Here is a 57,671-nt window from a genome sequence, read left to right as displayed (position 1 = left end):
GTTTATGAATTTGCTCATAATGAGCTTATGCAAGAGCGTTTTGATAGTCAAAAAGATAATGTTTTATTTGAAATTATTAATAATCAAGCCTTTTTAAAAGATGGATTTTGTATAAAACCTCAAGAGCTTGTGAAGACACTTTTGCAAAAAAGCAAGGCTAGGGTATTTTTTGAGTATGAATTTAAAGATTATTCTTATAAAAATGAAAAGTTTTCTTTAAATTTTAATAATCAAAAAATTTTAAAAGATTATGATGTGTTAATCTATGCTCAAGGTGCTGATGTTAAGAATTTTTTAGAGTATAAATATATGAAATTAAGTAGTGTAAGAGGTCAATGTACTCATTTAAAACCATTTTTAAAAAACCCGCATGCCTTATCTTCTAAAGGATATATTTGTCCTATTAATGAGGAGCTTAATTTACAACTTATTGGCGCAAGTTATGATAGGCTTAATCAAGATACAATGCTTTTAAAAAATGATGATTTACAAAATATTGAAAACATAAAAGAGTTTTTACATGATGAAAATTTAGAGATAATGGGCGGTAAAGTAGGATTTAGATCATATTCTAGTGATAGATTTGCCATAGCAGGTCAAGCCTATGATGAAAATTTTTATATGCAAAATTATAAAGCACTTTTATGGCATAAAAATAAAAATCAAGTCATACCAAATGATTTTATTCCTTTGTATTTTTCTATTGCTCATGGATCTAGAGCTTTTGCTAGTGCTATTGTTTGTGCTAGAGTGATGAGCTCATTGATTTTTGATGAGCCAAGAATAAAAAAAGAATTTTTATATGCCTTACATCCTGCAAGATTCTTAATTAGAAAGCTTAAAAAAGGACTTATTTAATCCTTGATTTATTAATTTTATATATTGATATATTAAAATTAATATTTTAAGGAGGGTATATGAAAAGAAAAATTTTGCCAAATAATAATCAAAAATTTTTCAATGACGGACAAATGATTATTTCCAAAACAGATACTACAGGAAAAATCATATATTGCAATAGAATCTTTATTTCTCTTTCGGGCTATAGTGAGGAAGAATTATTGGGAAAACCTCATAACATAGTGCGTCATCCGGATATGCCAAAAGTTGTTTTTGAATTACTTTAGGAAAGACTTAAGAGTAAAAAAGAGATTATAGCTTATGTTAAGAATCTATCAAAAGATGGATCATTTTATTGGGTTTTGGCTTTTGTCAGTCCTTCGTTTGATTCCAAAGGAGAAGTTGTTGGGTATTATTCTATGCGTTTAAAACCCAAAAAAGAAGCAGTTGAAAAAATAGAAAAATTATACAAAGAGCTTTTGATTGAAGAGCAAAAAGGTGGAAAAGGTGCATCAAGGAAGAAACTTGATGATTATTTAAATACAAAAGGGATGAGTTATGAAGAATTGGTTTTATCAATATAATATCAATCAATCTGTAAATTATTTTGCTTTATTTTTATTTTGTTTGATGGCAATCTTGGAAATAGTAGAAAATAATATTTTTGGTTTTATTTTTTGTGTGATTGGAACTTTAGTGGTGTTATTTGGACTTGCTAGTGCTTATTATAGAAATAAGGAAGTTTTAAGGATTACTCAAGTTTTAAATGAGCTTACAAAAGGAAATTTGGAAGCAAGAATTACTCATATAGCTGTTCCAAAATCTGGAGTAGGAAAATTAAGTTGGGTTGTAAATGATTTAGCTGATCAAATGGAGGCTTTTAATAGAGAAATTCTTAATGCTATTTTAGCTGTAAAAGAACAAAGATTTTATAGAAAAGCAAGATTAGAAGGCTTAATGGGTACTTTCGCATATAATGCTAAAATTATTAATGAAGCTACTTTAGAAATAGAAAAAACTCAAAATTTATCCATAAGAAGTATTGTCGTTGAAAATGTTTCTAAGGATATGTCAGATTCTTTGCAAAAAGAATTAGCTTTGATTAATGTGAAATTAAATGATAATGCAAGCACTATGCATGATATATATGAGCAAGCAAATGATATTTCTACTCATTCTTCAAAAAGTGCCAAAAATGCAGAATTAATTTCAGTCGATTTGCAAAATTTAGGTGAAAATATCACTCAAATTCATACTTTAATGGATACTTTTTCACAGCAAATTAATAATGTTTCTTCTTTTATATCTATTATAGAAGATATTACAGAGCAAACCAATCTTTTAGCATTAAATGCAGCTATTGAGGCAGCTCGTGCAGGAGAGCATGGTAGAGGTTTTGCGGTAGTTGCAGATGAGGTAAGACATTTAGCTGAAAAAACTCAAGAGGCCGCCAAAGAAATTTCTGTGATGATTAAAGTATCAATAGAGCAAATGAGTAATATTAAAAACATAACTAATGAAGCTTATAAAGTTGCTAAAAAATCTAACTCAAGTTTAGAAGAATTCCAAGAGGTGTTTACCGGTGTTGATGAGAAAGCTAAAATTTTATTAGATGAGATTTCTAAGACAAGTGTTGATACTAATAAAATATTGCTTTATTTAGAGTGTTGTTTAAAAACATATCTAGCTTGCTCTTGTGTGATTAATTCCAAAATAGAAGATATAGAAGATAAAAATTTAGCCAAATTTGATTCTACAAGTAATATTTATGTTTTAAATCAAAATTTAAATTCTTATATAGAAAAATTATTTGATTATATAAGAAACAATCAAATAGTCAAAGAGGAAAGAAAAATTTATGCACATATTAAGCAAATTCAAGATATAAATGAAAAAATGATAAGCGAAATAGAGCATAAAAAACATATTTAATAAGAGGTTAAATGAAAAAATACATTTTTTTAAGTTGTATATGTTTAAATGTGCTTGCTTCTAATTTAGAAGAAAGCTTAAGTGAGGGTGATGTTAATATAACTAAAGAACAAAAAACAAATGCAATTTCCAAACAAGTATTTTTTCAAAAACCGCAGGAGTATCAAGCTCAAAATGTTGATTTTGGTACTTTTGCTAGTAATTCTTTAGCACAGGTTTTAAATTTAAGCTCAAAGGATAAAACAGAAGCTAGTTTAGATTATAACGCTTTAAATGTAAATATTAAAAATATCAACTCAATTTTAGATTATGATAATGCTACTTTACTTTTAGAAAAACAAGCAAGAATAGGGCAGTTAGAGCAAGCTTATTCTTTGGGAATTATTAATCGTTATGAATTTGATGAAATCAATTTTGGTTTTAATTATTTTAACGATCAATATAAACAAGCTTATGCAAAAAATAGTTTTGGTGCTGAATTGCAATTTAGTCAATATTTTAAAGCATATGCTAATCATTATGATATAAAAGAAAATAATAGTGATGATAGTACAGAGTTTGGGGTTATATTTGATTTACCTTATTTAAATGTTTTAAATGTAAATTCTAACATGAAAGAAACACAAAATCAGTATAACATTACTTATTCTCCAATTTCTATTTTGGATTTATCACTTAATTATCAAGATGAAAAAACAAGTGCAAAAGATCAAACGGCAATGTGGGTTAAGTTTAGACTAAATTATGAACAAAGTTTAAGTAAGCAATTTTATAATAGCTTTTATCGTAAAAATAGTATAGCCGAGTTTAATCGCTATGATTTTGCTACTAGGACTTATTAATTGCTTATAAAACGAGTAATGTCGTTGTAAGTTACAAATACCATTAAGCTTAAAAGTAAAGCCATGCCAAAATAACTAAGATATTCAAAACATACTTTTGGTACTTCTTTTTTAAAAATTAATTCATAAAGATTAAAAAGTATATGTCCTCCATCTAGTGCTGGAATGGGAAGTAAATTTAATACTCCAAGATTGATGGAAATTAAAGCTGTGATTAAAAATAAAACTACTATACTAGTATTTGCTGCTTTGGAGGTTATATCCACCATAGTGATGATTCCACCCATATTTTTAGCATCTAATTCCCCACTGATGATTTTAGCAAGACCTTTAAAAATAAGCAAAGAAGCATCTATGCTTTCTTCATAAGCATATTTTAAACTGCTAATTCCTGAGTGATAAATAGTAACAAACTCACCCTTAGGTGCTATACCAATAAGAGGTTTTTGAACTTTTTGATAAAACTCATTATAGCCTTGGTCAATTTGCGGTGTTAAAGTGATATTGATAAATTTATTATCGCGTTCTATATCAAGCAGGGTTGGTTTTGCGTGAACAAGTTTGCCAATTTCTTCAAAACTTTGAATTTGAACCCCATCTATAGCTAGGATTTTATCACCAATTTGTAAATTTGCTTTTTGTGCAGCTGAGTTTGGCGCTATATCTCCAACAACAGGCACAAGTTTTTGAACTCCTAAAAAACCTATGGCTATATAAAGTAAAAATGCTAGAAAAAAGTTAAAAAATGGTCCTGCAAAAAGTATATAAATTCTAGCTAAAGGACTTAAAGTGTTATAGCTATTTGGCTCATAATTTTTTTCACTAGGATTTAAATCATCTTGTCCTTTAAGCTTAACATAACCACCAAATGGTAGGGCGGATAAGCGATATTCTGTATTTTTGTAAGTTTTTTTAAAAATAGCTTTTCCAAAACCTATGCTAAAAATTTCTACATCAACCCTCATATGTTTTGCAGCTAAAAAATGTCCTAATTCGTGAAAAAAAATTAAAAAAGATATCACTAAAAGTGTTATTAAAAAACTAAAAGAATAAAATTTAAAGCCAATAGCTAAGATAATAAATAAAAATAAATATGATTTCAATTTATACCTTTTTTTAAATGTTTTACATAAGCTAGTATGTATTCAAAAGCTGAATAAAGTGTAAGCACTAAAGCAATAAATAACAATGTATTGGCAAAAGGCCATTGCATGATTAAAAATATAATAGCTATCATTTGAAAGGTTGTTTTTATTTTGCCTGCAAAAGAAGCACTTACATCAAATTTTTCACTTACCATAACCACTCTAAAGCCGGTGATGAAAAATTCTCTTACTAAGATAATGTAAACCATCCATGGATCAGCTTTTTGCGTAAGTAATAACCCTAAAAATGCAGCTAGAATAAGCATTTTATCTGCTAAAGGATCTATAATAGCTCCAAGTTTAGTAGTTTGATTCCAAGTTCTTGCAATATAGCCATCGAAAAAATCAGTTAAAGCAGCTATGCTAAAAATAACGCAAGAAAAATAATTTACCCAACTAGGATGGATATTTTCAAAATCATTAATAAGTAAAAAAAACAAAAGTGGAGCTAATAATATCCTTATAAAAGCTAAGATATTGGGTAAATTCATACTTTTAAAATCCTTTATAAAGCACCCTTAAGGTAATATTACTTAAAGGTGGTGCCACCATCTACGATCAAAGTATGGCCTGTGATCCAATTTGCCTTATCAGAGCATAAAAATAAACATGCACCAGCTAGATCTTGTGGCTGTCCAATGCGGTTTAGCGGACTAAGATTGATAGTTGCATTTTTTACCTCTTCATAATTTGTAAATGCTTTAAGCGCGTCAGTATCAATTGGTCCACCGCTAACTACATTTACACGGATATTTTTAGAACCAAGCTCGGTTGCAGCATATCTTGCCATAGCTTCAACCGCTGCTTTAGCTGTGCCATGACCAGCATAATTTTCAATATGAACTAAATTTCCTGTTGAAGAAATAGATAATATACTACCCCCGCCAACTTTTTCCATTCTTTTTGCCGCTTCTTGTGCTCCAACAACAAAAGCATTTACGGTTGCTGTGAAAATATTATTAATACCTTTTGGCTTTAATTTCATAAATTTAGTATATCCACCTACAACAGCACGACCTGAAATGATAGCATTAGAGATGAAAAAATCTATTCTATCAAAATCTTGATCGATTTTTTCAAACAACTCTTTATATGTTTCTGGTTCAAGTATATTAAATTCATAAGCCTTTGCTTTGATTTTATAATTATTTTCTAAATCTTTCACAATTTCTTGAGCTAAATCTGCATTAGAATTATAAGTAAAAGCTACATTGGCTCCCGCTTTTGCAAACTCATATACAATAGCTTTACCAATCCCTCTTGTTCCGCCGCTAATTACTAAAGTTTTATTTTGAAAAAAAGTATCCATTAAAATCCTTTTATATTATAGTTTTTCATAATCGCTTCTATTTTTGTTAAATTGCAATCACTAGGTTTGCAAAGTGGCAAACGATATTCTAAAGTAGGGGTTAAACCTGCTATATACATTGCCGCTTTAATAGGTATAGGATTGCTTTCGCAAAATAAAATTTTATTAATATTATATAACTCATCATTGATTTTTTTAGCTTCAATGTATTTTTCTTTTAAAGCTAGATGAGTTAATTTTGAAATCATATCAGGAAGTAAATTTGAAGTAACTGAAATCACACCCTTACCGCCATTTGAAAGTATAGGATAATTAATCGCATCTTCCCCGCTTAAAAGTATCATTCTAGGTTCATGCGCTAGCAAATCAACGCATTTATCAATGCTTCCACTAGCTTCTTTTACTCCGTAAATATTTTCACAATCTCTAAATAATCTTATAATAGTTTCTGTTTGAAGCTCACACCCTGTTCTTCCTGGGACATTATATAAAAGTACAGGTATATCTATACTTTTTGCTATTTCTTTATAATGAAGATATAAACCTTCTTGTGTGGGTTTGTTATAATATGGAGTAACGCTTAAAATTCCATCAGCTCCATGCTCTTGTGCAAACTTAGCCAAACTTACAGCTTCATGTGTGGCATTGCTTCCTGCTCCTGCTAAAACCTTACAAGAACTTCCTTTGCATGCATCTAGTGCTATTTCTATACAAATTCTATGCTCTTCATGGGTTAAGGTGGCACTTTCTCCGGTTGTTCCAACAGGCACCACCACATCAATTCCATTTGCGATTTGTCTTTTGATGAGTTTATGGTAAGTTTGCTCATCTAATTTTCCATTTTTAAACGGAGTTATTAAAGCTGTCATTGCTCCTATGATGATGTTATTGTCCATTTTCACCCCTTTTTAAGATTATTGTTGTAGATTTGTCTTCATTGAAGTATTTTCTAGCACAATGAATTAAATCATCTTTGCTTAGATTTTCTATATTTTTTTCATAATCAAGCAAAGGTTTTAAATCACCCTTTGCAAGATAAGATCCATAAATATTTGCAACGCTACTTGCATTGCTTAGTGAAAAAATAAAATCACTTTTTACGGTATTTTTGATTTTTTCCATGATAGCATCATCAAATTTGGCATTTTTTACATCTTCAAGAATTTTCAAAAGCTCTTTTTCAACATCTTCTGATTTTATACCTTCATTACAAACACAAATAAATATAAATAAATTCTCATCTATATTTTCACTTGCATAGGCATAAAATTCATTGATTAGTTCTAATTTATCAATTAAAATTTCACTTATTAATGAGCTTTTTCCATTTCCTAAAAGCTCACTCAATGCGCAAAGTTTTGGCATATCTTCATGATTAAATGCAGGAATTTTGTATGCAAGTGCTAGTAGTTGCGTATCGCTTTCTTTGTGCAAGATCACGCGTTTAGCACCATCTTGTTCAGGTTCTTTTTCATGAACTATAGGGATTTCTTTGGTGTTTTTTATATCTTGAAAATGTTTTTTAGCAAGATTGAAAACTTCATCTTCATTAATATCACCACTCACAAGCAAAATAGCATTTTTGGGTTGATAAAAAGTTTGATGAAAATCTTGTATATCTTCTATTTTCCAATTTTGTATATCTTTAAAAAAGCCTATTGGAGTCCAATGATATGGATGATGTAAAAAGGCATGATTGTATAATCTAAAATATAAATATCCTAAAGGATTATTATCAGTTCTCCAACGCCTTTCTTCTAAAACTACATTTCTTTCAGGCTGAAACTCATCATCTTTTAAATTTAAATTACGCATTAATTCAGCAAAAAGCCACAAAGATTTGTCTAAATTTTCACTAGAGCATTTTATAAAATAATGCGTATAGTCAAAACCAGTACTTGCATTATCCACTCCACCAAAACCCTTGACTATCTCATCAAATTCGCCTGCTTTTAAATTTTTTGTACTTTTAAAATTTAAATGTTCAAGCATATGAGCTATGCCGCTTTTTCCCATTTTTTCATTTCTTGAGCCAACTTTATAAAAAATATCTACACTTATAACCCCGCTTTTTTTATTTACAGGTAAAGTGTAAATTTCAAGTTCATTTTCAAGGGTGATTTTTTTATAATTAATCATTTAAAATTAACTCCTATAGCTTGACTAATATGATTAAAACCATCTTGTTTTAAAAGTTCAATTAATCCTTGATTGATATTTTTAACAATGCTTGGTCCTTTGAAAATCATAGCTGTATAAATTTGAACCAAACTAGCCCCATTTTTAATGCGTTCATAAGCAAGTTCAGCACTATCTATACCACCGCTTGCTATTAAAATAGTATCTTGATAAATTTCTTTAGCTACTTCTTTAAAAAATGTCGCACTTTTTTGAGTGATTAATCTACCACTAATTCCACCAAAGGTTCTTGTATTATCAATTAAAGAATAATCTATACTAGTATTTGCCATGATAATACCATCAGCTTTTGCACTAATAGCACTTTTGCAAAGTGAAATTGCACTATCTATACTCATATCTGGAGCAATTTTTAAAATCACAGGTTTTTTTGTGATTTCTTTTGCTTGATTAAATAGGGTGCTTACAAATTCCTCACTTTGTAAATCTCTTAAATTTTTGGTATTTGGAGAGGATATATTAATCACAAACAAATCGCACAAATCTTTAAATTCTTTTAATAAAATAATATAATCATTAATAGCTTCTTCATTTGGAGTGATTTTATTTTTGCCTATATTTGCTACTAAAGGTATGCTAAAAGGATAGACTTTTTTTACTTCTTTTGCGATAGCATCTTTACCTTTATTATTAAAACCCATAGCATTTTGAATACTTTCTTGTTCAACAAGTCTAAAAAGTCTAGGTTTTTCGTTGCCATTTTGAGGTTTTGGGGTGAAAGTTCCATATTCTAAAAAACCAAAACCTAAAGCACTTAGCGGTCTTATCATAGTTGCATTTTTATCAAAGCCACCTGCTAAGCCCACAGGATTGTAAAAATTTAAATTAAAAATTTCTTGATTTAAAATTTCATCATTTATTATACAATCTTTTGCAAAAAAACTAAGTCCTCCAGGAAATATACAATCTAGCGTTCGCATGCTAAATTCAGCTAAAGCATGGGCATTTTCTGGATCTAATTTATATATTAAAGGTTTTAAACTTTCATAAGTCATATTTTTCCTTTTTTATAAAATGGCATATTTTACTAAAAAAATGATAATTCTTAGTTTTCATTTTCTTTAACTTTATCAGTTTTTTGTACTTTTTGTTTTAATTTTTGATAAATTTCACAATGTCGCATCAAATAAGCATCATTTCCTATAGAAGCTATTTTTCCTTTATCAAGCACAGCAATTTTGTCAGCATTTTCTATAGTGCTAAGCCTATGAGCGATGATGAGTATTAAGCGATCATTTTTTAAGCTTTCTATAGTTCTTACTATGGCTTTTTCACTTTCATTATCAAGTGCTGAAGTTGCTTCATCAAAAATTAAAATTTGAGGATTTTTATATAAAGCCCTTGCTATAGCAATGCGTTGTTTTTGTCCGCCGGAGAGATTTTTTCCATGTTCTTTTAATTCAGTATGTATACCACCAAGTTCTTGGACAAAATCATAAGCATTAGCTTGTTTTAAAACCTCTATCACGCGTGTTTCGTTATATTCTTTAGCATAAGCAATATTTTGAGCTATAGTGTCATTAAATATATAAATATTTTGAGTTACCAAAGAAATATTTTCTCTTAAACTAATAATATCAAAAGAGCTAATGTCTTTTTGATTGATTAAAATCTCACCACTATCTTTTTCAAAAAAATACATCAAAAGATTGATAATAGAAGATTTTCCTCCACCACTTGATCCAACTAAGGCTAGAATTTCTCCTTTATCAAAAGAAAAATTTACATCTTTTAATACTATTTTATCTTTTTGATAGCTTAAAGAGACATTTTTAAAATGAATATTTTGGATGTTTTCTGCAAGTTTTTCATCGCCACCTTTAATTTGTGGTTCTAAATCAGTTAGATAAAAAGTTCTCTCACTAGCTGCTACTGCATTTTGCAATCTTGTATAAAGTGAAGAAAGTCTTTTAATAGGAGTATAAGCCATAAATAAAGCTGTAGTAAAGCTAAAAAAAGAACCTATGCTTAAACTTCCATCAATTACTTCTTTACCACCTATTATAATTACTATTGCAAAGCCAATTGAACCCATAGATTCCATTAAAGGGCTACTTAAAGCTTCAATTCTAATGCCTTTTAAGGAAAGTTTGCAAACTTCGCTATTAGTTTGGCTGAATTTTTGCATTTCATTTTTACCTGCATTAGAAGCTTTAATAAGTTCTATATTAGAAAAGATTTCACTTAATCTTGAAGTAAGATCAGAATTTTTTTCTTGAGTATTGCGTCCTATTTTTTTGATTTTTTTAGCAAAAATAGCAAGAGGGTAAATTGCTAAAGGTAAAATAACTAAAGCAAAAAAAGCAAGTTTTGGACTTTGATAAATTACCACACTTAAAAGTCCAATCGCGGTTAAACTTTCTCTTAAAATTTCAGGTATTATAGTAGAAACTATATTTTGTAAAGCTCCAATATCAGAAGTACATCTGCTGATTAATTCTCCACTTCTGTATTTATGAAAAAAACTCATATCTAAGCGCAAAAGATTGCCAAGAACTAATTCTCTTAATCTTCTTAAAATATCTGTCCCAACATAAGATATATAATAAACTTGCATATAAGCACCAAGATTTTTTAAAGCATAAATTAAAACAACAAGTAAAGGCATGTAATAAAGCAAATCAACATTTTTTTCTATAAAAATTTTATTTAAAATAGGCTCTATGATGTATGCACTAGCTGCTGTGCCACCACTAGTTAAAAGCATGCCAATAATAGCTAAGACAAAATAAAACCAATAATCTTTATAATAAGGCTTAAAGCGAGTAAAAACTTCTTTAAGTTTCATTTCTTTGTAATTTTTATCCATTTTTCTCCCATACTACACCATTTGGTGTATCCATTAAAAGAATATTTTCTTTAGCTAACTCATCACGAATTTGATCTGCTAAGGCATAGTTTTTTTCTTGCTTTGCCTTGTTACGTAGAGCGATTTTTTCTTCTATTTCTTGACATTTTTCTTCACTAATGCCAAATTGAAAATATTTTATAGTATCCATAAAACCTATACCAAAAATAAAAGCAAGTTCTTTTAAGTTTTTTTCTACTTGTATTTTATAAGCTTTGTCTTTTAGGTTTTGATCTAAGTAAATATTACTTTCATTGATAAACTCATCAAGTAAAGCCAAGGCTTTAGAGGCATTTAAATCATCATTTAAAACTTCTAAGATATTTTTAGCTACTTCGCTTTCTATGGTAGTTTTTTCATCTATAAAAGCATTTAAATTTAAGCGTTTTTTTAAGCGATAAAATTTATCAAGTCTTTTTTTAGCAGCTTGTAAGTCTTCTAAAGCGTAGTTAAAATGCGCTCTATAATGCACACTTAAAAGATAAAATCTCAAAACCTCTCCGCTAAAAAGTTTTAAAGAATCTTTTAGAAAAAAGCTGTTTCCCAAGCTTTTGCTCATTTTTTCACCATTAATTTGCACAAAGCCATTATGCAGCCAAAAATTAGCTAGCTCATGATTGTTTTTACAACGACATTGACAAGCTTCATTTTCATGGTGAGGAAAAAGTAAATCTATGCCTCCTGCATGAATATCAAGTTTATCTTTAAAAATACTTTCTATCATCACAACGCATTCTGTGTGCCAGCCTGGTCTTCCTTTACCAAAACTTGCAGGATAAAATTTTTCATCAAATTTCCATAAAACAAAATCGCTATCATTTTTTTTGGCTACACTTTCTTCTAAGCGTGATTGATTATCTTCTAAATTTCTTTTAGAGATATAAAAGTATTTATCATCTTTGCTAGTATCAAAATAAATTCCATCTTCAAGTTTATAAGCTAGGTTTAATTCTAAAAGTTTTTCTATATATATAATCATTTGCTCAATATAAGCTGTAGCCTTTGGTTTAAAATCAGGTTCTAAGATATTAAGTGCTTGCATATCTTCATCATATCTTTTAATATAAAAATTTGTAATTTCTTCTAAACTTTTACCACTTTCTTGCATTTTTTTTAAAATTTTATCATCAATATCAGTGTAATTTCTAGCAAAAATCACTTCATAATCACTTGCTAGTAAAACTCTTCTTAAAAAATCAAAACAAACACTACTTCTTGCATGTCCTAAATGTGCATCATCATATACAGTAGGCCCGCATAGATAAATGTTTGCTTTTTTTACCTCATTTGGGATAAATTCGTATTTTTTCTTTAAAACACTATCAAAAAAAACCATTAAAACAAACCTTTAAAAAAATGATAAATTCCAATTAAAAATTGTATTAAAATATCTTTAATTTCAAATAAGCCTAGAGCAAATAAACTTAAAAATACTATACTAATAAGCCAAAATTTAACCCTAAAAATACCCCAAAGATTTTTAAAACCAAATTCTTTAATATTAGCATATAATAAATAAAAAGCACTAATAGATGAAGCTAATGCAATGCCTAAACTCTTATAAGCTTCTTCTTTGATAAGTAAAATAATCACTATGCTAAAAAATGCTGATATAAAAAGTGTTTTAAAGGCTATTATAGCGGCTATTTTTTGTTTAAATTTAGCATAAAGCCATAAAGAAAAAAGTTTTTGCAAACCAAAAGGTAAAAGTCCTAAAAGATAAGCTTGTAATAAAAATGCAGTGATTTTTGTATCTTCTTGATTAAAATTTCCTCTTTGAAATAAAAACTCCACAATTTCTTTAGCTAAGATAATCCCAACTATACTAGCTAAAATCAAAAGCACGCTTAAATATTCAAAAGCTTTTTGCATAAAAGCTAAGGCTTTTTGTTCTTCATTTGCTTTTAAATGTCTTAGTATTTTTGGAAAGCTTACTTGACTTAGAGCGATTGCAAAAAGAGCTAAAGGAAGCTGAAAAACTCTGTTAGAATAATACAAATACGAAATACTTCCAGCCATTAAAAAACTAGCTATAGTAGTATCTAATAATGAACTAATTTGATTTGCCGAAGAGCCTAAAAGTCCATGGGTAAAAGTAGAATGAAATTTATCTAAATTGGTCTTTGTTTTTTTAAGTTTTATGCTTAAATACATGCTTTTTAAAATTCTAGTATTTTTTAAAGCAAAAATATGCCATATAAGTTGAGCTAAACCACTTAAGACAGTCGCATATGAAAAATAATACAAGGCCTCTAAAGGCTCATCTTGATTGACAAAAAAACCTGCAATCACAACAAAAAGATTAAAAAATGAAGCAGAAAAAGAAGTGGTGAAAAAATTTTGCTTATAATTTAATAAAGAGCCTAAAAAAGTTACCAAAAAAATAAAAAACAAATACCAAAAATTAATAGAAACCAAAGGTGCAGCTAGGATAATTGTTTCTTTATTAAAGCCAAAAGCAAAAATCTTTGTAAAAAATTCAGCAAAAAAACTCACTAAAATACAGGTTAAAAACACTATAATACTAAATTGCAATAAAATATTTATACAAAAAGCACCTTTTTTACTTGCTTTTAAAAAACTTGGTAAAAAAGCTTGTCCAAAGGCCCCTTCTGCAAAAATTCTTCTAAAAAAAGCAGGCATTTTTAAAGCCACAAAGAAAATATCGCTATAAATTCCAGCTCCTAAGTACAAAGCTAAAACAATATCTCTTAAAACGCCCATAATTCTAGAAAATAAAATTCCTAAGGCATTGATGATGAAATTTTTAAAAACAATATTTTTTCTCATTAATTTTCATTCTTTAAACATTAGTTTGAGTATTATAAAATTTTTAATAGAGCTAATTTTAACTAAATTTTGATTTTATTTTTGCTAAAATCAAAATTTTATATATAATAAGGAAGCTTAAGCTATGGAAGAAAAGAAAATTTTATACACTAAAGACCCTTATAGAGAGCTTTTAATATTTGCTTCTGAAAATAAATGTGAAGTTGATGAACTTGATTTTAGGTTGTTAAGTTTTAGTACTTCTTATACTTATGATAATCAAGAATGGATAAAAGTTAATGAAAAAGAGTTGAAAATTTTTGAAGAAGATGAGAAATTTTTAAATCATGAATTAAATATAGAACAAGAATATAAAATAGAAATTTATTTTAAAAAATTTGCACGCATTTCAACTTTTGAAGTTAGTTTACATACTAACGAGCTTTGTACTTTATTAAAAGCCAGCGTTAGAGCTAGTGAAACTATTGCTTTTCATGACAAATTAGCTCTAGAGCTTTTAGAAGCTATTTATAAAGTGATGATAAAAGAAAAATATTTGCTTGGGCTTAGAATTTTTGATTTTAAAAAGCAAATTATTGATTTTAATGCTAAAGTTAAAGAAAAGCAAAAATTTGATTTTGAAGTTGAATTTGAAGTATGTAAAGGAATTAATCCGCAAGAGCCTACAAATGAAGAAATAAAATATCATTATTTAGAAAATCTAAAAAAGTATAATGATGTGATGAATAGAAACTATGTAGCACCTATAGGAAAAGACGAGGTGGCTATTGAGAGAATTAAGCCAAAAGAGGGTAGTGATGGCAAGGATTTAAGATTTAAAATTTTAAAAGCACTTCCACCAAAAATAAACAAAGAAAAAGTTATTTGTTCTGATAAATTTGAAGTTAAAGAAGATGATGAGAGTATAAAATATATTGCTAAAAAAGATGGTTTTATTATACAAAGAAAATCCATTTATGAGATAGAAAATTATTTAGAATTTAGTAAGGTTGATTTTAAAAGTACAGGTTCTATTTGGGCGGGTTTTGATAAGCAAGTTATTATTGTGATTAAAAATACAAACACTCTAGAAGATGCAATAGGTCCTAGAATTACTGTTGAGGCTCAGGAATTAGAAGTTACTGGTAATATGGCTCAAGATTCTGTTTTAAGAGGTAAAAAGATAATTCTTAAAGGCAATATGCATCATAAAAGCACTATTATAGGACAAAAGGTTGAGGTTAATATCTTAAGAGGATATTGTGAGGCTGAGGAGGTTTTTGCTGAAACTTTGGAAAATGGTTCTATCAAGGCTAAAAAAGTAAATATTAAAAAGGCTATGGGTGGAGAGATTATTGCTGATGAAATTTACATACAAGAACTCGGCGGAAATTGTTTATGTAGTGCTAAAAGTTTAATCCATGTTGAAAAAATTCAAGGCAGTGGAAATAAATTTATAATTCAAGATCTTAAAGCTTTTGGAGAAGAAAAAAGCGGAGAAGAGATACTAATACATGTTGATGGATTGAAAAAAGAACAAGAAAATTTAGCTAAAGAAATAGAAGAGACTAAACACACAATTAATATAAGTAAAGACTCCATACGAATTTTGCAGCAAAAAGTAAAAGAATTAATGAGTGCAAAAAGAGCTATACCACAAGCTTATAAAGCTACTATTAAAGATTTTAATCAAAAGATTGAAAATTTAAGTATTTTTGCCAATAAAATAGAATCTTTAAAAGAAGAAGAAAAAGCAAATATAGAAAAGCTTAAGAAAATTCAAGAAAAACTTTTAAAATCTAAGATTATTAATAAAAGTGGAAAATGGATGGATTTAAATGAAATTAAATTCATTTTGTTAAATCCTAGAAAAGAATTAAGCTATTATCCTCATGATGAAGAAAAAATTCAATGTTTTGAGCTTCAAAAAATTGATACAGAAAATGAGATGGAGCTTTTTGAAATTCGTGCTATTAGTAATTACAAGGAAGAAACTAAATGATAGTGGCAATTGAAGGAATAGTGAGTAAAAAAGAACCTACTTTTGTAGTTTTGAAAACTTCAAGTGGGGTAAGTTATGGTGTTTTTGTTTCGCTTTTTTGCTCAAGTAATTTTGAAAAAGATCAAAAGGTTGAGTTTTTAATCACACAAATTATCAAAGAAGACTCTCATAAATTATATGGATTTTTAGATATAAATGAGCAAAAAATGTTTGAGTTGTTGATTAAAATTAGTGGTATAGGAGCAACTACTGCTATGGCACTTTGCTCAAGCTTAGATACTAATACTTTTTATGCGGCTTTGCAAAGTGGCGATGAGAGTGTATTTAAAAAGGTTCCTGGTATTGGTCCAAAGAGTGCAAAAAGAATTATAGCTGAGTTAAGTGATGCAAAAATCAATATAGAAAATTCCAATCAAGACCAAGCACAAGCTTTGGCAGCTTTACTTTCACTTGGTTTTAAACAAGAAAATATTTTAAAGGTTTTAAGAACTTGTGAGAGTAAAAATACTAGTGAGCTTATTAAAGAGGCTTTGAAAAAATTAGCATAATAAAAGGAAAAATATAATGATATATGGTGTAATTTTTGGCGCAAATTCTTATGAGCATGAAATTAGCATTGTAAGTGCTGTGGTATTAAAAAAAGTACTCAAAGCACAAAAAAAATTTATATTTTGTGATAAAAATAAGGAATTTTTTCTTATAGATGAAGAAAAAATGAATGCAAAAACTTTTAGCAGCGGTGCTTATAAAAAAGAAAAAGCCTTGGTGTTAAAGCAGGGTGGGTTTTTTATAAAAACTATGTTAGGTGAGAAAAAACTTGACATTGATATAGCGATAAATATCATACATGGAAAAGATGGTGAAGATGGCAAAATAGCTGCTTTGCTTGATTTTTATGGTATAAAATACATAGGTCCACGCATAGAAGCTAGTGTTTTATCTTTTAATAAGGTTTTAACTAAACTTTATGCACAAAGCGTAGGGGTGAAAACACTTGATTATAAGGTTTTAAATTTGCATAAAGAGCAAAATGTATCTTTGGATTTTCCTTGTATTTTAAAGCCTGCAAGATTAGGTAGTAGTATAGGTATAAGCATAGTTAAAGATGAAAGCGAGCTTAAGTATGCCAAAGATGTTGCTTTTGAATTTGATGAGGATGTTGTGGTAGAACAATTTGTAAATAATATTAAAGAATATAACTTAGCAGGTTGTATGATAGATGAAAAAATGGAATTTTCTATTATTGAAGAGCCTAGAAAAAATGAAATTTTAGATTTTGAACAAAAATATTTAGGTTTTTCAGAAAGTTCTAAAGTAAGTGAAGCAAAGATTAGTGAAGAATTAAAACAAAAATTAAGGGATAATTTTACTAGAATTTATAATCCTTTATTTAAAGGAGCTTTGATTCGCTGTGATTTTTTTGTGATAGATGATGAGGTTTATTTAAATGAGATCAATCCAAATCCAGGATCTTTAGCAAATTATTTATTTGAAGATTTTACTAATGTAATTAATAGTTTAGCTAAAAATATAGAATTTGAAAAGCAAATTAAGATTGATTATGCTTTTATTCATAGTATTAATGGACAAAAAGGTAAATTATAATCATGGCTACTTTTAGCAAAGATGAAATTTATACTGCAACTGAAGTAGTAAGAAATTTCAGTACTATGCTTGAAAAAACAAAAAAGAGCGAAAACGGTAGAGTAGTGATTGTGAAAAACAATAAATTTGAAGCTGTACTTTTGAACTTTGAAGAATATGAGCGTTTAAATGAAGCTGTGATGCTTTTAGAAAAGATTTACAAAGATAAAAAAGGCTAGAAATGGCAAAAACTAGAGTATATTCTAATGGGTATTTTTATAATTTAAGTTATGAAATTATCAATCCAAAATGTGAAAAAACAATTCTTGTTTTACATGGTTGGGGTGCTAATAAAGAGCTTATGAAGCAAGCTTTTGAAAAGCCTTTGAGTGATTTTAAGCAAATTTATTTAGATTTGCCTGGTTTTGGAAATTCAAGTATGGATGCACCTATGGATTCTTATGCTTATGCAAAGGTTGTAGAAGACTTTTTAATTACAATTGAGCAAAAAACAGATTATTTAATGGGGCATTCTTTTGGTGGAAAAGTTGCGACTATTATGTGTCAAAATGCTAATTTTAAGGGTTTGATTTTACTCTCTAGTGCAGGTATTGTATTACCAAAAAGTTTTAAAGTGAAGTTTAAAATAGCCTTATTTAAAATTTTAAAAAATCTTCCTTATGGGGATTTTTGGAGGAAAATTTTTATTAGCAAAGACGCTCAAGGCATGAATGAAGTGATGTATGAAACCTTTAAGAAGGTTGTTAATGAAAATTTAGAAAATGAATTTCAAAAGCTTAAAAACCCTATTTTGATTTTTTGGGGTAATGAAGATAAGGCTACGCCTTTAAAAAGCGGAGCGATTATCCACTCTCTAGCACAAAAAGGAAATTTTTTTGCATTAGATGGGGATCATTTTTTCTTTTTAAAACATGCTGATTTTATAAATGAAAAAATACATGAGGAATTTTTAAAAAATGATTAGTATGATAGCTTTTTTAAGTTTAAATTTTTTACTTGGATTTTATCTGATTTTAGCCTTACAATGGTACTCTTATAAATTTTCACGCATAATTTTACACTTTCCCAAACCTTTATGGCATTTGTATTTTTTAATAATTCCTTATTTTGCTTTTGTGTTTTCTTTGTATAGTGGAAATTTTTATTTATATTTTATAGTTTTTGCTCTATCTTTACTATATGGTGGATATTTATATAAAAATTTAGATAAAAAGCTAGTTTTTACTGCTAGGATTAAGCGTTATTTTTTATTTTTGTTACTTTTTAGCTTGATATTTATGCCATTTTTTTGGATCGGTTTAGAAGCTTTAGTAGTTACATTTTTATTAAGCTTTTTTGTGGAAAAAATTAATCAGAAAAGTTTTATAAAAAAAGCAAGTAAAAAGATTTGTGATAATCCAAATTTAAAAATTATTCTAATAACTGCAAGTTTTGGAAAAACAAGTATAAAAAATTTTTTATACGAACTTTTAAAAGATGAGTTTAAGTGCTATAAGACTCCAAGAAGTGTTAATACTTTTATGGGTATAGTAAAAGATATCAATGAAAATTTGGAAAATAATACTGAAATTTATATCGTAGAAGCTGGTGCAAGAGAGCAAAATGATATTTTAGAAATTACAGAGTTTTTAAATCCTCAAATTTGCATAGTAGGTGAGATTGGTTTGGCGCATTTGGAATATTTTAAAACTCAAGATAATATCCGCAAAGCTAAGTTGCAAGCTTTAAAATCCAAGCGTTTGGAAAAATACTTTTTACACTCAAGCACCTTATATGAAAATGAATTTTATGATGAGTATTTAAGTGATGTTAGGGCAAGTTTGGAAGGATTGGATTTTAAAATAAGATTAGATGATAGTATTTATGACTTTCATGCAAATTTACTAGGTGCTTTTAATGCTTATAATATTAGCGTGTGTATTTTGCTTGCATATTATTTAGGAATTAAAATAGAAAATATTACAAAAAGCGTATCGAATTTAAAGGCAGTAGAACATCGCTTGCAAGTGATTTCTAAAGAGCCTAAATTTATCATAGATGATGGCTTTAATGGAAATTTTAAGGGTATGAGTCAAAGCTATGAGCTTTGTAAAAGCTATCAAGGAAGAAGAGTTTTGGTAACTCCTGGTATAGTTGAAGTTAATGAAGAAGAAAATATAAAATTATGTAAAATTATTAATGAATGTTTTGATTTTGTGATTATTACTTCAGAGACTAATAGTGTGATTTTACAAAAACATATCACATTAGATTTTTATGTATTGAAAGAAAAATCTCAACTTGTGCAAACTTTATCAAGATTAACTCAAAATGGGGATTTGATTTTATTTTCCAATGATGCACCAAGTTTTATGTAAAACCATTTAGCTTATTAAAAAGGCCAAATGGTCTCCATAAATTTTGTCCCCCAAGGCTTGCGTGTAGATTTGTCTATATCGCCTTCAGTTTTATAAAGAATTTTTGCATCAGCTATATATTTACTATCTATCATATTATCTTGAGAAATATCATAAGGTCTTATAACCCCGCTTAGTTGAATGATTTGTTTTTCTCCATTGATTAAAAGCTCACGACTTCCTTCTATAAAATAATTTCCATTAGATAAAACCTTAATTACTCTAGCAGAAATTGTAGTTTGGAAATTTTCACTTCTAGTTTGGCTTCCTGTGCCTTGATATTGTGAAGTACTTGCTGTGGTATAGCCTATATTTGTATAGTCATTAACAAAATCTCTAACTTTGCTAAGTCCAGCACCTGTAGTTATTTGTCCACCACCTAAATTTACATTGTTGTTTTTGCTTGTAGATTTAGAGCCTTGTGAATTTTGTGTAGCATTTTCTCTAATGACTACGGTTACCAAATCATTTACATTCATTGCTTTTTTATCAGAAAATAAAGGGTTATCTCCTTTACCAAACAGCGATCCAGGATTGCTTTGAGTATTATGATTTTGCTTAGGAGCTAGTTCTTCTACATAAGTAGGTGGTTTCATATTAATATGTGGATCAACTGTGGCACTACAGCCAAACATTACAAAAGGTAACAAGTAAAAATTAACATTTTTAAATTTCATAGCTTTATAACCTTATATTATTATGATGAATTTTAAAATAATTATATTATAAAAAACAATTATTTTGTTAAATAAAGAGGAAAAAATGAAATCTATGTTTTTATTAAACTGCATTGATGAAAAATTTTTGCAGCAGTGTTTAGAAAAGGTACGAGGTAAAATAGCTTTTTACTTTCCTGTTTTTTGTGAAAAAAATAAAGAAAAAATTACTTCATTTTGCACAAAAAGAAATCTTAAAATAGATTTTTTTAGTAGTTTTGAAAAAAATGAGTATCAAGGTAAATTCACTCAAAATTTAAATGATTTTTTTAAAAAAATTATTGAAGATTTTGAAAAAACAAAAAAAGAAAATGATTTTACTATAGTAGTTGGAGTAGATGATTTTGGCTTGATGGGGGATTTAAGTTTAAATATAGCCTTAGCTAAAGAGCTAAACACTCCATTGTATGCAAAAAGTCAAGATGAAAATCATATTATGTTAAATTTTTTACTAAGCCAAAAGCTTAGCGACTTTGTTTTGTTAAAAGAAAATGAAGATTTTACTCAAGATTTATTACAAGAATATACTTATAAAACTCAGGCAAGATTTTCTTATGAGCTTTTTGAAAAAGCAAAAGCAGATAAAAAAATAGTAGTTTTACCTGAAAGTTTTGATGAAAGAGTATTAAAAGCTAGTGAATTTTTGATACAAAATGAAATTGTTGATTTGATTTTGCTAGGTGATAGCAATGAAATTTGTGCGAAAGCCAATAGTTTAAATATCAATATCGATGGTGTGCGTATTATAAATCCTAAAAATTCTCAATATAATGAAGAATTTGAAGAGCTTTTATATGAAGCTAGAAAAAGTAAAGGTATGAGTAAAGAAGAAGCTAAAAAACTCGTGCAAGATAAAACTTATTTTGCGACTTTACTTGTACATACTCAAAAAGCCCATGCTATGGTAAGTGGTGCAAGTACAACTACTGCTGAAACTATTCGTCCTGCTTTGCAAATTATCAAAACAAAACCTGATGTGAGTTTGGTTTCTGGTATGTTTTTTATGTCTTTAGAAGATAAGGTTTTGGTTTTTGCTGATTGTGCTGTTATGCCAAATCCAACCCCTGAACAACTTGCTGAAATTGCTTATGTGAGTGCAAATAGTGCTAAAGCTTTTGGACTTGAACCTAAAGTGGCTTTACTTTCATATTCTAGTGGAGATAGTGGGAGTGGAGCTAGCGTGGATGCAATTAAAGAAGCTACTAAAATAGCTAAAGAAAAATATCCTCAACTTGAGCTAGAAGGTCCTATACAATTTGATGCAGCATATGATATGCTAACAGCAAAAAGTAAAATGCCAAATTCTAAAGTAGCAGGAAAGGCAAATGTATATGTGTTTCCTGATTTAAATGCGGCAAATATTTGCTATAAAGCAGTACAAAGAACAGCAAATTCTTTAGCTATTGGCCCGATTTTACAAGGTCTTAAAAAGCCAATTAATGATTTAAGTAGAGGTTGCTTGGTGGAAGATATTGTTAATACTGTGATTTTAAGTGCTATTCAAGCACAAGAATAAGGAGAAAAATGAAAATATTAGTTTTAAATTCAGGTTCATCTTCAATTAAATTTAAGCTTTTTGAAAAAGATGAAGCCCTAGCATCTGGTTTAGTGGAAAAAATAGGCGAGCAAAGCTCTAAAATAGAACTAAAAGATCTAAAAAGTGGTCAAAAATACCAAAAAGAATTAGCAATTAAAGATCATGAGCAAGGTATTGAATTAGTAAATGAATTATTTTCTCAAAGTGGAATTTTACATGATTTAAATGAGCTTGATGGGTGTGGACATAGGATAGTTCATGGAGGTCCAAATTTAACTAAACATTGTTTAGTAGATGATGAAATTTTAAAAGAAATTGATAGGGTTTCTCATATAGCACCTTTACATAATCCTGCACATTTAATAGGTATTAAAACTATGATAAAAGCAGCTCCAAAAGTTCCCAATGTGACAGTTTTTGACACAGCTTTTCATCAAAGCATGCCTGATTATGCTTATATGTATGCTTTGCCTTATGAGTTTTATGAAAAACACCAAGTTAGAAAATACGGCTTTCACGGTACTTCACATTCTTATGTAAGTAAACAAGCTGCACATATACTTGGTAAAAATATTAATGAATTTAATGCAATTAGCGCTCACCTTGGAAATGGTGCGAGTGTTTGTGCTATAGAAAATGGAAAATGCGTAGATACTTCTATGGGTTTTACTCCACTAGAAGGTTTGATTATGGGAACTAGATGTGGTGATATTGATCCTGCTGTATTGCCATTTTTAGCAAAAGAATTAAATTTAAATCCATCTGATTTAGATACTATAATGAATAAAAAAAGTGGTGTTTATGGAATTTGTGGGTTTAATGATTTTAGAGATATTGAAGCGCAAATTGAAGAAAATAACGAAAAAGCAAGACTTGCTCTTGATATGTTTTGTTATCGTTTGAGTAAATATATTGGCTCATATTTTGCGATTTTACCTAGAGTCGATGCGTTGATTTTTACAGCTGGTATTGGAGAAAATGATAATATTGTTAGAGCAAAAGTTTGTCAAAGACTAGCACATTTGGGATTTGATATAGATTTAGATAAAAATACACAACTTAGAAATGGTGAGATTAATAAAAAAGACTCTAAAATTAAAATTTTAATTGTTCCAACAGAAGAAGAATTAGAAATAGCTAAAATTACCACAGAACTTATTAAAAAATAAATAACCTTGAGTTTTAAACTCAAGGTTTGTTTTAAAATGCAGGAACTACGGCACCTTGGTATTTTTCATTGATAAAATCTTTTACTTTTTGACTTTGCAAAGCCTTTATTAAAGCTTTGATTTTAGGATTATCTTTATTATCTTGTGTAGTTACTAAGATATTTGCATAAGGACTTTCTTTACTTTCTATTAAAATAGAATCTTTTACAGGATTTAAATTTGCCGATAAAGCATAGTTTGAATTAATCACTGCAAAATCAACATCATCTAAAGCTCTTGGAAGTTGTGCTGCTTTTAACTCTTTAAATTTGATATTTTTTGGATTATCTTTAATATCAAGTGGAGTTTTTAATGCGATATTTTTAAAACTAACTAGTTTAGTACTAGCGATAATATCTAAAGCTCTGCTTTCATTTGTCGGATCATTTGGTACAGCTATAGTAGCATTTTGTGGAAGATCTTGGATATTTTTATATTTTTTAGAATAAACAGCCATTGGTTCGATGTGAACTTTTGCAACGCTAATTAATTTTGTGCCTTTATTGGCATTAAACTCATCCAAATAAGGTTGGTGTTGGAAGAAATTCGCATCAAGTTCTTTACTATCTGTACTAAGATTTGGTAAAACATAGTCATTAAATTCTTTAATTTCTAATGTGTAACCTTCTTTTTTTAATAAATCTTTAGTTTGTTCTAAAATTTCAGCATGAGGAACAGGTGTTGCACCTACAGTGATAACTTCATTAGCAAATAAACTTGCACCTAAAATTGTGCTTACAGCGAGCAATTTTAACAATTTCATATTAACTCCTTTTTTATAGTTTTTTAAAATGTTTGATTATATTGTAAAAATATTAATAAGATGAGAAAAGTTTTATTTTTGTTTGTTTTTATATTCTTTAGAAAAGCATTTAAGTTCTTTTATAAATTTTATATAACCACCTTTATACCAACTTTTTTGAGCATTAATAAGGGCTTTTCCAATTTTATAAGAATAAGTATTTTGATTTTTAATACCTTCGCTTTTGTAATCATCATAGCTTGATAAAGGTGGAAGTTTAAGGTAAGGTCTTGTTTTCAAATCTTTTTGGTATTGTTTAGCTAGTTTTGTGTGTTTGTAATAAATCTTTAGTAGAGTAAAAGGTAAAAAAAGGAATTTTTTTCTTATTCTTAGCACACTCTATAAAGGCATAACCTAGTTTGTATGATAAATGATATCTTACTCTTGCTTTTGCTTGAGTATTAGTAGCTTTTATTCCATCTAAATATCTACTTCCTCCAAATTTTAACCATTTTTCATAGTATTCTTGCCATTTAGGCCATGTTTGATTGCATAAAATATTATTCCAAAAACGATTATTGCTACCTTCTGCATGTGTTATAGAAGCATTTTGTGATAAGTTAGTTTTATAATCAATATTTCCATTATAAGTATCTTTTAAATCTTTTATTTTAAATTTGTATTCTAGTGCTAGTAGTGTAAACAATCCTTGATCGTTTAAATTATGAATGTTTTCGTTTAAATGTTTATATATAAATTGATAGCATTTTAAAGGATTTGGTATAAGATCGGTAAAGACTAAAATTCCAGTTAAATATGTACGTTTTTGATGATACTCTTTTTTTGTAGGTAAGCTTTCAAGAAGTAAAGTTTTACCTAATCTTACACCAAAATGATATTTTCTAGCTCTTAATTTACTAAGTTCATCTATACTTTTTAAAAGTAAAACATCAAAATCAAGATAGATAATACTTTCGCATTCATCTAAAAACTTAAAAGCTTCAAATCTTGCAAAAGCCATATGCGTCCATCTTTTTAAGAAAAATAAATTATTAATATCGTTTTGATTTTTATCAAGAGTGGTTAAAAAATCTTCTTGGGTAAAAAGAATAAATTTAATTGTTTTGTTTTTAACAATTTTTTGCATGATATTTTGATCGTTCAAGCTAAAACCATCATGTAAAATGTAAAACACATCTACCTTTTCACCCATAACATCCATGATATTAATGAGCAAGGTTCCTATGGTAAAGCTTGAATTTTTAGTCGCAGCTAGTAAAATACCAAGTTTATGCTTCATTGTTTATCTTTTGGTGATTTTATAAAGAATATTTCCTATAAATTGTATGATTTGCACTAGTATAATTAAAATCACAACAGTTTGAATCATAATATCAGTTCTAAAGCGCTCATAACCATAGCGAATAGCCACATCACCCAAACCACCACCACCAACAGTTCCTGCCATAGCAGAAAAACCAATAACAATAATCAAAATTAAAGTAATACCATTAATAATACTTGGTAAAGCCTCGCTAAACATAACTTTAAAGATAATTTGTGCTTTACTAGCTCCATAAGATCTTGCTGCTTCAATGATAGCAGGATCAATTTCTTTAAAAGCACTTTCTATCATTTTGGCTAAATAAGGCGCAATTCCTATGGTAAGTGGTACTATGGTAGCAGTTGTTCCTATGCTAATACCAATGAGATATTTTGTAAAAGGACTTAAAACTACAATAAGTACTAAAAATGGAAAAGATCTTAAAATATTGATAATAAAATCAAGCACGCTATAAATGCTTTTATTTTCACATAAGCCACCTTTATCAGTAACAGTAAGTACAATTGCAGGGATAAGCGCGATTAAAAAGGCTAAAAAAGTGGCTGTAAAACTCATATAAAGAGTTTCTAGTAATGCCGGATAAAGTATATTTTCAAAATTTCTTAAAATTGTTTCTAAGTTCATTACACAAGCTCCCAAATAACGCCATTTTCTTGTAAATAATTTAAAACTCTTTCTTGATCTTTGGCTTCTATATTGATTACCAAATTTCCTAAAGCATTGTTGTTTAGTTTTTCTATCTTACCCCAAACTATATTAAAATCAATATTTAAACTTCTAGCCATATGAGTGATAATGCTTTGGTTTGCTTTTTCTTTGCAAAAATATAAACGCACATTAACTCCATTTTGTGGTAAAAAATCACTCTCACCTAAGAATTCACGCATTTTTTCACTTGGTTTTAAGAATAAATCTTCGATTTTCCCTTGACCTATAATTTGTCCATGCTCTAGCAATACAGCCTTTTGTGCTATTTGTTTTACTGCTTCCATTTCATGAGTTACTAATACTACACTGATGTTAAATTCTTGATTGATTGTGGCAATAAGTTCTAAAATATTATTTGTAGTATTTGGATCAAGCGCAGAAGTAGCTTCATCACTTAGTAAAATTTTAGGATTTAAAGCAAGGGCTCTGGCTATGGCTACTCTTTGTTTTTGCCCACCACTTAGTTCATTTGGATATGCCTTGCTTTTGGCTAAAAGTCCCACAAGATCTAAAAGCTCATTAACTCTTTTTTGAATTGTACTTTTGTCAAAATTATGAATTTCTAAAGGCATAGCTACATTTTCAAATACATTTTTTCTACTCATAAGTGCAAAATGCTGAAAAATCATTCCTATATCTTTTCTAAATACTCTTAACTCTTTTTCTTTTAAAGTAGCTATTTCTTTACCAAAAACTTCCACACTACCGCTTTGATAATTTTCCAAACCATTAATACATCTTAGCAAAGTTGATTTTCCTGCCCCGCTATGTCCAACAAGAGCATAAATTTCTCCTTCTTTAACTTCTAAAGAAACATCGTTTATAACTAATTCTTTGCCATAATGTTTTTTAAGATTTTGTATTTTTATCACTTATTAGCCTTCTAAATTAGAAATTTCATCATTGATTTTTTCAAGTTGAGCTTTAATATTTTCAAGTTGAGTTTTATTTTGCTCAACAACCGCAGCAGGTGCATTAGAGATAAATTTTTCATTTTTCATCATAGCATCTAGCTTGTTAAATTCTTTTTCAAGTTTTGTTTTTTGACTATTAAGTCTATTTAAAACACCGCTTAAATCAAGATCTTGAGTTGGTATAAATACTTCTAAATTCTCGCTTACATCTCTAATGGATTTTTCCAAATTTGTATTGATAAACTCGATGTTTTCACATTTTGCAAGTGTTGAGATGAAATTAGTGTAATTTTTTAACTCAACCATTAAACTCTCATCGTTTAATTTTATACAAGCTTTTTGAATTTTTGCATTTGCAAGTTCTACTAGGGTTTTTGCACGACGTAAGCTTACTATACTTTCTATAATGATATTAAATAATTTTTCGATTTTTTCATCTCTAGAATTAAATTTAGGATATTTTGAAATCATTATAGATTCATGAGTTTGGATAGAAGTTTTACTTAACTCATGGTATAAATACTCACTAATAAATGGCATAAAAGGATTTAAAAGCTTTAATGCTTCTTTAAAAATGCTTCCAAGTTCTTTTATACTTGATTTTTCAGCCTTACTAAGCTCGATCCCCCAATCACAAAATTCATCCCAGAAAAATCTATACAAAGTATTTGCCGCATCATTAAAGCGGTAATTATCTAAATTTTCTCTTGTTTCTTTTACGCATACTTCAAAACGAGATAGCATGTATTTTGCCAAGTTAGTTTGAATTTTGCTTTTATCTAAATCTTCAAATTTTTCTTCATTTAAGAGTAAAAATTTACTTGCATTATAAAGCTTGTTGGTAAAATTTCTAACTTGTATGAGTTTGTCATTGCTTAACTTTATATCTCTACCTTGGATAGCTAAAAGAGCAAGAGTAAAACGCAAGATATCAGCACTATATTCATCCACACTTTGCACAGGATCAATGACATTACCTAAAGACTTACTCATTTTTCTACCTTGCTCATCTTTAACCAAAGCATGCAAATATATATCTTTAAAAGGAAGTTCACCTAAGGCATTAGTGCTTTGAAACATCATTCTAGCAACCCAGAAAAATAAAATATCAAAACCAGTGATTAATAAAGAATTTGGATAAAAGTCTTTTAAATCATCTTCATGCCAAAGTGTATTTTTACCCCAGTCTTTATTACCCCAACCTAAAGTACTCATAGCCCAAAGACCTGAAGAAAACCAAGTGTCTAAAACATCAGGATCTTGTTTGAAATTAGTGCTTTGGCATTTTGGGCATTGGCTTGGAGTTTCTTCACTTGCCCATTCATGAGAGCATTCACAGTAATACACAGGAATTTGATGACCCCACCAAAGTTGTCTTGAAATACACCAATCTTTTAAATCCCTCATCCAAGCATTAAAACTATTAATCCAATGTGCAGGGTAGAATTTACTTCCACCAAAATTAACTTTTTCTATACTTTCTTTTGCGATTTCATTTTTTACAAACCATTGTTTAGAAATATATGGCTCAACCACATTTTTACAACGATAGCAATATCCTACTTGATTAGTATAATCTTCTATTTTTTCAACAAAACCTTTTTCTTGTAATTCTTTTATAATAATATCTCTTGCTTCTAATCTTTCTAAGCCTTTAAAATGCAAGCAATATTCATTTAAGATACCTTTTTCATCAAAGATGGTAATAAATTCAAGTTTATGTCTTAAGCCTACTTCATAGTCATTATGATCATGTGCTGGGGTTACTTTCACAAAGCCTGTACCAAATTCCATATCTACATGCTCATCAGCAATAATAGGAATTTTTCTATCTATTAAAGGTAAAATGACATTTTTGCCTATTAAATGCTTAAATCTTTCATCGTTTGGATTAACCATCACAGCGCTATCACCAAAATAAGTTTCTGGTCTTGTGGTGGCTACTACGATATATTCTTGAGAATTTTCTAAGAAATATTTTAAGTAATATAATTTTCCTTTATTTTCTTTGTGTTCTACTTCTATATCGCTTAATGCTCCATCATGAGTGCACCAATTTACCATGTAATTTCCACGCAAAATAAGCTTTTTATCATAAAGATCTACAAAAGCTTTTTTTACTGCATTTACTAAACCTTCATCCATAGTAAAACGCAAACGACTCCAAGCAGGAGTGATACCCAAAATTCGCATTTGCTTAACTATGGTACCACCGCTTTGCTCTTTCCATTCCCATACCTTTTTTACAAATTCTTCTCTACCGAGTTCTTCTTTTTTAATGCCTTGAGCTAAAAGTTGTTTTTCTACAACATTTTGTGTTGCAATCCCTGCATGATCAAGTCCTGGCTGATAAAGAGTTTTGTAACCATCCATTCTTTTATAACGCGTTGTGATATCTTGTAGAGTACAAGTTAGAGCATGACCTATATGCAAAACACCTGTTACATTAGGTGGTGGCATCATAATACAAAAGTTTTTACCTTTTTCTTGAATTTTTTCATTACCATTGATTTCAAAATATCCGCGTTCTTCGCAAATTTTATAATATTCTTTTTCTAGTGATTTATCATACATAATTGCTACCTTGAGAATGAAAATAAATTGTTATGTTAGCTTAAAATTGTTAAAGAAGTTTTGAAATTTAGAAATTAGTTATAAAAACTAATTTCTACTTTACGATTATTTTTTCTTTGAGAATCAGACTTATCTTTAGTAGGATAGGTGTCTTTTCCCAAAGATTCTATTTTTATAACCTCAGTAAAACTAAAGAAATGTTTAGCCACATTCATTGCTCTATTTAATCCTATCATATAGTTTGCAAAAGTGCTACCTCTATCGTCTGCATAACCTTGAATTTTAACTCTTTTGAGTATATCTTCTCTTGCTAGATTTTGATTGATTTTTTCAAGTAGATTTTCATTGCTGTATTCACTATATCCATTTCTTTCAAATAAAAATTTTAAATCAGAAATTTTAACATCTACATAATTGTATTTTTTCTTATTTTTAGCAAAAACAATATCTTTATTATATATGCTTAGTTTCATATTATCATTTGAAAGCATATCGATAAAAATAGTTAAATTGTAATCTTGAGAATTAATTTTAACAGGATTAATCATTTCTTTTAACATATCAACCCTATAATCACTTAAACTTTTTCCATCCAATACATAAACTTTAACAAAATCATTACTTAATCTTGGTTCATATCTGCTAGTTTTACCTTTTGCAATGTATTCTTGCATAGTATTTTTATATTTTGTTGTTTTTTCTTTTTTTACACTTGTTTGTTTGTTGTTTTCAACGAGAACTTTTTGTTCTTCTTGGGCTACTTTAGGAGTAATAGTTTCATTTTTAGAAACTTCAGCTATATTTGTTTGGGTTGTTGGCGCGACTTCTTGAGTGCTTGTATTTTCATCTATGGTAGGATTATTTTGTACCGGAGTCTCTTCTTTTAAAGACTCCGGATTTATTTGTTGTGATGGATAATAAGTATTATCACTTATATTATTTCTTTCTTGATTGTATTGAGTACTTGGCGGAGTGTAGCTTTGATAAGAACTACTTTTTTTATAATCATATACATAAGTATTTGAATCATCTTCAAAATACCACATATAAAAACCAATACTAGCGCCTATTAGCACCACAAAAGCTATGCTAAAAGCAATAATACTTTTCATTTTTTATCCTTTGTGAAGTCCTCAAAAGGACTTTGATTATTTATAATTTTTAATAGAATTTTCTAAAATTTCACTTGCTTTTTCAATACCTGCAAATTCTTTTACTTTTACCCATTTGTTTGGCTCAAGCATTTTATATGTTTCAAAGAAATTTTTGATTTTATCTAGGCTTGCTTTTGGTAAATCATCTAAACATTTAATATTACCATATCTTGGATCTATTTTACTTACAGGAACAGCAAGTAATTTTTCATCCATACCGCTTTCATCTTCCATTAATAATACCCCTATTAAACGACAAGGAATCACAGCTCCTGCTTGGATAGGGTATTCATTTAATACTAAAATATCAATAGGATCGCCATCATCTGCAAGAGTATTTGGTATAAAACCATAGTTTGCTGGATAAAACATAGCTGAATACATCACGCGATCAACCATGATGGCTCCGCTTTCTTTGTCAAGTTCGTATTTAATGTTTGATCCATAAGGAATTTCAATAACTGCATTAAGTTTATTTGGTACTTCTCCAACTTTGATTTTGCTAATATCCATTTTTTATCCTTTATTTTAATAAATCATTGATTAAATTTTTCATATCAGCTACGATAGCTTCAATACTTCTTTCACCATTGATTACATGGTGGATATTTTCTTTAGTATAAAAATTTGTTATTTCTTCTAAAGGTTCTAAATAAACTTTCATTCTATTATTAAAAACTTCTTCGTTATCATCAGCACCTCTAGCACGCCCTAAAACTCTTTCTCTAGCAACTTCTTCGCTAACTTTAACTTCTATCACACCTTTTAAAATTACTTCACTTTGATTTTTTAATACCTTATCAAACTCAAGCATTTGTTCAACACTTCTTGGATAACCATCTATTAATATAGTATTAGTTGGTGCATTTTTTAAAGCAGTGATGATAGTATTAACTACCACTTCCAAAGGAACCAAATTTCCTTTAGAAATAAAACTATCAATAGTCTTTCCAAGTTCGCTTCCACTAGCCACTTCTGCTCTTAGCAAATCACCTGTAGAATAATGAGTAATGCTCGCATCATCTGTAGCTATGATGCTTGCATCGGTTGTTTTACCACTACCTGGTGCACCTATGATTAAAAATAATTGTTTCATTTAGTATTCTCCCTTAATCTTATACCTAGTTCTCTCATTTGTTCATTGCTTACTTCGCTTGGAGCTTGAGTCATAAGACATTGCGCTCTTTGTGTTTTAGGAAATGCTATAACTTCTCTAATACTTGAAGATTTTGTTAAAAGCATGATAAGTCTATCAAGGCCTATTGCTATACCACCATGTGGTGGTGCTCCAAAACTTAATGCATCAAGTAAGAAGCCAAATTTCTTTCTTTGTTCTTCTTCATCAATATTTAAAAGCTTAAATACTTTTTGTTGGATAGGACTTTTGTGAATTCTTATACTACCGCCACCTAATTCTATACCATTTAACACTACATCATGTGCAATAGAATTAATTTCTTCTAAGTCTTGCTCATCAATATTTTTTGGCATAGTAAATGGATGGTGCATTGCAGAATAGCTTCCATCATCATTTTGCTCAAACATAGGAAAATCAATAACCCACAAGAATTCTAATTTATCCTCATCGATAATTTTCATTTCATCAGCAAGGAATAATCTAAATCTGCCCATATAATCAAGCACAGTTTTTTTAATCCCTGCACCAAAAAATACTACATCACCAACTTCTAATTCACATCTTTGGATTAAAGCATTTAAGTCCTCTTCGCTAAAGAATTTACAAAGTGGGCCTTTAGGACCATCTTCTTTCATTTGTATAAATGCAAGCCCTGCTGCTCCAAATTTACGCACAAATTCTTCAAATCTTTGCATTTGGCGTTTAGAAAAAATCGTATCGCCTTTTGGAACTCTTAAAGCTTTAATACGATTTTTCTTCGTGTCTTTTGCAATATTTGCAAAAATTTCATTATTTGATTTTGCAAAAATATCAATCACATCAATAAATTTCATATCAAATCTTAAATCAGGCTTATCAGAGCCATAATTTTCCATAGCTTCTTTGTAACTCATTTGCCTAAAAGGTATGCTAATTTCTTTTCCGCAAGCTTTGAAAATATCTTTAAGTAAATTTTCTGCCATGGCTATGATATCTTTTTGCTCACAAAAACTCATTTCTATGTCTATTTGAGTAAATTCAGGTTGACGATCTGCTCTTAAATCCTCATCTCTAAAACATTTTGCAATTTGAAAATATCTATCAAATCCTGAACACATTAAAAGTTGTTTGAAAAGTTGAGGGCTTTGAGGTAGGGCATAAAATTCACCTTGATGTACGCGTGATGGTACTAAATAATCCCTTGCGCCTTCTGGGGTAGCTTTGGTTAAAATAGGGGTTTCAACTTCTAAAAATCCCATTTTTGCTAAAGAATTTCTTGTTGCTATACAAGCAGTTGATCTTAGAGCAAAATTATCATAAAGTTTTTTGCTTCTTAAATCTAAAAATCTATATTTCAATCTTAATTCTTCATTTACACTTTCATCGCCTATAGCAAAAGGTACTACAGCACTTTCATTTTCAATAGTAAGTTTATTTATAACAACTTCTATTTCTCCGGTTTTTAATTTTGGATTTACAAGTCCTTCACCGCGTGGGCGAATTTTTCCTTGTGCTATTAAAACATATTCATTTCTTACTGATGAAGCTATATTATGTGCTTCTTGATTATCTGCTGGATCACATACTAATTGTATAAGTCCGCTACGATCTCTAAGATCGATAAAAATTACACCTCCATGATCACGGTAAGAATTTACCCAACCACATAATGTTACTTCCTCGCCAACATTTTGTATGTTAAGCTCTGTATTATAATGAGTTCTCAAAATTTTTCCTTAGCTTAATTTTGTTCAATTTTGTTATTATAGTATTTTATTCTTTTGCTTAGCTAAGTTTTGTTATAATTTTTTTATGAAAAAATGTATAAATATAGAAAAAATTCAAAAAGTAGGCTTATTTTGCAGGTTAAATACAAATTTAAATGAGCAAATTGCTTTTTTAAAAACAATTTTTTTGCAAAAAAATATAGAGCTTGTGTTATTAGATCAGAAAAAAAATAATCTTAAAGATTTACAGAAATTAGATTTTTTAATTTCTCTAGGTGGGGACGGCACGCTTTTGTCTTTATGTAGGCAAGCTTATCAAGCAAAAAAGCCTATTTTAGGGATAAATGCAGGAAATTTAGGTTTTTTAACTGCTTTTTCTTTTAATGAAGTAGAAAGTTTTTTTAAAGAGTTTTTTAAAAATGATTTTAAAATAGAAAAAGCTAAAATGCTTCAAATAATGCTTTGTAAAAAGAATAAAATCATTAAAAAATTTGCTTTTAATGACGCGGTTTTTTCTCGCGATAATGCTTTAATGGCAAATGTGGAAGTTTTTTTTGAAAATAAACTTTTTAATGCTTATTATGGAGATGGTTTAATCATAGCTAGTTCAAGTGGTTCAACTGCTTATAATATTAGTGCAGGTGGACCTATAGTACATCCTTGGAGTGAAATTTTTGTTCTAACTCCGGTTTGTTCTCATTCTCTAACTCAAAGGCCTATAGTTTTGCCTTATGGTTTTGAGCTTGAATTAAAAGTTGAGCATTGTTTATTGTATTTAGATGGGCAAGAAGTGGTTGATCCTAAAGAATATGATAGAATTCTTATAGGGCTTAGCAAGAAAGAACTTAGTTTTATACATAAAAAAGATAGAGATTATTTCCAAGTTTTAAAAGAAAAGTTAAATTGGGGTAAGTGATGATAGAAAGTATTTTAATCAAAGAAAATTTAGGTTTTAAACAAGCAAAATTAGACTTAGAAGCGGGACTTACTGTCTTTACTGGTTTAAGTGGTGCTGGAAAGTCTGTGCTTTTTAAGGCCATTTTGGCAGCTTTTGCTTTAAGTGAGAGTGAAGCTAAAATGGTGGAAGTTTTATTAAACGATGAGCTTGAATTAGATGAGTTTGGCATTGAAAATGAAGAATTAAATGTATTTAAACTTTTAAAAGATAAAAGCTCGCGTTATTTTGTCAATAATCAACTTATTTCAAAAAAGAATTTAGCCTTACTTTCTAAGAAATTTGTAAAATATCTTTCAGCTAAGGAAAATAATGAGTTTTCAAATGAAAGATTTTTAAACTTACTTGATTTTATGCAATCAAAAGAAGATGAGAAATTTAAAGATTTTTTAAATGAATATAAAAATGTTTATAAAGAATATATAGAAAATAAAATTAAATTAGAAAAAATTCAAGAAGAAGAAAAAAAGGTAGAAGAATTAAAAGAATTTACAAGCTTTGAAATACAAAAAATCCAAAGTATCAACCCAAAAATAGGCGAATTTGATGAGTTGATGAGTTTAAAAAAAAGGCTTTCTAAAAAAGACAAAATTGATGCAGCTTGGAACAGGGCAAGCAAAATTTTTGAATTAGAATCAGCAGTGATTGAAGCTTTGCAAATTAGTGATGTTGATAGTTCATTTTTTTCAGAGTGTTTAAATGAACTAAGGGTGGTGTGGGAAAATCAAAGTTTTGATGATTTTGATTTTGATATAGAAGAAGTGCTTGATAGGATAGAAAAACTTTCTTCTTTGATTTCAAAATATGGAAGTATAGAAGAAGCTTTAGAAGCTTTAGAGAAGAAAAAAGCAGAATTAGCTCATTATGAAAATTTAAGTTTTGAAAAAAAAGAATTAGAAGAGAAAGTGCAAAATGCTAAAATACTTTTAGATGAGAAAAGCCAAAAATTAAGTACTTTGCGCAAAAAAAGATTAAAAGAGCTTGAGAAATTACTTAATTTTTATCTTGAAAAACTTTATATGAAAGAGATTAAATTAGAGCTTAAAGATTGTGCTTTGAGTATTTTAGGTAAAGATGAAGTGAATTTAAATATAAATGAAGCTAGTTTGAAAAATTTAAGCTCAGGTGAGATAAATCGTTTAAGACTTTCTTTTATCGCAACTGAATGTAATGTTACTAATAAAGCTAGCGGGATAATATTTTTAGATGAAATTGATGCAAATTTAAGTGGTAAAGAAGCAATGAGTATAGCTGAAGTTTTAAAAGAGCTTGCTAAGTTTTATCAAATTTTTGCAATTTCACACTTACCACAGCTTTCATCAAAAGCAAGCAATCACCTCCTAGTAGAAAAAATAGGAAATGAAAGTAAGGTAAGAAAGATAGAAAAAGAAGAAAGAGTAAAAGAACTTGCTAGAATGGTAAGCGGGGAAAATATTACCCAAGAAGCTTTAGAATTTACTAGAACTTTGCTTTAAAAACAAAAAGTAAATTTCAATATGATATAATTAGTTTTTTAAAATTATTTAAAGAGAGTGTTTTACCATGGAAGAAAAAATTTTAATCATTGATGATAATAAAATGCTAACTAAACTTTTAGCAAAAAAAGTAGAAAATACTTTAGGATTAAAGGTAGATGTTGCTTTTGATATGAATAGTGCAAAAGATTTATTGAAAAATGATTATTTTATGGCTTTTGTAGATCTTTGTTTACCAGATGCTCCTAATGGTGAAGTGGTTGATGTAGTTTTAGAAAAAAATATCCCCGCTATTGTTCTTACGGGAAGTAATGACGGACAAACTCGTAAAAAATTTATGGAAAAAGATATTATTAATTATATTCAAAAAGAAAGTGAAGATTGTATTAATGAAATGTTAAATTCTATTAGAATGCTTCAAAAAAATAATAAAACTAAGATAATTTTAGCAATTGCAAATGTAACTTTACGCGCAGAAATGAAGAAAAACTTAAACAATCAGCTTTTTAATGTTTTAGCAGCAGCTCATGGAGAAGAGGCACTAAGTTATTTAAGTGATCATCCTGATACAAAATTAGTAATTTGCGATGCTACTATGCCGGTAATTAATGGGGAAGATTTACTTGTAGAAATTCGCTCAAAATATTCTAAAATAGAACTTGGTGTGATTATGGTTGGGGATAAAGATGATGCATTAGAAGCAAGAGCTTTTAGAAAAGGTGTGAATGATTATGTGATTAGACCTTTCCAAAAAGAATCACTTAATTGTAGAGTAAATAATTGTTTAGATTATATGCAAAAATGTGTTTTGCTAGATGAGTATAGTTTGGGTAAAGATTTATTAACAGGACTTGATGATTATGCTACTTTTGAAAAAAGATTTTTAGATTATTTAGAAGATATGCAAGAAAATGAAGAAATGGCGTTGGCTTTGATTGATATTGATAATCTTGCAACAATTAATTATGAATTAAGTTATGATTGCGGTGATGGAGTGATAAAATATACAGCCGAAAAGATTAAAGATCAAATTCGTGGTATGGATTTAGCTACTAGAATTGAAGATGGTAAATTCTACATTGCTTTAAAAAATATAAGCAATAAAGAGGCTTTAAAAGCTTTTTCAAATATAAGAGTTAATATTTCCAAAGAAAGTGTTTTGATAGCTTTAGATGAGGTTGATTATAGCATCTCTGTGGGGGTTGCTTTTGGTAGCAAAGGAAGCCAAATGCAAGATTTGCTCAATAAAGCACAAAAGGCATTAGATTTAGCTAAGGCTAATGGAAAAAATAGGGTAGAGGTATGTTTTTAGATTGTGATTTTAGCGAAAAAATCATAGATACTCATTGTCATCTAGATAGTCAAGCTTATTTTGGATATTTAGATGAGATGTTAACGCATGCATTTGAAAATGGTGTAGATAAAATCATTATACCAGGTGCAGATATAAAAGATCTACCAAGAGCAAGAGAGATAGCACATACTTATGATAATGTGTATTTTTCTTGTGGGGTGCATCCTTATGATATAGATGATTTTGATTTAGAAGTTTTAAAAGAATTTATAGATGATAAAAAATGTATCGCAGTGGGTGAGTGTGGGCTTGATTATTATCGTTTAAATACTAATGATGATACTATCAAAACAAGACAAAAAGAAGTTTTTATAGCTCAAATACAACTAGCTATTGAATATAAAAAGCCATTGATTGTGCATGTGCGTGAAGCTAATGAAGACAGCTTTAATATTCTAAAAACATACTCAAAAGAATTACAAGGCGGTGTTTTGCATTGCTTTAATGCAAGCGAGCTTTTACTTCAACTAGCAGATGAAGGATTTTATTTTGGTATAGGCGGGGTTTTAACTTTTAAAAATGCAAAAAAATTAGTGGAAATTTTATCTAAAATTCCAAAAGATAAACTTGTTTTGGAAACAGATGGGCCTTATTTAACTCCAGAACCACATCGTGGTAAAGTAAATGATCCTATTTTAACGCATTTTGTAGCACAAAAAATATCTGATCTTTTAAAATTATCTAAAGTTGAAGTAGTAAAACTTACGAATTTAAATGCTAATCGTTTGTTTTTTCAAGGTTTATAATGAAAAAAAACTTTATATTTTTTATATTAGTATTATTATGTTTAAATGCTAAAGCCTTGCAGGTAACTCCTGAATATTATACTCAGCAAGCTCAAATTCTAAGAAATTTAGACATAGAAGCAAGCTATCTTAGTGATATGTTATTTTTAGAATTTAAAGAATCTTCTTTAAATATGCATTCTAAAACTTTAGTTGATACCATGAGAGAATTTTATAAAATCACTCCAATTATCCGTAAAATTTTAGAAAAAGAAAATATTCCTCAAGAATTTTTATATTTGGCAATTGTAGAATCTGGTTTAAAAATTCATAGTGTTTCTAGAACTAAAGCAGTAGGTGTTTGGCAGTTTATGAAGCCAACAGCACAAACTTTAGGTTTAAGAATAGATCCTTATGTTGATGAGAGAAGAGATTTAGTCAAATCAACTTATGCAGCCATTGCTTATTTAAAGCAATTAAAAGAGCAGTTTGGAAAATGGTATTTAGCAATTTTAGCTTATAATTGTGGTGATGGTAAATTACGCCAAGCTATAAAAAAAGCAAAAAGTGATGATTTAAGAATCTTGCTTGATCCTGATAAGAAATATTTACCATTGGAAACTAGAATTTTTATTAGAAAAATTCTTACTATGGCATTTTTGGCTAATAATAATGATTTTTTGATTTCACAAGATAGTGCTTTGCTTAATTATGCTCTATCGAGTGAAGTTAAAAAAATACCTGTTCCACCAAGTGTTTCTTTAAGAGAGCTTGCTAAAGTAGCTAAGATGTCTTATAATGAATTTAAGCGTTATAATCCACATTTTAATTATGACTTTACTCCGCCTGATAAAAAAGATTATTATATGTATATTCCTTTAAGTAAAAGTGTGGCTGTGGAAAATGCATTAGAGAATGTAAAGCTAGCTAAAGTGGATACAACTATTCCGCATACAAAAATTTATATAGTAAAAAAGGGTGATAGTCTTTATACTATTGCAAAAAAACATAAAATTAGTGTTGAAAGCATTAAAGAATATAATAAAATCAAAGGAAACTTGATTAATATTAATCAAAAACTTGTGTTAAAAATTAAGGAGAATAACAATGCAAAAATCAAAACTACTCAAAAATTACCAAAAAACTCTCATACAAAAGTCGTTAGTCGTTAGTTGTGTAGGGGTTTTATTTAGTGCTTGTAGTATGGTGCCTATTAGCACACCTACTGTGTATTATCCAGAAAGAGATTTTAAAAGTATAAAGCATAATAATACAGGCTTAAAAGGCACTATGAAACCTTATACTATTAATGGTAAAACATATTATCCAACCGTAGTAGAAGTAGGTGAGACTGCTGATGGTATAGCTAGTTGGTATGGACCGGGCTTTCATGGTAAAAAAACTTCCAATGGTGAAACTTATGATCAACATGCTTATACAGCAGCTCATAAAACTTTACCTATGAATACTATGGTAAAGGTAACTAATTTAAAAAATCATCGTCAAACTACCGTAAGAATAAATGATAGAGGACCTTTTGTAGCAGGTAGGATTATAGATTTATCTAATATGGCCGCAAGAGATATTGATATGATTCAAGCAGGAACGGCTCCTGTAAGACTTGAAGTAATTGGTTTTGGAACAAGTGCAAATTCAGGTTCAGTGCATACTAATTCTAATTTAGGTAGCAGCGGGGAGATTGCTGATAGTGGCCATATTTTCCAAGGTGGAGCTTTTATGGTGCAAATTGGGGCATTTAGAAATAAAAGTGGCGCAGAGTTAATAGCAAGTAGATATAAAAATTATAATTCTTATACTTCAACAATACAAACAAGTGCTAAAGATGGTTTACATAGAGTATTTTTAAAAGGCTTTAGAAGCGAGCAAGAAGCAAGGGATTTTGTTGATGGTGGTTCTTTTCCCGGTGCGTTTATAGTAAGAGAGTAAAATTATGATAGAGCTTATTTTTTTAGATGTAGATGGTTGTCTAACAGATGGTAAAATCATCTACACACAAAATTATGGTGAAATTAAAGAGTTTAATGTAAAAGATGGTGCAGCAATTGAGGCTTGGCAAAAGCTTGGCAAAAAAGTTGCTATTATTACAGGCAGGACTAGCGAGTGTGTATATTTTAGAGCTAGAGATTTAAAAATTGATCTAGTATATCAAGGTATTAGTGATAAATTAACTTGTGCTAAAGAAATTTTAGAAAAATTAAATTTAGACTTTTCTCAATGTGCTGCTATTGGGGATTATTATAATGATATGAGCTTACTTGAAGCAGTTGCTTATAGTTTTAAGCCAAAAGATGCGCATAAGGCTTTAAAAACTGATAAAGTTTTAAACAGAAAAGGTGGTAATGGAGCAGTGAGTGAGATGATAGAAATTTTAATTGAACATAATAATATGCAAGCTCAATGGGATAAACTTTGGCGATAAAAATTTTTGCTATATTAATGAGTTTATTTGCCTTTGTTATGGTGATTTTAAGTACTCAAGATCCTTATTTGTTTGCAATAAAACCGCAAAAGGTAGATGTGGCAAATATGCAAGCTTTTGATGTGCTTGATTATGAGCTTAATACATCTGTTACAAAAGCTAGCTATCAAGCAAGTCGTTGGGTAAAATACCAAGATAAAGATATTTTTGATGATTTTAAAGTGCAAGCACTTGATTATAATTTAAGTTCGGATTTATTAGTAAGAAATGATGAAAAATCCATTTTAGAAGGTAATGTAAGTTATTTTGATCAAAATCAAACTTCTATTTTTACTCAAAAAGCAATTTATGATATGAAAAATAAAATTTTATTTTCCAATGAAAAATTTAAGGCATATATAGGGTTAAATGAGGTTTTTGGGGATAATTTTTTATATGATGTGAGTCAAAAAGAATTAAAAATTCAAGGAATAAAAGCATGGTTTTTAGAGCAATAATTTTTTTGTGTTTGTTAAATTTATTTGCATTTAGTGCTCAAAAAATAGAAGTTTATGCTAAAGATTTTTATTTGGATGAGAAAAATGAAACGAGCATATTAACCGGTGATGTGGAAGTAAAAAAAGGTAAAGATATTTTAAATTCGCAAAAATTAGTCATTTATATGAAAAATAAACAACCCATTAAGTATATAGCTACTAAAGATGCTAAATTTAAAATTATGATGAAAGATAAGATTTATCATGGAAGTGGTGATGAGTTTGTTTATAATGTAGCTAAAGATACATATGAAATTAATGGTAATGCAAAAATTATAGAAGTGCAGTCAAAAAAAGAGCTTATAGGTGATAAAATCATAGTAGATAGAAAAAATATGACTTATAGAGTAGTTAGTAATGATAAAAAACCTGCTAAATTTGTATTTGAAGTAAAAGAATGATATTAAATGCTAAATTTTTAACTTCTGCTTCTAAAATAAATGAAGCTCCACAGCCTATATATACCGAAATTGCATTTTTAGGCCGCTCTAATGTAGGAAAAAGTTCTTTGATTAATACTCTTTGTAAGAATAAAAATTTAGCAAAAAGTTCTTCAACTCCGGGCAAAACCCAACTCATTAATTTTTTTGAAGTTGATTGTAAAAAAGATGAAGATAAATTTAAATTGATGTTTATTGATTTACCTGGTTTTGGCTATGCTAAAGTGAGCAAAAAAACTAAGGCTATTTGGAATAAAAATTTAGATGAGTTTTTAAAAGAGCGTAGTTCTATCAAGCTTTTTATTCATCTAATAGATTCAAGACATGAAAATTTAGATATTGATGCAAATTTGGATTTGTATTTAGATTCTTTTATTAGAGCTGATCAAAAAAAAATAATAGTTTATACAAAAGCAGATAAGCTCAATCAAAGTCAAAAAGCAAAAATTTTAAATGTAAATAAAAATGCCATTTTAGTTTCAAATTTGAAAAAAAGTGGTATTGATAAATTAGAACAAAAAATTATTTTAGAGAGCTTAGGTTTTAATGAGGAGTAGAAATTTAGTAAAAAATAGATTTGATTTTTCTTATTTATTTTTTTATTTATCTTTGATTTTTTATCAAGTGCTAAGCTCTGTTTATTATTGGATGCCTCCTTTGTTTGGCGTGTTTTTTTGTTATATGATAGTGCTTTTAAAAGAAAAAGAAAGAACTCTTAATAAGCTTGATTTTAGATGGTATTTTTCTTTGTTTTATCTTTTATTAATTGATATTATCCATGGATTTTATCTTTTTAGTTCTTGGATAGCTTTTTTTGTTTTTTATCATCTTTTTGTTGATTGGTTTAAAAGCAAATTAAAACTAGGCCATTATTTACTCGTTATATTTACCTTTTGTGCTTATATTTTTATCTATCTTTTTGATATATTTTTGGCGTATTTAGATAATAGTCAAATTTTAAAATTTGGTATTGAATATCTGTGGTTTTTTGTCGTTGAAGCTTTGATTTCTTTTGTTATTTTTAAAGGGAAAATCTAATATGCGTATGCGTTTGGTGATGGGATTTATAGCTTGTTTTTTTATACTTTTACTTGCTAGAGTGTATTATATAAGCATTAAATCTAATGTTTATTATGAAGAAATAGCTAAACAAAATGCCATTAAAACGCAATTTTTAGCACCTGTAAGAGGGCAAATTTTAGATGTTAAAGGTAGGCCCTTAGCAGTAAATAAATTAGGTTTTTCAATCTCTATAAAGCCATATTTGTATATAAAAAAGAAAAACAGAAATCTTTTAGAGCAGGAATTGCAAGTTATAGTAGATGCTTTTCCTGATTTAAACATAACTAAATTAAAACGAAATTATATAAAAGCAGATTCTTATTATAATCAAGATTATATAGAAGTAGTTCCATTTATAGAATATGATGCTATGATTAAGCATTTTACTAAGCTTAATTTGCGTGAAAATATGCAAGTTAAATCTACTACTCAAAGATTTTATCCTTATGATGCTTTAGCTAGCCATGTTATAGGTTATGTTGGAAAAGCAAATTTAAACGATATGAATGAAAATGAAATTGCAAGATTAACTAGCTATGTAGGGCGTAGCGGTATAGAGCGTTCTTATAATGAAATTTTGCAAGGTCAAAAGGGTGAAAAGGTTAGCAAAGTAAATGCGTTAAATAAAGAAATAGAAGAACTTTCTTATAAAAAACCTACTTCAAGTAATATCACTTTAAGCATTGATCTTGATTTGCAAGAATACTTGGCTAGTATTTTTGAAAATTTAGCAGGCGCTGCTATAGTAATGGATGTAAAAAGTGGAGCTATTTTAGCAGCGGGTAGTTTTCCTGAATATAATCTCAATCCTTTTGTTACCGGTATTAGTCAAGAAGAATGGGATAAACTTTCTAATGATTTAAACCATCCTTTTACTAATAAACTCATTAATGGTCTTTATCCTCCAGGTTCAGTTATAAAAATGGGAACAGCTTTAGCATTTTTAGATAGTGGAAAAGTGAATGAAAATCATAAATATTTGTGTGATTCTAACTTTGAACTTGGTGGTAGAAAATTTAGATGTTGGAAGGCTATAGGTCATGGTTATGTAGATATGACAGATGCTATTAGAGAAAGCTGTGATGTATATTTTTATAAAGGAGCTTTGGAGGTTGGTATTGACATTATTAGTTCTGTTTTTGAAAGAATAGGTTTTGGTACAAAAACAGGAGTAGATTTACCTAATGAATTTATAGGAACGGTTCCTAATAGAATTTGGAAAAAAGAAAAATACAATCAACCTTGGTATCAAGGTGAAACTTTAAATACAAGCATAGGTCAAGGTGATTTTCTTGCTACTCCTATGCAAGTGGCTAAATTTACAGCTATGATTGCTACGGCTAAAAATATCACACCGCATTTTTTACATAGTATTGATGATAATGTTACTAAGGTAAATTTTGACAATAATGAAAGTGTTTTTACGACTTTTGAATTATCAAAACTTCCACTTTTAAGGCGTGCGATGTATGAGGTGGCCAATGTTGATGGTGGAACTACGGCAAGATTTTTAAGAAATTCTCCTATTACTATAGCAGCCAAGACAGGAACAGCTCAAGTAGTTGGAATTTCCCAAAGTGAAAAAAAGCGTATTAAAGAAGAGGATTTAGAGTATTTTTTAAGATCTCATGCTTGGATTACTTCTTATGCGCCTTATGAAAAACCTCAATATGTAGTAGTAGTTTTAATCGAACATGGAAAAAGTGGTAGTAGCGCAGGCGGACCTGTACTTGCTAAAATTTATCAAAAACTTATAGATTTGGGTTATATTGATAAAAAATATATTAAGAAAAAAGCTAAATGATTAGCATTCCATCGCCATAAGAATAAAAACGATATTTGTTTTTTATAGCTTCATGGTAAAGTTCTAAAGTTTTTTCTCTACCTATAAAAGAGGCCACAAGCATAATAAGAGTTGATTTTGGTAAGTGAAAATTAGTGAGTAAAAAATCAAGTCTTTGTGGGGTATTTTGTGGGTGTAAAAACAAATCACAAAAACCTTCTTTTAATTTTTTTCTATGATAATACTCTATACAACGAGTAACTGTGGTGCCTACACCAAGTATTTTTTTAGAAGAATTAATCAAAGCACAAGTTTCATCATCAACATAGAAAAATTCTGAATGCATTTTATGCTCGCGTATATCTTCGCATTCTACACCTTTAAAAGTTCCCGCACCAACATGAAGTGTGATAGTATGGATATTATGATTTTTTTTAAGTTCTTTTATCATTGCTTCGTTAAAGTGCAAGCTTGCAGTGGGTGCAGCAACCGCACCTTGATTTTTGGCAAAAATGCTTTGATAGTTAATGTTATCTTGTGCTTCATCTGCTCTTTTAATATATGGTGGTAAAGGTATATGGCCTATTTTTTCTAAAATTTCAAAAACTTCATGATGATTGAATTTTTTTTCATCATTAAAAAATTCTACTTCTCTTGTGCCATCATCGTGTAATTTTTTGATTTTAGCTTTTAAAGAATTTTCAAAATATAAAATTTGTCCTTCTTTAACCTTGCCACGAATTTGAACCAAAAAATCATTATTTTTTAAAGGGTGATTAATGAAAAGTTCTATTTTGCTACCACTTTCTTTAAATCCATAAATTCTTGCTTTTATTACTTTAGTGTCATTAAAGATGATTTCACAAGGTGGTAAAATTTTAGCTAAGTCCTTAAAATGTAAATGTAAAATTTGATCTTTACATCTTTCATAAACTAAAAGTTTAGCATTCTCCTTGGGTAAAATAGGAAAATTTGCTATAAGTTCATTAGGTAAATCATAATCATAACTAGAAAGCAAAAGATCTTTATCAATCGTTTTCATCATTTTCTTTTTGACTAGGATTAACTTTTTTGGCTATATAAATAGAAATTCCATAAAGCCCGCACAAAGGAACGGCCATTAAAAATTGTGAGATTATATCAGGTGGTGTCATCATAGCTGAAAAAACAAAAATTACTAAAACTGAAACTCTAAAGTGTTTTTTTAAAAATGCATCATCAATAAGTCCAAGTTTGGCAAAGAAAAAGGTTATCACAGGCATTTCAAACGCTAAGCCAAAGGCAACTACAAGTTTAGTAAAAAATCCCACATACAAGCCTATGCTGATTAAAGGTTTAAAATCTTGAGTTTGCACCCCAAAATCAATTAAAAATTTAAAAGCCAAAGGTATGACTATATAATAACAAAACAAAGCTCCAAGCGCAAACATAATGCTAGCAAAGCTTACAAAAGGCACTACTAGTCTTTTTTCATTATCATAAAGTCCTGGTGCTACGAATTTCCAAAACTGCCAAAAAATAACCGGTAAAGAAATTAAAAAAGCTGTAAAAAATGAAACTTTCATTGCTGTAAATAAAGGCTCTTGTAATTCAACGAAAGTCATTTGTTTTGAAATTTCAGGTAAAGCTGCTTCAACGGGTGCTTTTAGTATATCTATGATATAACTATTAAAACTAAAGCATACAAAAAACATTACAACAACACAAGCTACGCTTATAAATAATCTTTTTCTAAGTTCTACTAAATGCGGTTTTAATTCTTCAAACATTCTTAGCTTTCCATTTTTTGAGTATTTTTTTCATCTTTTTGAGTTTTTTCTTCTACACGCGAAAGTTCTTGTATATCTTTTTCTAAATCATTAATTTCACTTTTTAACTCTTTGGTATTATTTAAAATATCTTCTTTGAGTTGATCAAATTCTTCAAAACTCAGTTTTTTTCTGATATTTTCGTTCGTTTGTGAAAATTCATCTTTGTATTTTTGTGCTTCATCTTTTAACTCTGCTATTTTTAATTCTTTATTGATACTTGCTTTTGCTTCATCAATATTACTTTTAATGGCTTTTAAAATTTTTGCAATTTCAACTATAGTTGAAGGTAGTTTTTCAGGCCCAAGAATTAAAATAGCTATAACTAAAATAACTAAAATTTCTCCAAAACTCATTATTTTATCTTCTTTCGCTTAAATATATAGTTTGCATTTTACATAAAAATACTTAAAAATACTATTACTTTTATAATATTAATATATAAAGATATATTGATATATTAATATATTTTTGTTATGCTTATTTTAAAATGAAATGGAGTGAAAGATTATGGAAAAGTTATTTTTTATTTTTAAAGATTTTTTGATTTTATTTGTTGAAATTTCTATTTTATTTATATTAGTTAGTATGCTCATTGCTTATCTTAATGAGCGTTATGCTAAATTTTTCAATGAACATTTAAAGAAAGATTCTTTTGTAAGTTATATAAAGGCTATTCTTTTGGGTAGTTTAACTCCCTTTTGTTCATGTTCAAGCATACCGCTTTTAAATGCATTTTTAAAAGCTAAAGTACCACTTGGAGTATGTATAGCTTATTTGATAACTTCGCCTTTAATTAATCCTATTATAGTAGTGATGTTTGTAGTAAGTTTTGGCTTAAAAATCTCTTTATTTTATGTGGGATTTTTATTTAGCGTGATTTTATTTATTGCTTTTTGTGTTTCAAAAATAAACACTCAAAGATTTTTTAATGAAGATTTTTTAAAAAATGATTTAGAGCAAACTTCAAAGTGTTGTTCTAATGATACTTCTAAAAGTTTATGCTGTGAAAAACCTAGTTCTATTTTTGTTAAAAATTCTAAAATTAGCAGTAAAATTTTAAAATTTAAGACTAAAACAAAAGAAAATAAAATCAAAATATTATTTATGCAAAGCTTTAATGAATACAAAAAAATTCTGCCATATATTATTATTGGTATGGGTATTGGGGCTTTTATACACGGCTTTTTTCCGCAAGATTTTTTTCAAAATTGTATGAAAGATTATGGGATATTGGGTGTATTTATAGCAGCATTTATAGGGGTTTTGCTTTATATGAATTGCACTGCTATGATTCCTGTAGCACTAGCTTTAACTACCAGTGGAATTCCGCTTGGTATAATGATGAGTTTTTTAATAGCAGGAGCAGGGTGTTCTTTACCTGAGCTTATTTTGCTTAAAAGAATTTTTAAAACAAGCTTTTTGTTTTTATTTGCAGGTATGATTGTTTTTATTGCAATTAGTTTTGGACTTTTAATGTTTTTTATATAAGGAATTTTATGCAAGAATTTTTAAAAATAACAAGTGCAATTAACGATGAAAGTAGGATTTTAATCCTAGCTTTTTTACAAAAATATGGAAAACTTTATGTGTGTGATTTGCAAAGCTCTTTAAATATGAGTCAATCAAGGCTTTCAAGACATTTAAAAATTTTAAAAGAAGCTAATTTTTTAGAAGTAGATAGACAGGGTGTTTGGGCGTATTATGGAGTAAAAGAAAATTTAAATAATTTTTGCAGCGATATATTAAAAAATATCAATGAACTTTCTATAAAGCTTCCTGAATTTAAAAGAATTTCTTGTGAATGCAAAGCTTAAGTGCTAATATACAAAGCTAGTTCATCGCTTAAAAGATAATTAGTATTATAAAAAATTCCATTTTTATATACTAATTTCCCTTTTTTGCTAAGAAACATTGCCTTTTCTTTTTCTAAAGGCTCTAGCTTTGTTTCATCTACTCCTATAATGCTTCTAAGTCCTAGAAAAATATGCTCTAAACACAAATCTTTTGAATTTAAATTTTCAACCTCCCTAAAACAAGGATTTGCTATATAATCTTTTAAATTTTTTTTAGTATAAAATCTTTGATTTTTTGAAAATCCTACTGCACTTAAACCACATCCTATATAGTCTTTTCCTTGCCAATAAGCAAGATTATGTTTGCAAATTTGTCCAAAATTACTGATTTCATATTGTTTATAACCAAGATTTTCAATTGCTTTGATAAAATGTTTTGCAAGGCGTGGAGCGTTTTTTTTATAATGATTTTTTTTGGCAAATCTTGTTTTTTCTTCTATAGTTAAATTATAAGCACTCACATGGCTAATATCAATTAAAGCGAGTTTAGAAATTTCATAATCAAGCATTTTACTATCATCGAGTTTTGTATCATAAATTAAGTCTAAATTTATATTATTAAATCCTGCTTTTTTTGCATTTTCTATACTTGTAAAAATGCTTTTTTGATCATGAATACGCCCAAGGAATTGTAATTTTTTTTCATGAAAACTTTGCACCCCAAAAGAAATGCGGTTAAAACCTAAATTTTTTATCTCTTTAAGCCAAGAAAAATTGCTTGAATTAGGATTTGCTTCTATGCTTATTTCATTATTTTTTTGTAAATAACTTTGCAAAAAAATAAAAATTTTTTCATAAAAATTAACACTCATTAAACTAGGAGTACCACCACCTATAAAAATAGTTTTTATGGAATTTTTATCCAGCATAAAAAAATCTAATTGATATTTTATATCTTGCATTAATGCGTTTAGATAATCTTTTTCAAAATCTTTTTTTTTAAGTGAAGTAAAAGAACAATAAAAACATTTACTTTCGCAAAATGGTATATGTATATATAAATGCATAAAACTTCTTTAAAATGTGATTATAAATTCGTATTTTTTTGTTAGAATTATATTATTAAAAAGTCAAGGATAAGAAAATCATGGAAAAAGAAAAAAAATATAGGCCAAATGTAGCCGCAATAGTGCTATCATCAGCTTATCCTTTTGAATGTAAAATTTTACTCGCTAAACGCAATGATATGGAAAATATATGGCAGTTTCCTCAAGGTGGAATAGATGAGGGAGAGGATGCTAAAAGTGCGTTATTTAGAGAATTAAAAGAAGAAATAGGTACAGATGAGATTGAAATTTTAGCCGAACATCCTGAATGGATTAGTTATGATTTTCCACCTAAGGTTGCACAAAAAATGTATCCTTATGATGGTCAAAATCAAAAATATTTTTTAGTTAGATTAAAAAACAAAGCTATTGTTAATCTAAATACTAAAAATCCTGAATTTGATGCTTATAAATTTGCTTCATTGGAAGATGTGTATGATATGATTAATCATTTTAAAAAGCCTATATATATTAGGGTTTTAAAATATTTTAAAGAAAGGGGGTATATTTAATGCTGGTCGTACAAAAATATGGGGGAACGAGTGTAGGAACGCTTGAGCGTATTGATGAAGTTGCTAAAAGAGTGGCAAAAAGTAAAAAAACTTGCGATAAGTTAGTTGTAGTAGTTTCTGCAATGAGTGGAGTTACTAATGAGCTTATTGATTTTGCACATCATTTTAGTAAAAATCCTTCAGGTCGTGAGATGGATATGCTTTTAAGTAGTGGTGAGCGTGTAACTTCATCTTTACTTGCTATTGCATTAAATGAAATGGGTTTAAAAGCTACTGCATTTTCCGGACGCAATGCAGGGATTATTACAGATGATGTTTATACTAAAGCAAGAATTGAACACATTGATACTACAAATATCAATAAAGCCTTAGATGAGGGGTATATTGTAGTAGTTGCTGGCTTTCAAGGTATCGACAAAATGGGTAATGTTACTACTTTAGGTCGTGGTGGAAGTGACTTAAGTGCAGTTGCATTAGCAGGAGCTTTAAATGCTGATTTGTGTGAAATTTATACTGATGTAGATGGGGTATATACTACCGATCCTAGAATTGAGCCAAAGGCTAAAAAGCTAGATAAAATTTCTTATGAAGAAATGCTAGAGCTTGCAAGTTTGGGAGCTAAAGTTTTACAAAATCGCTCTGTAGAGCTTGCTAAAAAATTAAATGTAAAATTAGTTACTAGAAGTAGCTTTAATGAAAATGAAGGGACGATCATTACTAAGGAGGAAAATATGGAACAAGCTTTGGTTAGTGGTATAGCACTAGATAAAAACCAAGCAAGGGTTACTTTAAGAAATATTGATGATAAGCCAGGAATTGCTGCTGAAATTTTTGGAACTTTAGCAAATGAAAATATCAATGTAGATATGATTATCCAAAATGTAGGTGTAGATGGAGCTACAAATTTGGGCTTTACTGTGCCTGAAAACGAGCTTGATTTAGCAACTAATGCTATGAAAAAAGTTTTAGGTGCTAATGCTAATATAGAAACAGATAGTGCAGTGGTAAAAGTTTCAGTTGTGGGTGTGGGTATGAAATCACATTCTGGAGTAGCTTCAGCAGCTTTTAAAGCATTGGCAAATGAAAATATTAACATACAAATGATTTCTACAAGCGAAATTAAAATTTCAGTCATCGTGCATGAAAAATATGGCGAATTAGCTGTAAGAGTATTGCATGAAGTTTATAAACTAGATGTATAAATGAGCAATAGTTTTTTAAAATTTACCCTAGAGCAAATCCGAGAAAATGGCACTTATACAAGTTGGTTGGAAGAAAGGCGTCTTGAATGGTCGCCTTTGGTAGCTTCTAAATTAGCTTTGCTTTTACAAGGTTATACTTTTATTGTGATTACTGATGATCAAAGAGCTTGGTTTGAAGAGTATTTTTTAAGCCAAATCAATGCTAGCACTACAAGACCTTTAGTGCCTTTTGTGTCTTTAAAAGGAATTTATAACAAAGCTTGCAATACCCAAGAAGATATAGATTTACTTAATGATCTTTTAAGTATTTCTTTTCCCAATGGTTATGCCTTTTTTTATATAGGAACTAATACTGGGTTTAAATTTAAAATCGCTAATTCTAAAGCAGAAAGTATGCTTTGGCTTTTTGATGAGCAATTGCAAAATAGCTTTTATCTTTCCTCGCGTGATAAAGAATTAGACTATAAACTCATTTCTTTATATAAAGTATTTGAGCAAAGCTTAGAGGCTGTACTTTTTTCTAAGGTAGAAATTTGAATCTAAGAAATAAAATCATTATCCATAATGATTTTGAACTAATGCAAGAAAAACTCACAGAAGAATATGGAACAAAAAATCTTAGATTTTTCATACCTAAAAACCCTGATTTGGAATTAAGACTAAATGACTTAACTTATGACAAAAACGCCCAAGCAACCGCAAAAGCTATTATGAAAGAAAGCTATGTAGCTGAAGCGCAAGCTAAAATTATTGTTATACTAGCTAAGTCTTTTCGTGAAGAAGCACAAAATTTTTTATTAAAACTTTTTGAAGAGCCACCAAAAAATGTGTATTTTATCATCGTAGCTCCTTCAAAAAATGTTTTTTTACCTACTATACTTTCAAGATTTGTCATAGAAAAACATAAAATTCAAAAAGAAAAAATGTCTTTAAATTTAGATCTTAAAAAAATGGATCTAGCTCAAATTGCTTCATTATTAAAACAATATGAAAATATAGACAAGCATGAGTGTTTGGATTTAATTAGTGCTTTAAGCTATGAGTGTTTTAAACAAGATATAAAATTAAACGATGAAGAAATTGAATTTTTTTATAAAGCTTATGAGCTTGCTAAATTAAATGCAAAGCCAACTATTTTACTAAGCACCATAGCTTTAATTTTACATGAGAGAAAAAATGAAAATCATTAAAATCAATCCTAACACAGACTTTGAGCAAATTTCTAAATATATAAAGCCACATAAAGCAGGTAAGAAAATTATGAGTGAAAAAACTCAAATTCATTTTTTTCTTATCAAAGAACTAAGAGCACCTGCTGCAAATATACTTAAACAAGACGCACTAAGGGTTGGAGCTGAACTTGTAACACATAAAGAAGTTATACTAGGTAAAGAACATACTAATGCCTTACTTATGGTAACGCAAGATCAAGCTAAAAAGCTTATAGAAAAAGAAAAACTACAAGATTTTAAGCTTAAAAATTTAGCACTATTTTTAAAGTCTAATTTCGCTAAACCAAAATATGCAAAAATTATGGGTGTGATTAATATTAATGAAGATAGTTTTAACGCTCAAAGTAGGGTTAAAGAAAATGAAGTTTTAGAAAAAATCGAACTCATGATCTCTCAAGGGGCTGATTATATAGATATAGGCGGGGTTTCTTCAAGGCCTGGAAGTATGTATTGTGGGAAAGAAGAAGAGTTTAAACGCTTAAAAAATACCCTAGATTTAATCTATAAAGAAAAACTTTATGAAAAATGTATTTTTAGTTTAGATAGTTTTGATGAGTATTGTTTAGAATATGCTTTAAATAAAGGCTTTAAGCTTATTAATGATATCACCGGTTTTAAAAATGAAAATTTAGCCAAACTAGCTTTAAAATACAAAGCCACTTATACACTCATGCATATACAAAATACCCCACAAAATATGCAAGATAACCCGCATTATGAAGATGTACTCGCTGAGCTTGATGATTTTTTTACGCAAAAGCTAGAAAGGCTAAGTGAGCTTGGTTTAGAAGATGTGATTTTAGATGTTGGTATTGGTTTTGGTAAAAGTCCTTGGCATAATATGATGTTAATCAAACATTTAGAGCATTTTTTACGCTTTGAAAAAGAACTTTTAATCGGAGCTAGTAGAAAAAGTATGATAAATGCTTATTTTAGCTCAAGTGTTGAGCAAAGACTAGCGGGTACGCTTTATTTGCATTTAGAGGCTTTTAAAAATGGTGCCAGCATTATAAGAGTGCATGATGTGTATGAACATAAGCAAATGTTTGAACTTGCAAAAGCTATGGATGAACTTTCTTTGGAGTAGTGATGACTTATCAAGAGTATTTAGAAAAGGTAAAATTGGCAAAAGAATGGATGAGGGCTTATTATGAAGATGATGAGCCTTTAGCAAGCGATGAAGAATATGATAAACTTATAAGAGAGTTAAAAGCATTTGAAACGCTTCATCAAGAAAAGATTTCTAAAGATTCTCCTACGCAAAATATCGCCCCAACTATACAAAGTGAATTTTACAAACTTGCACATAGTGCAAAAATGTGGTCTATGGAAGATGTTTTTGATGAAGCTGAGCTTAGAGCTTGGGCAAAAAGAGCTAAATGTGAATTTGATTTTTTCATAGAACCTAAATTTGATGGAGCGAGTTTAAATCTTACTTATGAAAATGGTATTTTAATCAGCGGTGCTACAAGGGGTGATGGAGAAGTAGGCGAGGATATTACTTTAAATGTAAAAGAAATATCAAACATACCTCAAAAAATTCCTTATAAAGACAAGATAGAAATTCGTGGCGAAGTGGTAATTTTAAAAGAAGATTTTGAAAAAATCAATGAAAAAAGAGCTAAAGATGGCTTGAGCTTATTTGCAAACCCACGCAACGCAGCAAGTGGTTCACTAAGACAGCTTGATACAAGCATTACAAAAGAAAGAAATTTAAAATTTTATCCTTGGGGAGTGGGGGAGAATTCTTTAGAATTTAGCAAGCACTCTGAAGTAATGGAGTTTGTAAGAAGTCTTGGTTTTTTAAAAGATGATTTTGTTTTTTGTGTTAAGACTTTAGATGAGGTTTTAGAAAAATATCACGAGCTTTTAGAAAAAAGAGATCAAAAGCCTATGATGATGGATGGTATGGTTGTAAGGGTAGATGATTTAGCTCATTGTAAGCTTTTGGGTTATACCGTGAAATTTCCAAAATTTATGGCTGCGTTTAAATTTCCTGCTTTGGAAAAAACTACAACATTGCTTGGGGTTAATTTGCAAGTTGGAAGAAGCGGAGTGATTACCCCTGTGGCGGTTTTAGAGCCTGTAAATTTAGATGGGGTTGTAGTAAAATCTGCAACCTTGCATAATTTTGATGAGGTAGCTAGACTTGGAGTGATGATAGGCGATAGCGTAAGTGTGATAAGAAGTGGAGATGTTATACCTAAAATCACTAAAGTTTTTACTCAAAGGCGTGATGGTTTAGAAAGTAAGATCACTAAACCAACTCTTTGTCCTGAGTGTTTAAGTGAACTTTTAGATGAGGGTGCTTTTTTAAAATGTCAAAACTTAGATTGTAAAGCAAGACTTGTAAATTCTATCATACATTTTGTATCTAAAAAGTGTTTAAATATAGACGGCCTTGGAGAAAATATCGTCGAGCTTTTATTTAAAGAAGGAAAAATCACTAACATAGAAAGTATATTTTTCTTAAAATATAGTGATTTTGAAGGATTGGAAGGTTTTAAAGAGAAAAAAATCAACAATCTTCTAAGTGCTATTGAAAATGCAAAAAAATGCCCCTTATCAAGGTTTATCACTGCTTTGGGTATAGAGCATATTGGCGAAGTAGCAGCTAAAAAATTAGCTCAATCTTTTGGCTTTGAATGGTTTATGCAAAGCTATGAAGCTTATGCAAATTTAGAAGGCTTTGGCGAACAAATGGCTAAAAGCTTAGAAGAATTTACCCATGTCAATGCAAATCGCATTAAGCATTTTTATGAAATTTTACATTTAGAGGATGAGAAAAAAGAGCTTATTATAAATGATAATATTTCTAATAAAACCTTTGTTATCACAGGCACTTTAAGCAAATCACGCGATCATTTTAAAGAACTAATCGAAAACTTTGGAGCAAAGGTAAGTTCAAGTGTGTCTAAGAAAACTGACTTTGTATTATATGGAAGTGAAGCAGGCTCAAAGCTTGAAAAGGCTCAAAGCTTAGGGGTTAAGTGCATCAATGAAGCTGAGTTTAACGCTCTTTTAGGTGATGATGATGAGGTATGATGTCTTTGTAAGTGCAAAGTTAAACATTTCTCGCAATAAAGCTTGTGAGCTTATAGAAAACAAGCAAATTTTACTCAATAGTGAGTTTAAAAAAACCTCTTTTAAAATCACATCTTTAAATCCTTTAGAAGATGAGAGTTTAAAACTCACGCTTTTAGAAGAGCTTTTTGTAAGCAGAGCTGCTTTTAAGCTCAAGCATTTTTTACAAGAGCATACATTTACTATCAAAGATAAAATTTGTTTAGATATAGGTTCATCGACCGGAGGTTTTGTGCAAATTTTACACCAAAATAATGCTAAACACATTACAGCTTTAGATGTAGGTTCTAACCAACTTCATGAGAGCTTAAGAAATTTAGAAAATATCCAAATTTGTGAAAACACTGATTTGCGTGAGTTTAAAAGTGAAATTTTATATGATGTTATCACTTGTGATGTGAGTTTTATATCTTTAACACATTTGATTTTTCATATAGATAAACTTGCTAAAGATCTTATCATCTTGCTTTTTAAACCTCAATTTGAAGTAGGTAAAAATGCTAAGCGCGATAAAAACGGAGTGGTAAAAGATACCAAAGCCATCAAAAATGCTAAAGAAAGCTTTGAAAAAGCTTGTGCAAAGCTTGGTTGGATCTTGCAAGCAAGTCAAGAGTCACACTTAAAAGGAAAAGAAGGTAATGTTGAGTTTTTCTACGCCTATAGAAAAAACTAAGATCACAAATTTAGCCATAGGGCGTTTTGATGGTATGCATTTGGGGCATTTTGAACTTTTTAAGCATTTAGATGAAAATGGCGCCTTATTTATCATCACTAAAGAGGAAAAAGAAGCCCTAACACCTAAGGATTTTAGAGTAAATTTGGTTGATTTTCCTTTGATTTTTTGTGATTTTGATAAAATCAAGGACTATAAAGGTGGGGATTTTTTAAAACTTTTAAAGCAAAAATTTCCCAAACTAGAAAAGATCATTGTAGGTTATGATTTTAAATTTGGCAAAGAAAGAAAATGCAGTGCCAAAGACATACAAAGTCTTTGTGGTATAAACACTATTATCGTAGATGAGTTTAAAATTCAAAATAAAAGTGTTCATACAAGTATGATTAAAACCTTACTTAAAGAAGCAAAAGTCAAAGAAGCTAAAAATTTTCTAGGTAGATTTTATAATATACAAGCAAATATCATCAAAGGTCAAGGTATAGGCGCTAAAGAGCTTTTTGCAACTTTAAATTTACATACAAAAGACTTCTTTTTACCCAAAGATGGCGTATATGCGACTTTAGTAAAGATTGAAAATAAAAGCTATCATAGTGTAAGTTTTATAGGCATAAGATCTACTGATGAAAATTTTGCTTTAGAAACGCATATTTTAGATGAAAATTTCACAAACACAAAAGCAATTTTAGTTGAGTTAAGTTTTATTGACTATATAAGAGCTAATGAGAAATTTAACGACTTAGCCTTATTAAAAGCACAAATTAGTAAAGATATTGACAAAGTAAAAGAAATTTTAGGAAGATTAAATGAAAGATGAAATTTTTAAAAAACCCTTAGAAAAACAATTTGAATTTGATAAAAGCGTAGCAAGTGTTTTTGATGATATGGTGTCAAGATCTGTGCCTTTTTATACGCAAAATTTAAAACTCATAGTCGAACTTATTGATCATTTTACACCACAAAATGCGAGAATTTGTGATCTTGGTTGTTCTACGGCTAGTTTATTGCTTGCACTTTATGAAAAAAGAAAAGATTTTCTTTTAAGCGGGGTTGATGAGGCTAATGCTATGTTAGAGATCGCCAAAAACAAATGTCAAGCCTTTGGAGCTAGGGTGGAATTTCATCAAAAAAATTTAGATGATTTTGAGTTTTTTAAAAATGATGTTTTTATAGCTACTTATACTTTGCAGTTTATTCGCCCACCTAAAAGACAAGAATTAGTTGATAAAATCTATCAAAACTTAAATGAAAATGGTATATTTGTGCTTAGTGAAAAAATTCTTTATGAAGATGTCAAAATAGCTAAAAAAATGATACAAATTTATGAGCAATATAAACTAGAGCAAGGTTATAGTAAGCTAGAAATTTCAAGCAAGCGAGAAGCCTTAGAAAATGTCCTCATACCTTATACTCAAAATGAAAACATAACTATGCTTAAAAAGGCAGGATTTTCTAAAGTAGAAAGCGTATTTAAGTGGGTAAATTTTGAAACTTTCATAGCTTTTAAATAAAAATATTTTTTATAACAATGTGTTTTAGAAAAATAATTATGAAGCCATGGAAGCAAAAATATTATTTTTTAACCATAAAGTCTATTTTATAGTAATTTTAAATTTAAGATACTTCTTATCTTAAATTATACTTAAGTAAAAATTTATAAATAAAATATTAATATTCTACACTTATTGTTAAAATATTAGCAATGGGTATTGTAAAACACACAAACAAATAATGAATCAATCAAATACATTAACTATTTTTGAAAGGACTTTTTCAATGAATATAAATTTATCTAAAAATTGCCTTATGGGGGGGGGGTAGCACTTTATTAAAACTTTCCCTACTCACTATACTTTCAC

The 57,671-nt window shown here is 28.9% G+C and carries 59 protein-coding genes and 1 pseudogene (1 of these 60 running past the window's edge); 36 read left to right on the top strand and 24 right to left on the bottom strand.

The genetic code is table 11. The features are described 5' to 3' along the window. The 5 genes from mnmC to L8W40_RS05495 form a co-directional block, all read left to right on the top strand. Positions 1 to 858, top strand: the end of a protein-coding gene (mnmC, locus tag L8W40_RS05510; protein ID WP_263664882.1) for a bifunctional tRNA (5-methylaminomethyl-2-thiouridine)(34)-methyltransferase MnmD/FAD-dependent 5-carboxymethylaminomethyl-2-thiouridine(34) oxidoreductase MnmC. It extends 978 nt beyond the left edge of the window; only the last 858 of its 1,836 coding nucleotides appear in the window; its start codon lies beyond the left edge, outside the window; it ends in the stop codon at positions 856 to 858. A gap of 59 nt (positions 859 to 917) precedes the next feature. Next, complete coding sequence (locus L8W40_RS08135) at positions 918 to 1,127, top strand: PAS domain S-box protein (protein ID WP_412175457.1); 210 nt, start codon at positions 918 to 920, stop codon at positions 1,125 to 1,127. A gap of 75 nt (positions 1,128 to 1,202) precedes the next feature. Beyond that, positions 1,203 to 1,424, top strand: coding sequence for a hypothetical protein (locus L8W40_RS08130; RefSeq protein ID WP_412175456.1), 222 nt, complete (start codon positions 1,203 to 1,205; stop codon positions 1,422 to 1,424). Then, on the top strand, positions 1,399 to 2,772 hold the full coding sequence (locus L8W40_RS08060; protein WP_133319243.1) for a methyl-accepting chemotaxis protein: 1,374 nt from the start codon (positions 1,399 to 1,401) through the stop codon (positions 2,770 to 2,772). The genes L8W40_RS08130 and L8W40_RS08060 overlap by 26 nt, the downstream gene beginning before the upstream one ends. Positions 2,773 to 2,783: 11 nt before the next feature. Further along, entirely contained in the window at positions 2,784 to 3,614 is an 831-nt protein-coding gene (locus tag L8W40_RS05495; RefSeq protein WP_133319242.1) for a hypothetical protein, read from the top strand. On the opposite strand, the gene rseP is transcribed toward L8W40_RS05495, so the two are convergent. From rseP to murJ, 9 genes are read right to left on the bottom strand one after another with little or no spacing between them, the layout of a single operon-like run. Then, positions 3,611 to 4,717, bottom strand: a complete 1,107-nt coding sequence (rseP, locus tag L8W40_RS05490; RefSeq protein WP_263664881.1) for an RIP metalloprotease RseP — start codon at positions 4,715 to 4,717, stop codon at positions 3,611 to 3,613. The genes L8W40_RS05495 and rseP overlap by 4 nt on opposite strands. Next, a complete protein-coding gene (pgsA, locus tag L8W40_RS05485) occupies positions 4,714 to 5,250 on the bottom strand; it encodes a CDP-diacylglycerol--glycerol-3-phosphate 3-phosphatidyltransferase (RefSeq protein WP_263664880.1) in 537 nt (178 codons plus the stop codon). Before pgsA ends, rseP begins: the two co-directional genes overlap by 4 nt. 38 nt (positions 5,251 to 5,288) lie before the next feature. Continuing rightward, complete coding sequence (locus L8W40_RS05480; protein ID WP_087689753.1) at positions 5,289 to 6,068, bottom strand: enoyl-ACP reductase; 780 nt, start codon at positions 6,066 to 6,068, stop codon at positions 5,289 to 5,291. Further along, positions 6,068 to 6,964, bottom strand: coding sequence for a 4-hydroxy-tetrahydrodipicolinate synthase (gene dapA / locus L8W40_RS05475; protein ID WP_133319239.1), 897 nt, complete (start codon positions 6,962 to 6,964; stop codon positions 6,068 to 6,070). Before dapA ends, L8W40_RS05480 begins: the two co-directional genes overlap by 1 nt. Next, entirely contained in the window at positions 6,954 to 8,207 is a 1,254-nt protein-coding gene (locus L8W40_RS05470; RefSeq protein ID WP_263664879.1) for a M16 family metallopeptidase, read from the bottom strand. The genes dapA and L8W40_RS05470 overlap by 11 nt, the downstream gene beginning before the upstream one ends. Next, complete coding sequence (locus L8W40_RS05465; RefSeq protein WP_220566636.1) at positions 8,204 to 9,262, bottom strand: quinone-dependent dihydroorotate dehydrogenase; 1,059 nt, start codon at positions 9,260 to 9,262, stop codon at positions 8,204 to 8,206. Before L8W40_RS05465 ends, L8W40_RS05470 begins: the two co-directional genes overlap by 4 nt. A 50-nt stretch (positions 9,263 to 9,312) precedes the next feature. After that, on the bottom strand, positions 9,313 to 11,076 hold the full coding sequence (locus tag L8W40_RS05460) for an ABC transporter ATP-binding protein (RefSeq protein WP_263664878.1): 1,764 nt from the start codon (positions 11,074 to 11,076) through the stop codon (positions 9,313 to 9,315). After that, entirely contained in the window at positions 11,069 to 12,451 is a 1,383-nt protein-coding gene (cysS, locus tag L8W40_RS05455; RefSeq protein WP_263664877.1) for a cysteine--tRNA ligase, read from the bottom strand. The genes L8W40_RS05460 and cysS overlap by 8 nt, the downstream gene beginning before the upstream one ends. Beyond that, positions 12,451 to 13,905: a murein biosynthesis integral membrane protein MurJ gene (gene murJ, locus L8W40_RS05450; RefSeq protein WP_263664876.1), complete on the bottom strand. Its 1,455-nt coding sequence runs from the start codon at positions 13,903 to 13,905 to the stop codon at positions 12,451 to 12,453. Before murJ ends, cysS begins: the two co-directional genes overlap by 1 nt. Positions 13,906 to 14,029: 124 nt before the next feature. Between murJ and L8W40_RS05445 the strand changes: the two genes are divergently transcribed. From L8W40_RS05445 to L8W40_RS05420, 6 genes are read left to right on the top strand one after another with little or no spacing between them, the layout of a single operon-like run. Further along, positions 14,030 to 15,886, top strand: a complete 1,857-nt coding sequence (locus L8W40_RS05445) for a FapA family protein (RefSeq protein ID WP_263664875.1) — start codon at positions 14,030 to 14,032, stop codon at positions 15,884 to 15,886. Continuing rightward, entirely contained in the window at positions 15,883 to 16,434 is a 552-nt protein-coding gene (gene ruvA, locus L8W40_RS05440) for a Holliday junction branch migration protein RuvA (RefSeq protein ID WP_220566641.1), read from the top strand. The genes L8W40_RS05445 and ruvA overlap by 4 nt, the downstream gene beginning before the upstream one ends. 16 nt (positions 16,435 to 16,450) lie before the next feature. Beyond that, a complete protein-coding gene (locus tag L8W40_RS05435; RefSeq protein WP_263664874.1) occupies positions 16,451 to 17,491 on the top strand; it encodes a D-alanine--D-alanine ligase in 1,041 nt (346 codons plus the stop codon). Between the two features lie 2 nt (positions 17,492 to 17,493). Beyond that, positions 17,494 to 17,709 carry a type II toxin-antitoxin system Phd/YefM family antitoxin gene (locus L8W40_RS05430; RefSeq protein WP_087699049.1) on the top strand — a complete coding sequence of 72 codons (216 nt, stop codon included), beginning with the start codon at positions 17,494 to 17,496 and terminating at the stop codon, positions 17,707 to 17,709. A gap of 2 nt (positions 17,710 to 17,711) precedes the next feature. Then, entirely contained in the window at positions 17,712 to 18,455 is a 744-nt protein-coding gene (locus tag L8W40_RS05425; protein WP_263664873.1) for an alpha/beta fold hydrolase, read from the top strand. Beyond that, positions 18,448 to 19,848 carry a Mur ligase family protein gene (locus L8W40_RS05420; RefSeq protein WP_263664872.1) on the top strand — a complete coding sequence of 467 codons (1,401 nt, stop codon included), beginning with the start codon at positions 18,448 to 18,450 and terminating at the stop codon, positions 19,846 to 19,848. The genes L8W40_RS05425 and L8W40_RS05420 overlap by 8 nt, the downstream gene beginning before the upstream one ends. Positions 19,849 to 19,862: 14 nt before the next feature. On the opposite strand, the gene flgH is transcribed toward L8W40_RS05420, so the two are convergent. Further along, positions 19,863 to 20,564 carry a flagellar basal body L-ring protein FlgH gene (gene flgH / locus L8W40_RS05415; RefSeq protein ID WP_133319229.1) on the bottom strand — a complete coding sequence of 234 codons (702 nt, stop codon included), beginning with the start codon at positions 20,562 to 20,564 and terminating at the stop codon, positions 19,863 to 19,865. 85 nt (positions 20,565 to 20,649) lie between these two features. Between flgH and pta the strand changes: the two genes are divergently transcribed. Together pta and L8W40_RS05405 are read left to right on the top strand one after the other, a co-directional pair. After that, positions 20,650 to 22,119 (top strand): phosphate acetyltransferase, encoded by a 1,470-nt coding sequence (gene pta, locus L8W40_RS05410; RefSeq protein ID WP_318529483.1) that lies wholly within the window; start codon positions 20,650 to 20,652, stop codon positions 22,117 to 22,119. Between the two features lie 8 nt (positions 22,120 to 22,127). Continuing rightward, on the top strand, positions 22,128 to 23,309 hold the full coding sequence (locus L8W40_RS05405) for an acetate kinase (protein WP_133319227.1): 1,182 nt from the start codon (positions 22,128 to 22,130) through the stop codon (positions 23,307 to 23,309). Positions 23,310 to 23,340: 31 nt separating this feature from the next. Here L8W40_RS05405 and L8W40_RS05400 read toward each other — a convergent pair whose 3' ends face one another. From L8W40_RS05400 to aspS, 10 genes and pseudogenes are all read right to left on the bottom strand, one after another. Beyond that, entirely contained in the window at positions 23,341 to 24,111 is a 771-nt protein-coding gene (locus tag L8W40_RS05400) for a MetQ/NlpA family ABC transporter substrate-binding protein (protein WP_133319226.1), read from the bottom strand. A 72-nt stretch (positions 24,112 to 24,183) separates the two neighbouring features. Next, positions 24,184 to 24,390 carry a hypothetical protein gene (locus tag L8W40_RS05395; RefSeq protein ID WP_263664871.1) on the bottom strand — a complete coding sequence of 69 codons (207 nt, stop codon included), beginning with the start codon at positions 24,388 to 24,390 and terminating at the stop codon, positions 24,184 to 24,186. A 16-nt stretch (positions 24,391 to 24,406) separates the two neighbouring features. Beyond that, entirely contained in the window at positions 24,407 to 25,390 is a 984-nt protein-coding gene (locus L8W40_RS05390) for a glycosyltransferase (protein ID WP_263664870.1), read from the bottom strand. A gap of 9 nt (positions 25,391 to 25,399) precedes the next feature. Continuing rightward, positions 25,400 to 26,056 (bottom strand): annotated as a pseudogene (locus L8W40_RS05385) (methionine ABC transporter permease); the annotation flags it as partial. Positions 26,057 to 26,058: 2 nt separating this feature from the next. Continuing rightward, positions 26,059 to 27,015 carry a methionine ABC transporter ATP-binding protein gene (locus tag L8W40_RS05380; RefSeq protein ID WP_263664869.1) on the bottom strand — a complete coding sequence of 319 codons (957 nt, stop codon included), beginning with the start codon at positions 27,013 to 27,015 and terminating at the stop codon, positions 26,059 to 26,061. Positions 27,016 to 27,018: 3 nt separating this feature from the next. Next, positions 27,019 to 29,631 (bottom strand): valine--tRNA ligase, encoded by a 2,613-nt coding sequence (locus L8W40_RS05375; RefSeq protein WP_263664868.1) that lies wholly within the window; start codon positions 29,629 to 29,631, stop codon positions 27,019 to 27,021. Positions 29,632 to 29,705: 74 nt separating this feature from the next. Next, positions 29,706 to 30,743, bottom strand: a complete 1,038-nt coding sequence (locus tag L8W40_RS05370; RefSeq protein WP_263664867.1) for a hypothetical protein — start codon at positions 30,741 to 30,743, stop codon at positions 29,706 to 29,708. Between the two features lie 36 nt (positions 30,744 to 30,779). Beyond that, positions 30,780 to 31,298 (bottom strand): inorganic diphosphatase, encoded by a 519-nt coding sequence (gene ppa, locus L8W40_RS05365; RefSeq protein WP_263664866.1) that lies wholly within the window; start codon positions 31,296 to 31,298, stop codon positions 30,780 to 30,782. A 10-nt stretch (positions 31,299 to 31,308) separates the two neighbouring features. Further along, positions 31,309 to 31,881, bottom strand: a complete 573-nt coding sequence (locus L8W40_RS05360; protein WP_220566653.1) for an adenylate kinase — start codon at positions 31,879 to 31,881, stop codon at positions 31,309 to 31,311. Next, positions 31,878 to 33,629, bottom strand: a complete 1,752-nt coding sequence (gene aspS / locus L8W40_RS05355) for an aspartate--tRNA ligase (protein ID WP_263664865.1) — start codon at positions 33,627 to 33,629, stop codon at positions 31,878 to 31,880. The genes L8W40_RS05360 and aspS overlap by 4 nt, the downstream gene beginning before the upstream one ends. Before the next feature lie 85 nt (positions 33,630 to 33,714). On the opposite strand from aspS, the gene L8W40_RS05350 reads away from it, so the two are divergent. The 12 genes from L8W40_RS05350 to mrdA all read left to right on the top strand — a co-directional run bounded on the left by L8W40_RS05350 (position 33,715) and on the right by mrdA (position 44,420). Then, positions 33,715 to 34,545 carry an NAD(+)/NADH kinase gene (locus L8W40_RS05350; protein WP_263660276.1) on the top strand — a complete coding sequence of 277 codons (831 nt, stop codon included), beginning with the start codon at positions 33,715 to 33,717 and terminating at the stop codon, positions 34,543 to 34,545. Further along, positions 34,545 to 36,059: an AAA family ATPase gene (locus tag L8W40_RS05345; protein ID WP_263664864.1), complete on the top strand. Its 1,515-nt coding sequence runs from the start codon at positions 34,545 to 34,547 to the stop codon at positions 36,057 to 36,059. Before L8W40_RS05350 ends, L8W40_RS05345 begins: the two co-directional genes overlap by 1 nt. Before the next feature lie 67 nt (positions 36,060 to 36,126). Then, a complete protein-coding gene (locus L8W40_RS05340) occupies positions 36,127 to 37,371 on the top strand; it encodes a diguanylate cyclase (RefSeq protein ID WP_263664863.1) in 1,245 nt (414 codons plus the stop codon). Continuing rightward, complete coding sequence (locus L8W40_RS05335) at positions 37,362 to 38,159, top strand: TatD family hydrolase (RefSeq protein ID WP_133319214.1); 798 nt, start codon at positions 37,362 to 37,364, stop codon at positions 38,157 to 38,159. The genes L8W40_RS05340 and L8W40_RS05335 overlap by 10 nt, the downstream gene beginning before the upstream one ends. Next, on the top strand, positions 38,159 to 39,310 hold the full coding sequence (locus tag L8W40_RS05330; RefSeq protein WP_133319213.1) for a lytic transglycosylase domain-containing protein: 1,152 nt from the start codon (positions 38,159 to 38,161) through the stop codon (positions 39,308 to 39,310). The genes L8W40_RS05335 and L8W40_RS05330 overlap by 1 nt, the downstream gene beginning before the upstream one ends. Continuing rightward, the gene (locus L8W40_RS05325; RefSeq protein WP_412175455.1) at positions 39,246 to 40,085 is read left to right on the top strand and encodes a septal ring lytic transglycosylase RlpA family protein; all 840 of its coding nucleotides are present in this window, start codon (positions 39,246 to 39,248) and stop codon (positions 40,083 to 40,085) included. The genes L8W40_RS05330 and L8W40_RS05325 overlap by 65 nt, the downstream gene beginning before the upstream one ends. 4 nt (positions 40,086 to 40,089) lie before the next feature. Beyond that, a complete protein-coding gene (locus L8W40_RS05320) occupies positions 40,090 to 40,578 on the top strand; it encodes an HAD hydrolase family protein (protein ID WP_133319211.1) in 489 nt (162 codons plus the stop codon). Further along, positions 40,569 to 41,075 (top strand): hypothetical protein, encoded by a 507-nt coding sequence (locus L8W40_RS05315; RefSeq protein ID WP_133319210.1) that lies wholly within the window; start codon positions 40,569 to 40,571, stop codon positions 41,073 to 41,075. Before L8W40_RS05320 ends, L8W40_RS05315 begins: the two co-directional genes overlap by 10 nt. Beyond that, the gene (gene lptA, locus L8W40_RS05310) at positions 41,057 to 41,515 is read left to right on the top strand and encodes a lipopolysaccharide transport periplasmic protein LptA (protein WP_263662395.1); all 459 of its coding nucleotides are present in this window, start codon (positions 41,057 to 41,059) and stop codon (positions 41,513 to 41,515) included. Before L8W40_RS05315 ends, lptA begins: the two co-directional genes overlap by 19 nt. Next, complete coding sequence (gene yihA / locus L8W40_RS05305) at positions 41,512 to 42,111, top strand: ribosome biogenesis GTP-binding protein YihA/YsxC (protein WP_133319208.1); 600 nt, start codon at positions 41,512 to 41,514, stop codon at positions 42,109 to 42,111. Before lptA ends, yihA begins: the two co-directional genes overlap by 4 nt. Beyond that, entirely contained in the window at positions 42,101 to 42,592 is a 492-nt protein-coding gene (locus L8W40_RS05300) for a hypothetical protein (RefSeq protein WP_263662396.1), read from the top strand. The genes yihA and L8W40_RS05300 overlap by 11 nt, the downstream gene beginning before the upstream one ends. A 1-nt stretch (position 42,593) precedes the next feature. Then, positions 42,594 to 44,420, top strand: coding sequence for a penicillin-binding protein 2 (gene mrdA, locus L8W40_RS05295; RefSeq protein ID WP_220566662.1), 1,827 nt, complete (start codon positions 42,594 to 42,596; stop codon positions 44,418 to 44,420). Here mrdA and queA read toward each other — a convergent pair. Genes queA through tatB form a run of 3 tightly spaced genes read right to left on the bottom strand, consistent with a single transcriptional unit; the run spans position 44,413 to position 46,563 of the window. Further along, positions 44,413 to 45,441: a tRNA preQ1(34) S-adenosylmethionine ribosyltransferase-isomerase QueA gene (queA, locus tag L8W40_RS05290; protein ID WP_263661309.1), complete on the bottom strand. Its 1,029-nt coding sequence runs from the start codon at positions 45,439 to 45,441 to the stop codon at positions 44,413 to 44,415. The genes mrdA and queA overlap by 8 nt on opposite strands. Next, the gene (gene tatC / locus L8W40_RS05285; RefSeq protein WP_133319204.1) at positions 45,428 to 46,168 is read right to left on the bottom strand and encodes a twin-arginine translocase subunit TatC; all 741 of its coding nucleotides are present in this window, start codon (positions 46,166 to 46,168) and stop codon (positions 45,428 to 45,430) included. Before tatC ends, queA begins: the two co-directional genes overlap by 14 nt. 2 nt (positions 46,169 to 46,170) lie before the next feature. Then, positions 46,171 to 46,563, bottom strand: a complete 393-nt coding sequence (gene tatB, locus L8W40_RS05280) for a Sec-independent protein translocase protein TatB (RefSeq protein WP_412175454.1) — start codon at positions 46,561 to 46,563, stop codon at positions 46,171 to 46,173. A 154-nt stretch (positions 46,564 to 46,717) separates the two neighbouring features. Between tatB and L8W40_RS05275 the strand changes: the two genes are divergently transcribed. Together L8W40_RS05275 and L8W40_RS05270 are read left to right on the top strand one after the other, a co-directional pair. Continuing rightward, positions 46,718 to 47,698 carry a permease gene (locus tag L8W40_RS05275; RefSeq protein ID WP_263664862.1) on the top strand — a complete coding sequence of 327 codons (981 nt, stop codon included), beginning with the start codon at positions 46,718 to 46,720 and terminating at the stop codon, positions 47,696 to 47,698. 8 nt (positions 47,699 to 47,706) lie between these two features. Next, positions 47,707 to 48,024, top strand: coding sequence for an ArsR/SmtB family transcription factor (locus tag L8W40_RS05270; RefSeq protein ID WP_263664861.1), 318 nt, complete (start codon positions 47,707 to 47,709; stop codon positions 48,022 to 48,024). Here the strand turns inward: L8W40_RS05270 and hemW are convergent. Then, positions 48,021 to 49,070, bottom strand: coding sequence for a radical SAM family heme chaperone HemW (hemW, locus tag L8W40_RS05265; protein ID WP_263664860.1), 1,050 nt, complete (start codon positions 49,068 to 49,070; stop codon positions 48,021 to 48,023). The two genes, L8W40_RS05270 and hemW, sit on opposite strands and share 4 nt — an antisense overlap. An 80-nt stretch (positions 49,071 to 49,150) precedes the next feature. Between hemW and L8W40_RS05260 the strand changes: the two genes are divergently transcribed. From L8W40_RS05260 to cmoA, 9 genes are read left to right on the top strand one after another with little or no spacing between them, the layout of a single operon-like run. Continuing rightward, positions 49,151 to 49,621: an RNA pyrophosphohydrolase gene (locus L8W40_RS05260; RefSeq protein WP_133319199.1), complete on the top strand. Its 471-nt coding sequence runs from the start codon at positions 49,151 to 49,153 to the stop codon at positions 49,619 to 49,621. Then, positions 49,621 to 50,823 carry an aspartate kinase gene (locus L8W40_RS05255; RefSeq protein ID WP_133319198.1) on the top strand — a complete coding sequence of 401 codons (1,203 nt, stop codon included), beginning with the start codon at positions 49,621 to 49,623 and terminating at the stop codon, positions 50,821 to 50,823. Before L8W40_RS05260 ends, L8W40_RS05255 begins: the two co-directional genes overlap by 1 nt. Beyond that, positions 50,824 to 51,360, top strand: a complete 537-nt coding sequence (locus L8W40_RS05250; RefSeq protein WP_263664859.1) for a HobA family DNA replication regulator — start codon at positions 50,824 to 50,826, stop codon at positions 51,358 to 51,360. It begins immediately after the preceding gene. 41 nt (positions 51,361 to 51,401) lie between these two features. Then, positions 51,402 to 52,013, top strand: a complete 612-nt coding sequence (locus L8W40_RS05245; protein ID WP_263664888.1) for a DNA polymerase III subunit delta' — start codon at positions 51,402 to 51,404, stop codon at positions 52,011 to 52,013. Next, entirely contained in the window at positions 52,000 to 53,142 is a 1,143-nt protein-coding gene (gene folP / locus L8W40_RS05240; protein WP_263664858.1) for a dihydropteroate synthase, read from the top strand. Before L8W40_RS05245 ends, folP begins: the two co-directional genes overlap by 14 nt. A gap of 2 nt (positions 53,143 to 53,144) precedes the next feature. Next, positions 53,145 to 55,100 (top strand): NAD-dependent DNA ligase LigA, encoded by a 1,956-nt coding sequence (gene ligA / locus L8W40_RS05235; protein WP_263662477.1) that lies wholly within the window; start codon positions 53,145 to 53,147, stop codon positions 55,098 to 55,100. Then, positions 55,090 to 55,812 (top strand): TlyA family RNA methyltransferase, encoded by a 723-nt coding sequence (locus L8W40_RS05230; protein ID WP_263661375.1) that lies wholly within the window; start codon positions 55,090 to 55,092, stop codon positions 55,810 to 55,812. Before ligA ends, L8W40_RS05230 begins: the two co-directional genes overlap by 11 nt. Beyond that, positions 55,778 to 56,629, top strand: coding sequence for a bifunctional riboflavin kinase/FAD synthetase (locus L8W40_RS05225; protein WP_263664857.1), 852 nt, complete (start codon positions 55,778 to 55,780; stop codon positions 56,627 to 56,629). Before L8W40_RS05230 ends, L8W40_RS05225 begins: the two co-directional genes overlap by 35 nt. After that, entirely contained in the window at positions 56,619 to 57,323 is a 705-nt protein-coding gene (gene cmoA / locus L8W40_RS05220; protein ID WP_263664856.1) for a carboxy-S-adenosyl-L-methionine synthase CmoA, read from the top strand. Before L8W40_RS05225 ends, cmoA begins: the two co-directional genes overlap by 11 nt. Positions 57,324 to 57,671 lie beyond the last annotated feature (348 nt).

The sequence above is a fragment of the Campylobacter sp. IFREMER_LSEM_CL1846 genome (assembly GCF_025772105.1).
In the GTDB taxonomy this organism is placed as follows: Bacteria; Campylobacterota; Campylobacteria; order Campylobacterales; family Campylobacteraceae; genus Campylobacter_D; species Campylobacter_D lari_D.
Note: the sequence above shows the minus strand (reverse complement) of the source record. Positions and strands in the feature narration are given on the sequence as shown.

Excerpts from the sequence above, each read along its gene's own strand:
- L8W40_RS08060 (WP_133319243.1), top strand. The coding sequence starts at position 1,399 with ATGAAGAATTGGTTTTATCAATATAATATCAATCAATCTGTAAATTAT.
- ruvA (WP_220566641.1), top strand. The coding sequence starts at position 15,883 with ATGATAGTGGCAATTGAAGGAATAGTGAGTAAAAAAGAACCTACTTTT.
- L8W40_RS05390 (WP_263664870.1), bottom strand. The coding sequence starts at position 25,390 with ATGAAGCATAAACTTGGTATTTTACTAGCTGCGACTAAAAATTCAAGC.
- L8W40_RS08135 (WP_412175457.1), top strand. The coding sequence starts at position 918 with ATGAAAAGAAAAATTTTGCCAAATAATAATCAAAAATTTTTCAATGAC.
- L8W40_RS05435 (WP_263664874.1), top strand. The coding sequence starts at position 16,451 with ATGATATATGGTGTAATTTTTGGCGCAAATTCTTATGAGCATGAAATT.
- dapA (WP_133319239.1), bottom strand. The coding sequence starts at position 6,964 with ATGGACAATAACATCATCATAGGAGCAATGACAGCTTTAATAACTCCG.
- ligA (WP_263662477.1), top strand. The coding sequence starts at position 53,145 with ATGACTTATCAAGAGTATTTAGAAAAGGTAAAATTGGCAAAAGAATGG.
- L8W40_RS05300 (WP_263662396.1), top strand. The coding sequence starts at position 42,101 with ATGAGGAGTAGAAATTTAGTAAAAAATAGATTTGATTTTTCTTATTTA.
- yihA (WP_133319208.1), top strand. The coding sequence starts at position 41,512 with ATGATATTAAATGCTAAATTTTTAACTTCTGCTTCTAAAATAAATGAA.
- folP (WP_263664858.1), top strand. The coding sequence starts at position 52,000 with ATGAAAATCATTAAAATCAATCCTAACACAGACTTTGAGCAAATTTCT.
- L8W40_RS05480 (WP_087689753.1), bottom strand. The coding sequence starts at position 6,068 with ATGGATACTTTTTTTCAAAATAAAACTTTAGTAATTAGCGGCGGAACA.
- L8W40_RS05350 (WP_263660276.1), top strand. The coding sequence starts at position 33,715 with ATGAAAAAATGTATAAATATAGAAAAAATTCAAAAAGTAGGCTTATTT.
- L8W40_RS05400 (WP_133319226.1), bottom strand. The coding sequence starts at position 24,111 with ATGAAATTGTTAAAATTGCTCGCTGTAAGCACAATTTTAGGTGCAAGT.
- hemW (WP_263664860.1), bottom strand. The coding sequence starts at position 49,070 with ATGCATTTATATATACATATACCATTTTGCGAAAGTAAATGTTTTTAT.
- L8W40_RS05445 (WP_263664875.1), top strand. The coding sequence starts at position 14,030 with ATGGAAGAAAAGAAAATTTTATACACTAAAGACCCTTATAGAGAGCTT.
- lptA (WP_263662395.1), top strand. The coding sequence starts at position 41,057 with ATGGTTTTTAGAGCAATAATTTTTTTGTGTTTGTTAAATTTATTTGCA.
- L8W40_RS05470 (WP_263664879.1), bottom strand. The coding sequence starts at position 8,207 with ATGATTAATTATAAAAAAATCACCCTTGAAAATGAACTTGAAATTTAC.
- L8W40_RS05250 (WP_263664859.1), top strand. The coding sequence starts at position 50,824 with ATGAGCAATAGTTTTTTAAAATTTACCCTAGAGCAAATCCGAGAAAAT.
- L8W40_RS05420 (WP_263664872.1), top strand. The coding sequence starts at position 18,448 with ATGATTAGTATGATAGCTTTTTTAAGTTTAAATTTTTTACTTGGATTT.
- L8W40_RS05260 (WP_133319199.1), top strand. The coding sequence starts at position 49,151 with ATGGAAAAAGAAAAAAAATATAGGCCAAATGTAGCCGCAATAGTGCTA.
- cysS (WP_263664877.1), bottom strand. The coding sequence starts at position 12,451 with ATGGTTTTTTTTGATAGTGTTTTAAAGAAAAAATACGAATTTATCCCA.
- L8W40_RS05345 (WP_263664864.1), top strand. The coding sequence starts at position 34,545 with ATGATAGAAAGTATTTTAATCAAAGAAAATTTAGGTTTTAAACAAGCA.
- L8W40_RS05255 (WP_133319198.1), top strand. The coding sequence starts at position 49,621 with ATGCTGGTCGTACAAAAATATGGGGGAACGAGTGTAGGAACGCTTGAG.
- pta (WP_318529483.1), top strand. The coding sequence starts at position 20,650 with ATGAAATCTATGTTTTTATTAAACTGCATTGATGAAAAATTTTTGCAG.
- tatB (WP_412175454.1), bottom strand. The coding sequence starts at position 46,563 with ATGAGTTTTGGAGAAATTTTAGTTATTTTAGTTATAGCTATTTTAATT.
- L8W40_RS05340 (WP_263664863.1), top strand. The coding sequence starts at position 36,127 with ATGGAAGAAAAAATTTTAATCATTGATGATAATAAAATGCTAACTAAA.
- L8W40_RS05405 (WP_133319227.1), top strand. The coding sequence starts at position 22,128 with ATGAAAATATTAGTTTTAAATTCAGGTTCATCTTCAATTAAATTTAAG.
- L8W40_RS05375 (WP_263664868.1), bottom strand. The coding sequence starts at position 29,631 with ATGTATGATAAATCACTAGAAAAAGAATATTATAAAATTTGCGAAGAA.
- L8W40_RS05275 (WP_263664862.1), top strand. The coding sequence starts at position 46,718 with ATGGAAAAGTTATTTTTTATTTTTAAAGATTTTTTGATTTTATTTGTT.
- mrdA (WP_220566662.1), top strand. The coding sequence starts at position 42,594 with ATGCGTATGCGTTTGGTGATGGGATTTATAGCTTGTTTTTTTATACTT.
- L8W40_RS05320 (WP_133319211.1), top strand. The coding sequence starts at position 40,090 with ATGATAGAGCTTATTTTTTTAGATGTAGATGGTTGTCTAACAGATGGT.
- pgsA (WP_263664880.1), bottom strand. The coding sequence starts at position 5,250 with ATGAATTTACCCAATATCTTAGCTTTTATAAGGATATTATTAGCTCCA.
- L8W40_RS05430 (WP_087699049.1), top strand. The coding sequence starts at position 17,494 with ATGGCTACTTTTAGCAAAGATGAAATTTATACTGCAACTGAAGTAGTA.
- L8W40_RS05335 (WP_133319214.1), top strand. The coding sequence starts at position 37,362 with ATGTTTTTAGATTGTGATTTTAGCGAAAAAATCATAGATACTCATTGT.
- flgH (WP_133319229.1), bottom strand. The coding sequence starts at position 20,564 with ATGAAATTTAAAAATGTTAATTTTTACTTGTTACCTTTTGTAATGTTT.
- L8W40_RS05495 (WP_133319242.1), top strand. The coding sequence starts at position 2,784 with ATGAAAAAATACATTTTTTTAAGTTGTATATGTTTAAATGTGCTTGCT.
- ppa (WP_263664866.1), bottom strand. The coding sequence starts at position 31,298 with ATGGATATTAGCAAAATCAAAGTTGGAGAAGTACCAAATAAACTTAAT.
- L8W40_RS05465 (WP_220566636.1), bottom strand. The coding sequence starts at position 9,262 with ATGACTTATGAAAGTTTAAAACCTTTAATATATAAATTAGATCCAGAA.
- L8W40_RS05460 (WP_263664878.1), bottom strand. The coding sequence starts at position 11,076 with ATGGATAAAAATTACAAAGAAATGAAACTTAAAGAAGTTTTTACTCGC.
- L8W40_RS05425 (WP_263664873.1), top strand. The coding sequence starts at position 17,712 with ATGGCAAAAACTAGAGTATATTCTAATGGGTATTTTTATAATTTAAGT.
- L8W40_RS05370 (WP_263664867.1), bottom strand. The coding sequence starts at position 30,743 with ATGAAAAGTATTATTGCTTTTAGCATAGCTTTTGTGGTGCTAATAGGC.
- murJ (WP_263664876.1), bottom strand. The coding sequence starts at position 13,905 with ATGAGAAAAAATATTGTTTTTAAAAATTTCATCATCAATGCCTTAGGA.
- L8W40_RS05245 (WP_263664888.1), top strand. The coding sequence starts at position 51,402 with ATGCAAGAAAAACTCACAGAAGAATATGGAACAAAAAATCTTAGATTT.
- L8W40_RS05325 (WP_412175455.1), top strand. The coding sequence starts at position 39,246 with ATGCAAAAATCAAAACTACTCAAAAATTACCAAAAAACTCTCATACAA.
- L8W40_RS05270 (WP_263664861.1), top strand. The coding sequence starts at position 47,707 with ATGCAAGAATTTTTAAAAATAACAAGTGCAATTAACGATGAAAGTAGG.
- queA (WP_263661309.1), bottom strand. The coding sequence starts at position 45,441 with ATGAAAACGATTGATAAAGATCTTTTGCTTTCTAGTTATGATTATGAT.
- L8W40_RS05230 (WP_263661375.1), top strand. The coding sequence starts at position 55,090 with ATGAGGTATGATGTCTTTGTAAGTGCAAAGTTAAACATTTCTCGCAAT.
- L8W40_RS05330 (WP_133319213.1), top strand. The coding sequence starts at position 38,159 with ATGAAAAAAAACTTTATATTTTTTATATTAGTATTATTATGTTTAAAT.
- L8W40_RS05225 (WP_263664857.1), top strand. The coding sequence starts at position 55,778 with ATGTTGAGTTTTTCTACGCCTATAGAAAAAACTAAGATCACAAATTTA.
- L8W40_RS05360 (WP_220566653.1), bottom strand. The coding sequence starts at position 31,881 with ATGAAACAATTATTTTTAATCATAGGTGCACCAGGTAGTGGTAAAACA.
- tatC (WP_133319204.1), bottom strand. The coding sequence starts at position 46,168 with ATGTTTGAAGAATTAAAACCGCATTTAGTAGAACTTAGAAAAAGATTA.
- cmoA (WP_263664856.1), top strand. The coding sequence starts at position 56,619 with ATGAAAGATGAAATTTTTAAAAAACCCTTAGAAAAACAATTTGAATTT.